The organism is Pseudomonas sp. 3MAES_34.3B (assembly GCF_058145875.1).
The window spans coordinates 4,942,449-4,999,038 of record NZ_CM176960.1; the positions used below are offsets into that span (position 1 = coordinate 4,942,449).

A 56,590-nucleotide genomic window follows, 5' to 3' on the forward strand; every position below is an offset into this window, starting at 1 on the left:
CCGACACTGGCAGACAAGCGCTGGGACAGTGAACCCAGGCGAGTGGACACATCCCCCAGCCAGTTGTTGAGGTTATCGGCGCGCGCATAGAAGAAGGCGTTCGGATTAGGGTCGGTCAGGCGGCGCTGGTAATTGTTCAGCGACTTCAGACCTTCCTGGAACTCCGACTCGCTCGAAGGCAGCACCCAGCTCTTGTTGTCGAAGTTGAAACGCGGCTCGGCGCGGGCGAGGTCGCCGTCTTCGGTGGATTGCGACTGCGAGCGGGCGAAATCCTTGCGCAAGGCGCGGCTCAGGTCGCGCACCTGCACCAGAACGCCATACTCCCAGCTGGGCATGTTATCCAGCCACACACCCGGCGGCAGGCGGTCGTTGGACAGGTACCCGCCTGGCTTGGTCATCAGGGTGCTGGCTACCTGCTTGAGCGTTTCTACCGTGGTGTAGCCCACCACCATCTGGCGGTTTTCGCGCTGGATTGCCGCCTGGGCGTTCTGCTGCACCGGGAACAGGTCGGGCTCGCGGCTCCAGTAGATCCCCAGTATCAGCGCCACCAGAAGATAGATCGCGACTAGCCCGATCACCGCCCGGCTCAGCAGCAGGCTCGTCCAGTATCCCTTGGGCGCCGGCCCGGCATGGGTCCCGGCTGCGGACGCCGCAGCTGACTCAGGCGTGTTGGTGCGTTTCTTCCAATCGAGCATCGGGCTGTCCTTCAGGCTTTCGGGTCAACGATTCGACCGCGCCGGCTCGCTATGGTGCCGGCTACCAGGCAACCGATTGGGCGGGCCACGCCACGGCATACTCACTATAAGGGAAGGCGTGGTACCAAGGACACCCACCAGATCGCCAGACCAATGGCGGCGGTTTTACGACGTGCGACACGGTTTCAGATCCAAAACGCTGCTAGCATAGGGCCACTAGCCTTCCCGATCACCGGTCCATGAGCCCTAGAGAACCCGCCAGCGAGCACCCGATGCGCCTGCATTTTTCGCAGCGCGTGGTGCATCAGGCGCGCGACGTGCTGCAATTATGGCAGCGCTCGCAATATCAACTATGGACCCGTCAGGTTCAGGTGCAGCTCGACGATGCCGTGCTCCGCTGGCAGCGTTTTGCGGAACGCTATGAACATGGCACGCATTTGTCACTGGCAATAGAAGCCCGGGACGCCCTCACTGCAGTAACCCTCGACGGTGGCCGGCTGGACAGCCCCTCACTGGGGCGCATCAACGAGATCATGCAGCGGCTGGCAACTACCGGCCTTCGTATGCTGGACGATCCCGCTGCAATGGCCGAACTCCCTCCGGCGCGACACCCCGTTGCCTTGATGCTCAAGGACACCGAAGCGAGCCATCGCCTCGCTCGGCAACTGGAATTTTTCGGTTGCACAGCTCAGGCGCTGGACAGTATCACCGCCCTGCACTCGTGCCTGCGCGAATACCCACCGGCGGCGATCCTCCTGGACGTGGATTTCAAGGGCGCTGGCTCAGGCCTGGAACTGGCGTCGATGCTCCAGGCCGATGCCTACCCCTCGATCCCGCTGGTGTTCCATAGCCCCCTCGTTGCAGCGGATACCCGCACCCGGCTGGCAGCCGTGAAGGCGGGTGGCCGCGCCTTCATCAGTGGCCCACTCGAAGCCTGGAACGTGCTGGAAACCCTGGAGCCTTTGCTCAACGAGGGCCCATGGCAGCCCTTCAAGGTGCTTATCATCGACGACTCCCGGGCCCAGGTGATGCACACCGAGCGCATGCTGAAGAACGTCGGCATGGTCACCCGATGCCTGACCGACCCCCTCGACACCATGGCAGCCCTGGCCGATTTTCAGCCCGACCTCATCATTCTCGACATGTACATGCCGGGTTGCACGGGCACCGAGCTGGCACAGGCGATTCGCCAGAATGAACGCTACGTGAGCGTACCGATCATTTACCTCTCCGCCGAGGGCGACACTGACAAGCAGCTCGATGCAATGAGCGAGGCCGGCGATGACTTTCTCACCAAGCCTATCCGCTCGCGCCAGCTGGTGACGGTAGTGCGCAACCGCGCAGGGCGCGCCCGAAGCCTGCGGGCAAGGATGGTGCGCGACAGCCTGACCGGGCTGTACAACCACACCCATATCCTGAGTGAGCTCGAGGATAGTTGCGCCCGGGCCGAGCGCGAGGGCCAGCCCTTGACGTTTGCAATGCTCGACCTGGACCACTTCAAACGCATCAACGATTGTTATGGCCATCCGATGGGCGATCGCGTGATCAAAAGCCTGTCATTGTTTCTCAAGCAACGCCTGCGTGCGAGCGACCTGATCGGTCGTTATGGCGGAGAAGAGTTCGCTATCGTGATGCCTGGCACCACGGGCCAGGCGGCACTAGGCGTGCTCGAGGATATCCGGCAACGGTTCGCCGCCATCCAGTACCCCGCCCAGCCGCAGGATATCCGTTGTACGTTTAGCGCAGGGGTGGCGACCCTGCAGGCCGGGATGCGGGGCCATTCGCTGGCGTCCCGTGCCGACGCCGCCTTGTATCAGGCCAAGCAGCAGGGCCGAAACCGGGTAGTGGCAGATACCGCTTCAGGTATTTACTGATTTAGTAACATCTGAGGTTCGGCCTGGAATCGCTGCATGGTTATCATGCCGCTCGAATTTCCGATTTGAGACTGCCATGCGCCAGTTGCTGTTCGCCCTCCTGTTCATGATCGCCCTGCCCGCGCATGCCGACCTCCTTGGCGGGCGGCCAAACGCGATACTGGGTAGCCCTGCCACAGGTGGGGAACAGTTCCTGCCGGTGCATGAAGCCTTCCAGCTCAGCCAGGTCGACGGCCCGGCGGGGGCCATCCGGTTGCGCTTCGTCGCCGCCGAGGGGTATTACCTCTATCGGCATCGGCTGCAGTTTCACACCGAACCCGCAGTCGGCCTGGGCGAACCTCGCCTGCCAAGCGGCGAACGCAAGCACGACGAGTATTTCGGCGACGTGGAGGTGTACCACAACATCCTGGATGTGGACCTCCCTCGCCCCGCCAGCGCCACCGCGCCCTTTACGCTGGTAGTGACGTACCAGGGCTGCGCCGACAAGGGCCTGTGCTACCCCCCTGAAACCGAACGGCTGGCCATTCCTGGCATGGCGAACAGCGCTGCCGCTCCCGGCGCCCCTCGCTCGGACGGCCACTGGACCTGGCGCGAATTGGCCCTGTTCTTTCTTGCCGGGCTGGGTTTGACGTTCACGCCTTGCGTATTGCCGATGCTGCCGATTCTCTCCGGGGTAGTGTTGCGGGGGCAGGTGGGCGGGTTGCGCGGCCTCAGCCTGACATTGGCCTATGTGCTTCCCATGGCCATCTGCTTCGCCTCGCTGGGCGCGCTGATGGGCCTGTTCGGCGCCAGCCTCAACCTTCAGGCACGGTTGCAGTCCGCATGGGTGCTGGTGCCGTTCTCACTGTTCTTCGCGGTGTTCGCAGTGGCCATGTTCGGTGCCTTCGAGCTGCGCCTTCCGCGTGGGCTAAGCGACCGCCTTGACCGCCTGGCGGGCCGCGCTCAGGGCGGTTCGCTGCTAGGGGCCGCGGCGCTGGGCGTGCTCTCCAGCCTGCTGGTTTCTCCCTGTGTGTCCGCTCCACTGGCAGGCGCCCTGTTGTATATCAGCACCAGTGGCGACGCGCTGGGCGGCGCACTGAAGCTGCTTGCCCTCGGGCTGGGGATGGGCGCTCCACTGGTGGTAGTGGGCGCGGGCGGCGCGGCCTGGCTGCCCAAAAGCGGCCCTTGGCTGGTAACCGTGAAGAACGCCATCGGCGTACTGCTGCTGGGCCTGGCTATCGCCTTGCTCAGCCGCGTACTGCCCGGGGCCGCCACCATGATGCTGGTCGGCGTACTGAGCGTTGGTACCGGGCTGTTCCTCGGCGCGTTGAGCTTCATTCCCCATATAGGGGCAATCGCGCGCCTGCGGCAACTTCTGGGGCTGTTGTGTTTCTGTTATGGCCTTGCCTGCTGGGCCGGCGCGTTTTCCGGCAACGGTGATCTGCTGCGGCCACTCGCTGGCGCCGCCCCTTTACAACAGGCCGGCACGAAAGAAGACGCATGGCAAACCGTTACCCAGGTCGCGGACCTTCAACTCGCCCTGGCCGAGGCTGCAGCGGCCGGTAGCCCTGCCGTTGTCGACTGGTACGCCGACTGGTGCATCAGCTGCAAGGTGATAGAGCGGGAGGTGCTGAGCCAACCCGCCGCCGAAACCAGGCTGGCCGGTTATCGCAAGGTCCGCTTCGACATCACCGCCAGCAACCCGGCGCAACGTGCGCTACTTGACCAGTACGGTCTGTTCGGCCCGCCTGTGATCCAGTTCTTCAATGCTCAAGGCAATGAAGTGCTGCCAGCCCGAATAGTCGGTGAGGTCGACCTTGCAGGATTTATCGCACACCTGCCTGGATAAAGGCCTGTTGCCACACTCCATGACCGGATTCGGCCCGGTGGTCAAATAAATGTCGGCATTCTCGGCAATCGTGCTGGCAGCTTCGGCAAACTGGACAGCCGGGCGCTGATTGGGCATAGTCGGCCCCGCACATGATTAGAAGAACCTTTGAAAGGGTCTGCCGATGGTGGTATTGCCTGCACGCCTGTCGATGCGCTTCGTGGCCTCGATGTTGTCGACGCCATGTTGAGAAGTGACGCGGCGTCGCCGGTGAGCATCCCACACTCTGATGCGCCATTACCAAAGCGCGATCAAGGACATACGTATTCGCCTCCCACGCGCCTCAGGCTCGCGGGCGGGCTTGCGGCCAACAGTGCCGATGTCAACCGACCGGGCTGCCAGGCCATTCAGGATCACCTGAACCCTTTTGCCTTAAAACCCCTGACCCATGCGGGAGTTGAAGTTCATGGATATTCGTAAAGTCAAGAAACTGATCGAGCTGCTGGAAGAGTCCGGCATCGACGAGCTGGAAATCAAGGAAGGCGAAGAGTCCGTCCGTATCAGCCGTCACAGCAAGGCGCCTGCTCAGCAATTCTATGCCGCGCCGCCTATGGCAGCCGCTCCCGCTCCGGTGGCCGCTCCCGTTGCTGCCCCGGCCGCCGAAGCAGCCCCTGCGGCGCCCAAGCTCAACGGCACCGTGGCTCGCTCGCCGATGGTCGGTACCTTCTACCGCAAGCCATCGCCGACTTCGCCGAACTTCGCTGAAGTGGGCCAGACCGTGAAAAAGGGCGACACCCTTTGCATCGTCGAAGCCATGAAAATGATGAATCACATCGAAGCCGAGACCAGTGGCGTCATCGAGTCCATCTTGGTGGAAGACGGGCAGCCGGTTGAGTTCGACCAGCCGCTGTTCACCATCGTTTGAACCGCGGAGAGCCTCCGATGTTGGAAAAAGTTCTGATCGCCAACCGCGGCGAGATCGCCCTTCGCATCCTTCGCGCCTGCAAGGAACTGGGGATCAAGACCGTGGCGGTGTACTCGACCGCCGACCGTGAGCTGATGCACCTGGGCCTGGCCGACGAGTCGGTGTGCATCGGGCCTGCGCCCGCGGCAAAGTCCTACCTGCATATCCCGGCGATCATCGCCGCCGCCGAAGTCACAGGCGCCACCGCCATCCACCCGGGCTACGGGTTCCTGGCGGAAAACGCGGACTTTGCCGAACAGGTCGAAAAATCCGGCTTCGCCTTCATCGGCCCCAAGGCTGACACCATTCGCCTGATGGGCGACAAGGTATCGGCCAAGGACGCCATGAAGCGCGCTGGCGTACCGACCGTGCCTGGCTCCGACGGCCCGCTGCCCGAAGACGAAGCCGAAGCGCTGCGGATCGGCCGCGAAGTGGGCTATCCGGTGATCATCAAGGCGGCAGGCGGCGGCGGCGGCCGCGGCATGCGTGTGGTGCACAAGGAAGAAGACCTGATCTCGTCGGCGAAGCTGACCCGTACCGAAGCCGGTACCGCATTCGGCAACCCGATGGTCTACCTCGAGAAGTTCCTGACCAACCCACGCCACGTGGAAGTTCAGGTACTGTCCGACGGCCAGGGCCATGCCGTGCACCTGGGCGACCGCGACTGCTCGCTGCAGCGCCGTCACCAGAAGGTACTCGAAGAAGCACCGGCCCCGGGCATCGACGAGGCCGCGCGCGAAGAAGTACTCGCCCGCTGTGTGAAAGCCTGTATCGAGATCGGCTACCGAGGCGCTGGCACCTTCGAGTTCCTGTACGAGGATGGCAACTTCTACTTCATCGAAATGAACACTCGTGTTCAGGTGGAGCACCCGGTTTCGGAAATGGTCACCGGCATCGACATCGTGAAAGAAATGCTCAGCATTGCCGCAGGCAACAAGCTGTCATTCACTCAGGACGACGTCGTTATCCGTGGCCACTCGCTGGAATGCCGGATCAACGCTGAAGATCCGCGCACGTTCATTCCGAGCCCGGGCACGGTCAAGCATTTCCATGCCCCAGGTGGCAACGGCGTTCGCGTCGACTCCCACCTGTACAGCGGCTACGCTGTGCCGCCGAACTACGATTCGCTGATCGGCAAGCTGATCACGTACGGCAAGGACCGTGACGAAGCCATGGCACGCATGCGCAACGCCCTGGACGAGATCGTGGTAGATGGCATCAAGACCAACATCCCGCTGCACCGGGACCTGACCCGCGACGAAGGCTTCTGCAAGGGTGGTGTGAACATTCACTACCTCGAGCACAAGCTGGCTGAAGAAAAGGCCAGGTAACACCCAGCGCCATATGCCCCGGATTGGGGCATATGGCGTTTTGGCTCCTCCCCACGCATTCGCGTGCGCCCCGCTCCATCCCCAACGCAAATAGCCAACGCAACGGACAGTCAGTCATACCCCAGCCCAGCCGGGTGAAGTACACTTGCGCGCTTTATCCGCCGCTCTTTCCCGCGGCAAGCGCAAAGGAACAGTCCATGCCCTGGCTTCAAGTCCGCCTGGCCATCGGCCCAGAACAGGCCGAAACCTATGAAGATGCCCTGCTGGAAATCGGCGCGGTGTCGGTTACCTTCATGGATGCCGAAGACCAGCCGATTTTCGAGCCAGACCTGAACACCACGCCCTTGTGGAGCCATACCCACCTGTTGGCATTGTTCGAGGCCGATACAGTGGCCGATGCGGTGTTTGCGCACCTGCGCCTGCTGACCGGCGATACCCTGCCCGAACACCACGCCGAAATAATCGAAGACCAGGACTGGGAGCGCAGTTGGATGGACGCCTTCCAGCCCATGCGTTTCGGCCAACGCCTGTGGATCGTGCCCAGCTGGCACGAAGCGCCGCAGCCCGATGCTGTAAACCTGCTACTGGACCCAGGCCTGGCCTTTGGCACAGGCACGCACCCCACCACCGCGCTGTGCCTGGAATGGCTGGATGGCCAGGCATTGAGCGGCACGCAAGTGCTGGATTTCGGCTGCGGCTCGGGTATCTTGGCCATCGCCGCGCTGCTGCTTGGCGCCGAGTCCGCAACCGGCACCGATATCGACGTGCAGGCGCTGGAAGCTTCCCGGGACAATGCCGGCCGAAACGGCATTCCCGAGCACAAGCTGGCGTTGTATCTTCCCCCGGACCTGCCCGCCTTCGAGGCGGACGTACTGGTTGCGAACATCCTGGCCGGCCCGTTGGTTTCGCTCGCGCCCGAGCTGGCGTCTCGGGTGCGCCCGGGCGGTTTGCTGGCACTCTCGGGGATTCTCGCCGAACAGGGCGAGGAAGTCGCCGTGGCCTACGCCGGCATGTTCGACCTGGACCCGATCGCAGAGCGCGAGGGCTGGGTGCGCATCAGCGGCCGGCGCCGCGCATAGCGTCCACTTTTTTTCCAACCTAGAATGCTTGCTCGCTCGAACCGGATCCCCGCATGACCGAAAGCTTCGTCACCCAGTGCCCGCATTGCCACACCAGTTTCAAGGTGAGCCACAATCAATTGAGTGTGGCCCGTGGTGCCGTGCGCTGCGGCGCGTGCAAGCAGGTATTCAACGCGGCGCGTCAGTTGCTCGAACAGCACACCGGGCAATCCAGCTCGCCTGGCGTACCTGCCCCGGTAGTTGCCTTTCCCGCCGAAGCGCCCCGCCAGCCCATGAGCCAGGCGGAGTGGCAAGCCAGCAATGCGCACCTTGAACACCTGGACCTGGACCAGGAGCTGGCCAGGCTGGAGCGCCGAGCCGGCACACCTCGAACGGGGGACGGCGAGCCGCCGGGCCTGAGCGCTCAGCGTGACCAGAGCGAAGACTGGCTCGACGAACCATTCGGCGAACCGTTCGGCGAGCATGAGGATGAGGAACCGGCTACGGCGCCGGCCACCGCACCCGCCAGCGTTCCGTCTCTGGGTATACGAGCCGAGCCTGTGCTCGGCCTGGACCGCGAGCCAGCGCTGGATGACGACGAATTTTCCGCCCCACCGGCGCGGCCATCGAAACCGGAGCGGTCGGCTGCGAGCGAACGTCAAGCGCTCACGGCCGAACGCGAAGACGCGGCAACGCACACCTACGATGAGGACGATGAGCCCCACCCGGCCGACCACCCACCTGCTCGCCGCGGCAAGCGCAACGAGCCGGAGCTGCGTGACGATCACTTGCTGGACCTGCAGGACGACCCACTCCAGCTGCAATGGGAAAAACCGCCCCGCTCGCTCGGCAAGCGCCTGCTCTGGGCGGGGCTGGCGCTAGTGGCGGCGCTCGCGCTGTTGGGCCAGTACGTGGTGTTCCATTTCGACGAACTGGCCCGCCAGGACGCCTACCGGCCTTGGTTTGTAAGCCTTTGCCCGGCACTGGGCTGCACCGTTCCATCGCGCGTGGACATCAGGCTGATCCGCAGCAGCAACCTGGTGGTACGCAGCCACCCCACCTTCGCGGGAGCCCTGGTGGTTGATGCAATCATTTATAACCGCGCGCCTTTCAGCCAACCCTTCCCGTTGCTGGAGCTGCGCTTTGCCGACCTCAACAACAAGTTGATCGCCAGCCGGCGGTTCAAGCCATCGGAATACCTCAGCGGAGACCTGGCCGGGCAAAGCGAAATGCCACCACAGATCCCTATTCATATCGCCCTCGATATTCTCGATCCAGGCAAGCGCGCCGTGAACTACAGTTTGTCCTTCCATTCTCCGGAGTGAAGCCGGTTATCCGATCGGTTCGGTATAAGCCTGTCACTGCTCAGATTTTATCCAGTTTGACCTTTATCCGGTCATCGAGAGCGGGTATCATGCGATCCCTTTTTCGAACTCCAGGCTTCGTACGAATCCGGCCTTATCACGGGTAACACACCTATGTCGGCGGTACGCATCGGCCCCTACACACTCAGCAATGGCCTGATACTCGCCCCGATGGCGGGTGTCACCGACCAGCCGTTTCGCCAGCTATGCCGGCGGCTGGGGGCGGGCCTCGTGGTATCTGAAATGGTCACTGCGGACATGTCCCTGTGGAACAGCCGCAAGTCCCGCCTGCGCATGGTCCATGCGGGCGACCCGGAGCCACGTTCCGTGCAGATCGCCGGTGGCGACGCGCAGATGCTGGCGGCGGCCGCTCGGGCGAACGTGGAGGCCGGCGCGCAGATCATCGACATCAATATGGGATGCCCGGCGAAAAAGGTATGCAATAAAGCAGCGGGGTCTGCCCTGCTGCGCGACGAAGCCCTGGTGGCAGACATCCTCGAAGCCGTGGTAGCGGCGGTGGATGTGCCGGTCACTCTGAAGATTCGCACCGGCTGGGACCGCGACAACCGCAACGGCCTGACCGTTGCGAAAATCGCCGAGCAGTCGGGTATCGCTGCCCTGGCAGTACACGGGCGCACACGTGCCGACCTGTACACCGGTGAAGCCGAGTACGACACCATCGCCGCCATCAAGCAGGCAGTGTCCATACCGGTGTTTGCCAATGGCGACATCACCTCGCCAGCGAAGGCAGCCGAGGTACTCCGTCACACCGGGGCGGATGGCCTGTTGATCGGCCGCGCCGCGCAAGGCCGTCCGTGGATCTTCCGGGAGGTCGAGCATTACCTGCGCACCGGCCAATACCTGCCGGCGCCAAAGCTTGAAGAAGTAGAGCAAATTCTGCTGGATCACCTGGCCGCGCTGCATGCGTTTTATGGTGATGTGATGGGTGTTCGCATCGCCCGTAAGCACGTGGGCTGGTACCTGGCAACGCTGCCCGGCGCCAGGGAGTTCCGCGCCAGCTTCAACTGTTTGGACGATACGGCAGCGCAGTGCGCCAACGTTCGCGAATTTTTCCGCGAACGCTACGAGAGCCTTGTTGCAGAGGACGGAGAAGGGGTGGCCGCATGACGATGATGACCGAGACATTAGTGAGTGGAACAACGCCCGTGAGCGACAACGTCAACCTCAAGCAGCACCTCAACACGCCCTCCGAAGAAGGGCAGACACTACGCGGGAGTGTCGAGAAGGCGCTGCACAATTATTTCGCGCACCTCGAAGGCGCCTCGGTCACCGATGTCTACAACCTTGTGTTGTCCGAAGTCGAAGCCCCTCTGCTCGAAACCGTCATGAACTACGTCAAGGGCAACCAGACCAAGGCCAGCGAAATGCTGGGGCTCAATCGGGGCACCTTGCGCAAGAAGCTGAAGCAGTACGATCTGCTTTAACCAAACGACATTCCGAAAAGGCGACTGCATGCAGCTCGCCTTTTTTGCTAACCGCTCTGAATGGAAACTGAAATGACCGACCAGACCACCCGCCTGCCGATCCGCCGCGCCCTGATCAGCGTGTCCGACAAGACCGGCATCCTGGAGTTTGCCCGCGAGCTCGAAGCCCTCGGCGTGGAAATCCTTTCCACCGGCGGCACCTTCAAGCTGCTGCGTGACAATGGCGTGGCCGCTATCGAGGTAGCGGACTACACCGGTTTCCCCGAGATGATGGACGGCCGGGTAAAAACCCTGCATCCGAAGATCCACGGTGGGATTCTGGGGCGGCGCGGCATGGATGACGCGGTCATGGCCGAACACGCTATCCGCCCGATCGATCTGGTAGCGGTCAACCTTTATCCGTTCGAAGCCACGGTGGCCAAACCGGGTTGCGACCTGGCGACTGCCGTCGAAAACATCGACATCGGCGGGCCAACCATGGTCCGGTCCGCCGCGAAAAACCACAAAGACGTGGCGATCGTGGTCAATGCCAGCGATTACGCCTCTGTGATCGAGGGCCTGAAGGCCGGTGGGCTCACCTACGCTCAGCGTTTCGATTTGATGCTCAAGGCCTTTGAGCACACCTCGGCCTACGACGGCATGATCGCCAACTATTTCGGTACCCTCGACCAGCAGGCCGAAACGCTGTCCACCGAGTCCCGTGGCGAATTCCCACGCACATTCAACAGCCAGTTCATCAAGGCGCAGGGCATGCGTTACGGCGAGAACCCGCACCAGAGTGCCGCGTTCTATGTCGAGGCCAAGCCGGCCGAGGCCGGGATCGCTACGGCGGTTCAGTTGCAAGGCAAGGAACTGTCCTACAACAACGTGGCAGACACAGACGCCGCGCTGGAATGCGTTAAAAGCTTCACCAAGCCGGCCTGCGTGATCGTCAAGCACGCCAACCCTTGTGGGGTAGCCGTTTGCCCTGACGCCGAGGGCGGCATTCGTCAGGCCTACGAGCTGGCCTATGCCACCGACAGCGAATCGGCTTTCGGCGGCATCATCGCTTTCAACCGCGAATTGGACGCCGCCACCGCCCAGGCCATCGTCGAGCGCCAGTTCGTCGAAGTGATCATCGCGCCAAGCGTGAGCGACGAAGCCCGCGCCGTCGTGGCCGCCAAGGCCAACGTGCGCCTGCTGGCCTGCGGTGAGTGGCCAGCCGAGCGTTCTTCCGGCTGGGACTTCAAGCGGGTAAATGGCGGTTTGCTGGTACAAAGCCGTGACATCGGCATGATCACCGCCGATGACCTGAAAGTGGTCACCCGCCGCGCACCGACCGAGCAGGAAATCCACGACCTGATCTTCGCCTGGAAGGTTGCCAAGTTCGTCAAATCCAACGCCATCGTTTACGCCCGCAATCGCCAGACCATCGGTGTGGGTGCAGGCCAGATGAGCCGGGTGAATTCCGCCCGTATCGCAGCCATCAAGGCCGAGCACGCCGGGCTGCCGGTTGAAGGTGCGGTCATGGCCTCCGATGCGTTCTTCCCCTTCCGTGATGGCATCGACAACGCCGCCAAGGTAGGCATCCGCGCGGTGATCCAGCCTGGTGGTTCGATGCGCGACGCCGAGGTCATTGGCGCGGCCGATGAAGCCGGTATTGCGATGGTATTTACCGGTATGCGCCATTTCAGGCACTGATACGGCCGCGCTGGCGCAGGCATCGCGACCTCATAGGGTGCCCCCTGTAGGAGGCCTCTAACTCTGTGGGAAGCGGGCGTCAGCTCGCGAAAAGATCGACAATTTGCGAGCTAGCGCCGGATGGCCGGCCGCGCCGCTTCCCACAGGTCCGTTGTCGCACCGGGAACAACTCTGTTCCATGAGAGCGGGCCTGGCCCGCGACCCCCGAATTCGAGGTTATGATATGAAGGTTTTGATCATCGGCAGTGGCGGGCGTGAACATGCGCTGGCCTGGAAGGTCGCGCAGGATCCGCGCGTTGAAAAGGTATTCGTGGCCCCGGGCAATGCCGGTACCGCGACCGAAGCCAAGTGCGAGAACGTGGCGATCGACGTGCTGGCGCTCGAACAATTGGCCGAGTTCGCCGCGCAGAACGTGCAGCTGACCATCGTTGGCCCCGAGGCGCCGCTGGTGGCCGGTGTAGTCGACCTGTTTCGCGAACGTGGCCTGGATTGCTTCGGCCCTACCGCCGGTGCCGCGCAGCTCGAAGGCTCCAAGGCCTTCACCAAGGACTTCCTCGCGCGCCACAACATCCCCACCGCCGCCTACCAGAACTTCACGGAAATCGAGCCCGCGCTGGCCTACCTGCGTGAGCAGGGCGCGCCCATCGTGATCAAGGCCGACGGCCTGGCCGCCGGCAAAGGCGTGATCGTAGCGATGACCCTGGAAGAAGCCGAAGCGGCCGTGCGCGACATGCTGGCCGGCAACGCTTTCGGCGACGCCGGTTCGCGTGTGGTGATCGAGGAGTTCCTGGAGGGCGAGGAAGCGAGCTTCATCGTGATGGTCGATGGCCAGAACGTGCTGCCGATGGCGACCAGCCAGGACCATAAGCGCGTGGGTGACGGCGATACCGGCCCGAACACCGGTGGCATGGGGGCTTACTCCCCGGCACCGGTAGTGACCGACGAGGTTCACCAGCGCGTGATGGACCAGGTGATCTGGCCAACGGTGCGCGGCATGGCCGACGAAGGCAACACCTACACAGGCTTCCTCTATGCGGGGCTGATGATCGACACCGCGGGCAATCCCAAAGTCATCGAATTCAATTGCCGCTTCGGCGACCCGGAAACCCAGCCGGTAATGCTCCGTCTGCAGTCGAGCCTGATCCTGCTGGTCGAAGCCGCGCTGGCCAAGGCGTTGAACAAGATCGAAGCCCAGTGGGACCCGCGCCCCAGCCTCGGCGTGGTGCTGGCCGCCGGTGGCTACCCGGGCGACTACGCCAAGGGCGACGTGATCAACGGCCTGGCCGCAGCGGCCAGCCTGCCCGGCAAGGTGTTCCATGCCGGTACTGCGTTGGTCGACGGTGAAGTCGTGACGGCAGGCGGCAGGGTGCTATGCGCCACCGCGCTGGGTGATACGGTAGGCGAGGCACAGGCACAGGCCTACGCCCTGGCCCGCGAGATCGAATGGAACGGCGGCTTCTATCGCAATGATATCGGTTACCGCGCCATCGCCCGGGAGCGCGGTGAGGGCTGACCGCCTGTCACTGTAAAAAGTGCCCCGTTACCTCGGTTTCGGGGCACATGCCGAGTATTCGGGCACCCCGCCAACCTGTCTGGCTCCGGCACGGTTATACTCAGCTAATGCTTATTCAGGACAGGGACATCCCCGTGCACCGGCTCAGGACTGCCTTGCTGTTTCTCGTTGCGTTGCTGTTCGCCTACCTCTCCCCGGCTTATGGCGATCAAGGCAGCGGCTGGTCCGTGCTCGTAGATGACCAAAGCGGCCTGCAAATCAGCGACGTACGCTCCGATCGCTACCAGAGCCAGTTCGCTCCCATAGACCTGCGCCAGCTCGACGCCGCGCCGCCCCACAGCGCCGTGTGGCTGCACTACAGGCTAATGCCGTCTGCGCACGAGCAGGTTATCCGCCTGTTCGCACCAGACCTCTCGCGCTATGACCTCTACACCTTCGCCGGTGACGACCAGTTGCAGCACCTTCGCAGTGGCTATGACACCCTCGCCGACTCACCGCTTCCGCGCAGCGGTGACCTGCTGCTGCCGGTTTCGATGAGTCAGGCTCCGGTGGACATCTACCTGCGCCTGGTGACAGAACACCAGGTTCGCCCGGGCATCATCCTTGAGCCCGCTATCCAGGCCGCGGCCCATCAGGGCCAGACGCTGCTGTTCGGCCTGCTGCTGGGCAGCATGATCATGCTGATCCTTCACAACCTTGCGCGTTATGCGCTGGCACGGTCCACAAGCAGCCTCTGGCTGGCAGGCTGCCAGGCAATGGTGCTGGCGAGCGCGATGATTCTGGTAAACCTCGGTAACGCCTGGATGGCATCCTGGAGCGCGGCGCGTACACCTGCCGCGTACTTTGCCATGCTGCTGGGGGCTGAATGTGCGCTCATGTATACCCTGCGGTTCTTTGCCGCCCGCCCCTCCCCTCGCCTCAACCGCATGGTGGTAACGCTCATCGGGTTAATCGCCCTTGCAGGGGTGCTGCTGCTGTTTCTCAATACCCTGCCACTCAATTTCACCGCCTACGCCGCTGTAGCGGTCACCTGCGTGTGCATGTTGGTGGTATCTGCCAGGCACTGGTACCGAGGGTACCCGCCGGCACGCCTGTTCACCCTGGCAATGGGGCTGTGCAGCCTGGGCTTCCTGGTGGTATTGCCCGCGCTGCTGGGCCTTACCCGTACGCCGGTTCAATGGCTGATCTTCGGCATGCTCGGGTGCGCCGTGTGTGGTGGCGCCATGCTCAACCTGGCGCTGACCACCCGCCTGCGGCGCATCAGTGAGGATCGCTACAGCGCCAGCCGTGAACTGGCGGCGAGCACCGCTGAAACCAACGCCAAGGCTGAATTCCTGGCCAAGCTCAGCCACGAAATACGCACTCCGATGAATGGGGTGCTGGGCATGACCGAACTGTTGCTCGGCACGCCGCTCTCGGTAAAACAGCGCGATTATGTCCAGACGATCCACAGTGCAGGCAACGAACTGCTGACGCTTATCAACGAAATTCTCGACATCTCGAAGATCGAATCCGGTCAGATCGAGCTCGATGACGTTCAGTTCGATCTGAACGCCCTGATCGAGGAATGCCTGAGCATCTACCGCGCCCGCGCCGAACAGCAGAATGTGGAACTGATCAGCTTTACCCAGCCACAGGTACCCAGGGTAATCAGCGGCGACCCGATGCGCCTGCGCCAGGCACTGTTGGCCATGCTGGACAACGCCTTGAAGAAGACCACGGCAGGCGAAGTACTGGTGGCTGCCGCGCTGGACCAGCGCAGCGGGCAATCACGCTTGCGCATCGCCGTGCAGGACAGCGGTGAACCCCTGCCGGCCGAGGAGCGCGAAGCGCTGCTGAACACAGAGCTTCGCAGCCAGGACCTGCTTACCACCAACAAGCCAGGCAGCAGCCACCTGGGCCTGCTGATCGCGCGCCAGCTGATCACCCTGATGAACGGTGAGTTCGGGATCAAAAGCGGCGCGCACCAAGGCAGCACCTTCTGGCTCACCCTCCCGCTTGACCCTCAGCGCCTGGAGCAATCACTGCCCGACCTGGACGGTAGCCTGAAGGATGCCCGCGTGCTGGTGGTAGATGACAACGACACCTGCCGCAAGGTGCTGGTACAACAGTGCAGCGCCTGGGGGCTGAACGTGAGCGCGGCGTCTTCCGGAAAGGAAGCCCTGGCCATGCTGCGCACCAAGGCGCACCTGCGGGACTACTTTGACGTGGTGCTTCTGGACCAGAACATGCCCGGCATGACCGGGATGCAGCTGGCAGCGAAGATCAAGGAAGACCCCAGCCTCAACCACGACATTCTGATCATCATGCTCACTGGCATCAGCAATGCCCCTAGCAAGATCATCGCGCGCAATGCCGGCGTGAAACGGATCCTGGCCAAACCGGTGGCCGGTTATACCTTGCGCACCACCCTGGCCGATGAGTTGGCGCACCGTACTCTGGCCGAAGCCAACCCTGCACCGCATCCCGGGCCTGCCCGCGCCGGAGAACAACCGGGCGTACCTGCAGACTTCAAGATTCTGGTCGCCGAGGACAACAGCATTTCCACCAAGGTAATCCGCGGCATGCTGGGCAAGCTCAACCTGCAGCCTGACACCGCCAGCAATGGGGAAGAAGCGCTGAAGGCCATGAAGAGCCACCGCTACGACCTGGTGCTGATGGATTGCGAAATGCCAATACTCGACGGGTTCAGCGCGACCGAACAATTGCGGGCATGGGAACAGGGTATGCACCGTGACCGCACCCCAGTGGTTGCGCTCACTGCCCATATCCTCAGTGAACACAAGGAACGCGCGCGGCAGGCAGGCATGGATGGCCATATGGCGAAGCCGGTGGAGATGTCGCAGTTGAGGGAGCTGATCGATCATTGGGTCGCCCACCGCGACAGCCGTCGCAACGAGGTCGCACCCAGTTGATAGCTCGCGCCCTGCCCCGCTGCGCCCACTGTTGTCGAGGTTAGCCATGCTGCATCAGTTGTTCAGCGTTTATCTCAAGATGCTTGTGCTCTACAGCCCGTTCTTTGTGCTGTCCTGCTTCATCGGGCTATCGCGGGGCTATTCACTCAAGGAGCGCAAGCGCCTGGCCTGGCGGGTGGCCTTGGGCGTGCTGGTGTCCAGTGTGCTGCTTTACCTGTTCGGGCGGGTCATTTTCTCTGTGTTTGGGATCACGGCCGATGCCTTCCGGATCGGGGCCGGTAGCGTGCTGTTCATTTCCGCGCTGGGTATGGCACAGGGCAAGTCGGCGGTCCAGACCGACAGCGTTCAGCAGGACGTGACCATTGTGCCCCTTACCATCCCGCTCACGGTGGGCCCGGGTACCATCGGTGCACTGTTGGTGATGGGGGTGGGGCAACCTCACTGGGATGACAAGCTGCTGGCCATCGTCAGCATCGCCTTTGCAGCCTTCACCGTAGGCGCAATGTTGTACGTAGCCAATCGGATCGAAGCCTTGCTCGGGGAGCAAGGCTTGCAGATCGTCAGCCGATTGATGGGGTTGTTCGTCTGCGCCTTGGCCGCGCAGATCATATTTACTGGCGTGCGGGGTTATCTGTTGCCATCTTGAGTCGCAAGCAGGCGCAGGTAAGTACCGTCCTCCCAGGGCTTGTTGAAGCGCGCCTTGATCTTCGGCAAATGGGTGGTTTCAAAGGCCTGCGTATCAAAGCGGATCAAACCGATCTGGGCCCGGATATGCGGTATCGGAGCATGGGTAACGAAGCACCCGGGGCTCGACTTCCTCATATCCAGTTCTTCGTGATACACCAGTATGTCTACTACTCCAACGCCGCTGCCCAGGCGGCTTCGAGCGCAGGGCAACAGCTGGAACATCCCATGCTGGTGGCGCCTGGCGTAGCGCTCGAACAACACCAGGCCCTCTTCATCTGCTGTCAGTGCCTCCACCCCTGCCACCGCCAGGTCATGGAAGCGCGGCTGGTCGCGGCCAACTGCCTCTAATGCGGCATCCAATATGCCTTGGCGCTCCAGGCTTGGCCTGTACACCCCCGTGGGGGGTTCAGCATCCCAGCCCATGAATCGAAGTTGGCGATAAAAGTAGGTAAACCAATCATCCTCTGCTTGCTCGCCATACACATCGCTCGCCGCCTGCTGCGCAAAGCGTAACGCGTAAATGACTGAAACTCGCTCGCGCTCGCTGATTTCCGGCGCGAAGCTCAATAAGCCGGAACCGGCTACCGAAGCATCGTTGATCATCTCGGATTCGTCCTTGAAAGGATGCCAGGCCGGCCGTGTCGGCCTGGCGGGGGATCAATCGGCCAGCAGGTCCAGGTAGATCTGGATGTTGTCTTCCACGCGCTTGCCCAGGGCAGTCAGGATCTTGTCCCGGTTCTGCGCGATAAGGCTGGTGTTCACGCTAAGCACAACGGCAGCCTCGTACACCTGCACTTCGTTACTGTCCCAGTCGAAGAACAGCACGTCGTAGTCATGGCGGGCGGTAGAGAGGTCAACCACACCCAGGGCGAGCAAAATCTCACCGTCCGGTGTTTTCAAGCAAGAGGCCACGCCCACCATGGAGCCCCGGTCCGTCTTGCTGCCCCGCTCGAACAGGTTGAATGCCTCGCCTGTTTTGGGCAGGTTGCCCAGTGCATCTGCGGCCAATTTGCCCAGCACGGCTGCCAGCGGAGTGCCGGACGTTACGGTGGCTACCGCCCCTTGCACCAGGCTGATCAGTACGTTGGCCACTTTCAGCGATTGGGAGACATCACTGCGCTGGCCGTAACGCGAGGTCAGCCGCAGCCAGCCCGTGTCTACGAGCACCCTGGCGAACTTGCCGAACCAGGCCTGTGCCTGGGTGTCCTTGTCGTGGAGCTTGTTGGCAACGAGGGTGGCCAACTGGAACGTATTACGCACGTCGTCCTGCTCTTGCGCCGACATCCCGCTGCCGAAACCGAGCAGGTTGCTGCCAACTACCGCGGCTTGTTGAAGGCTGATGTCCTGGGTGCTGATCGTCATGATCGGTGGGTCCTTTGAAGTGGCGGGAGAGCCCCGGTGGGCTCGCCGCGCAACATAGCTTCAAAGGCTCGGCACGTCAGGGCTGAACGCTTTCCCGGCTAACCGCCTGTGGATACCAGCGAGGGGTATAGACCCACGGCGTGCCATCGCCCCGGGGAATGGTCCGGGTGGTGGAAGAGCCCACGATCACCATCGTGCGCATGTCCACCATTTCTGGCGTGAGGCCGCCCAGCGTAACCACGGTCAATCGCTGACCAGGCCGCGCCACGTCACGCCCCAGCACTACTGGCGTTTCAGGCGCGCGGTGCCGGCGCACCACGTCAAGTGCCTGGCCTAGCTGCCATGGCCGGGATCGCGAGATCGGGTTATAGAAGGCCATGGCCAGGTCTGCCCGGCCTGCCAGGTCAAGGCGGTCTTCGATCACCGACCACGGCTTGAGGTTATCCGACAGGGAGATCACGCAGAAATCGTGGCCCAGCGGCGCGCCCGACAGCGCCGCGGTCGCCAGGCAGGCGGAAACGCCCGGCAGGATGGCCAGGTCCACCGAATGCCAGGCTTCGTCGCTACCGGCCTCCAGCGCTTCGAGCACCGCCGACGCCATGGCGAATACGCCCGGGTCACCAGAGGACACCACCACCACATTACGGCCGCTGGCAGCCAGTTCAAGGGCGTGCCGGGCGCGTTGCAATTCTTCGCGGTTGTCGGTGCAGTGCAGCACTTGATCCGGGCGGAACGGCCCTGCCATGTTCACATAGGTTTCGTACCCCAGCACGTCCTCGGCCCGTGCAAGCTCCTCCTGTACCGCAGGCACCATAAAGGCCCGCTCACCGGGCCCCAGCCCCACCACCGCCAGCCGCCCACGGCGCTGGCCGACATCATCGGCGCAGATCGGGGAAGGGCTGATCGCCAGAGCGACCCCCTGCTCTCCTGCCCGGAGGATGGACGGCAGTTGATCGAAGGGGGTTTCAGCCGAGCCTTCAGGGGTAAAGCGAAGCTCGGCCCCCAAGGCCTTCGCCGCACTGGCAAGTACCCGAGCGCCCATCAGGCCCCGAGGCGCGAGCAGGCAGGCCAGCGCTGCCGGCGCCAGGCCTGCTTCGGTCATGGCTGCGGTTACCCGTGCCGCCACGTTGTCACCGGCGGTTTCCACCCACGCAATCACGCTGCGCGGGTGAATCACCAGGTCGCCAGGCGCCTGCACCTGGCGTGGGGTTATGCGTATCGCGCGCGCGGCGTCGTTTGCCCGCGGCAGTTCGATTGCCGCCAGCCAGGGGGCGTCCCCCTCCACGCGCACGTGTTGGCCCGCCAGCACATCGGAAACAAAATGCTTGCCCTGTTCCAGATCGGCCAGTACGTAGCCCTCAGGCGGGTCGAGCAGGCACGTGCCGAAGCGCAGCTCACCGCTGGTAGTGATCGCAGGGGCCACATCCAGCATGCCCGCAATCTGCCGAGCCAGGGCATTGACTCCACCTAGCCCGCCCAGCAACGGCACCACCGCACTGCCATCTTCGGCGACTGCCAGCACGGGCGGCTCGCTGCCTTTTTCGTCGAGAACACTGGCTAGTGAGCGAATCACGATACCTGCGGCGCACAACGCAACGATCCCGGTCCCGTCCCGGTAGAGCGCGCGCAGGGTGTCGCCGAATGACGAGTAGATGACATCGGCGGCCTCCGCGCGGCCTTGCAAGCCAAGCACTTTCGAATTTGGCAGCGAGGCCTGGATACGGCGCGCCACCGGGAGCGCCGAGGCGCCGAGCACCACGATTGCCGTGGCAAGCGCGCCACTCATCCCTGCCACCGTTCGCCGGGCACCACCACCAGAGAGAAATACGGCGACGACATCGGATCTACCTCGGCGAGAGGGACGATTTTCTGGTTGGCCATGGTGGCGCGTTCTACGTAAAGCGCGCGGCGGTCCAGCCCCAGCTCGGTCAACACCTGTCGCACCTTGGGCAGGTTACGCCCAAGCTTCATGATCACTGCGGCATCCGCATCGGCCAGGCGCCGCTTGAGCTCCTCGGCCGGCAGCACGCCGGACAGCACCGACAGGCTTTGATTGCGGTACACCAATGGCGCGCCCAATACCGCCGCGCCGCCGAGCATCGAGCACACGCCGGGGATCACTTCGGTGGAGTAGCGCTCGGCCAGGCGGTCGTGCAGGTACATGTATGAGCCATAGAACATCGGATCGCCCTCGCAGATCACCGCCACATCGCGACCAGCGTCCAGGTGCGCGGCCACTTCGACACTGGCCTGATCGTAGAACTCGGCGATCACCTGCTCATAGGACAGCGGCGCTGGCAGCACTTCGGTGGTTACCGGGTATATCAGCGGCAACAGTGTCTGGGCGGGTTGCAGATGGCTTTCGATGATGCCGAAGGCATTGCCTTTCTTGCCCTTCGCCACAAAATAAGCCACCACGGGTGCCTCACGCAGCAAGCGGAGCGCCTTCACCGTGATCAGCTCCGGGTCCCCGGGCCCTACACCCAGCCCATACAAACGACCACCTGCCATCACTCCACCTCCGTGGCGAGTGCGTTCACCGCGGCGGCGGCCATGGCGCTACCCCCGCGCCGCCCGTTGACTACCACGAACGGCACGCCACGGCTGTCCGCCGCCAGCATGGCCTTGGATTCGGCAGCCCCGACGAAGCCCACCGGGAAGCCGAGAATCAATGCAGGCCGGGGGGCGCCGGCGTCGAGCATTTCAAGCAGATAAAACAACGCAGTGGGGGCGTTACCGATTACCACCACGCTGCCTTCCAGCCAAGGGCGCCAGAGTTCAAGCGCCACGGCGGAGCGGGTATTCCCCTCCTCAAGCGCCATGGTGGGAACACGTTCATCCTTCAGGGTGCAGATCACCGGGTTGTTCGCCGGCAACCGCGCGCGCGTGACGCCTTCGGCCACCATGTGCGCATCGCAGAGGATCGGCGCCCCCGCGGCCAGGGCACGGCGGCCTGCAAGCCCGGCCCCGGTGGAGAACTGCAGGTCCTGCACCACGTCCACCATGCCGCAGGCATGGATGACCCGCACGGCCAGTTTTTCCAGGTCGGCTGGGATGTGGGTCAGGTCCGCTTCGGCCCGAATGGTGGCGAACGAATTGCGATAAATCGCCTGGCCGTCGCGAATGTAATCAATCATCGAATGTGCTCCGTGAGCAGGCAGCAATCTGCGTCGCTGCGTCTTGCAAGGTGAGATCGCGGCCCTGAAGCCGGCCAAAGCCTGGCGCCAAAGGGTCGCGGAAAAAGAGGTCGTAACGGCCCGGCCCCGTGGCCAGCAACGTGGCCGGTGCCACCGAGGCTTGCGCGCAGGACCGGACACAGCCGCTCAGGTGAACAGGAACAGCCTGGCCCAGCAGTTCGGCCAGCCGACGTGCGTCGCCCTTGGTATCGGCCAAGGCCCGATTGCAGCCCGCCGAACCCGTGCAGGCGACCAGGCTGGCCAAGGGCTCTTCGCCACTGGTTAGCAAGCCCAACGCCTGTGCCCGCGCTTGCAGGTGAGGTGCTGATTTCAACGTAACGTGCGGCACCAGCAGCCCCTGCCAGGGCGTGAGGCGCAGTTCGCCCCCGGCCATTTCTTCGGTAAGGCCTGCCAGCGCGGCCAATGCATCGGCCGATAACCGCCCAAGTGCCGGCGCGATACCCACTGCCACCCGCCCGGCCTGCTGCTGCGGGTGCATCCCGAGCGGCAGCGAAACATCGCGCTGGGGTATGGCGGGCAGCTCACCCGGTGCAAATGACACCGGGAGCCCCTCCAGCAAGGCCCTGGACGGACAGGTAGCGAGTAGCTCCCTCATCCGCCCGGGCGCCGGGCCCGCCAGTTCGAGAAAACGGTCCAGTACGCCCAGCAACAAGGCCAACCCTTGATCGGCCGGCACCGCGGCGACCGGGTTGGCGCCCCCGACTTCACTGGCCAGCCCAAGCGCCAGATGAAGCGTACCCTCGATCCACAGCGGAGACAGCCACACATCGTGATGATGATGCAGCTCGGCCAGGGCCTCGCCCCCATCGAGCTGGATGGCGAACTTGGGCGACAGCTGGTGATAGCGAGGGGTCTGCTCCAGCGTTTCCAGCAGGGTACTCGCCAAAGGGCAGGTATCCAGCGCGGCGGCAGGGTCTATCCCCGCCATGGGGCTGAGCATGAGATTACGTACATCGTCGGCGGCCGGTGAAGCGGGGCCCAATCCGGCGGCCCTGAGTTCTTCGATCAGCGCCGCCTGGTGGGCGGGCTCGATACCGCGCAACTGAACGTTCGCCCGATTGGTGATATCCACCGCGCCGTTGCCGTACCTTCGCGCGGCGTGCGCCACGGCCCGGGCTGCGCTGGCGGTGAGTACACCGCCTGGCAGCTTGATTCGACACAGGCCCCCGTCCCGGGCGGCGACGATACGCAGCAGCCCGGGGCAGGCTGAAGTTCGCGGCGGTGCAAGAGGCATAGGGGCCGGCAATGGCTCGTTCAAAAGATCACCCGGCAATCGTCAAAAGGCACTTCTGAGCAGAAGTGCGCGGTATTATGCCTGCTTTGGCCGACAGCATGAAAATCCAGCCTGTCGGATTACCCATGAGGATGCTTCATGTTGCCCTGGCTGACCATTGTCGGGATTGGCGAAGACGGCTATCCAGGCCTTGGCAAGCCAGCCCGGCAGGCCTTGCGCGGCGCCGGCCTGATCGTCGGCGCGCCACGCCAGCTCGCCTTGCTGCCCGCCTGCCTGGGCGCCGAACGGCTGGCGTGGCCAAAGCCGTTTTCCTTGGCGCCGGTACTGGAGCGTCGCGGCCAACCCCTGTGTGTATTGGCCAGCGGCGATCCGATGTTCCACGGTGTGGGTGCAAGCCTCGCCCGGGCCCTGCCCGGCGAGGCCCTTACGGTATTTCCCGCGCCGTCCTCGGTATCGCTGGCTGCGGCGCGCCTCGGCTGGTCACTGCCTGAAACCCAGGTTGTTTCGCTGGTAGCTCGGCCACCCGCCTTGCTGAACCGCCACTTGTACGATGGTGCGCGCTTGCTGGTGCTGAGTAATGACGGGCATACCCCGAGCGTAGTCGGCGCGCTGCTGTGCGCGGCAGGTTTCGACGCTTCCTCAATGCACGTATTCGAGCATCTCGGCGGGCCGAACGAACAGCGTCATTGCCTCACGGCCGACCAGTGGCAAGGCCGGCCAGCCGCAGACCTCAATGTGATCGCGCTGGAATTGGTCGCAGGCCCTGGCGCGCAGCCTTTGAGCTACCTCTGCGGCCTGCCCGATACTGCTTTCGATCACGACGGCCAGCTGACCAAGCGCGACGTGCGTGCACTCACTCTGGGCCGCCTCGCCCCGCAGCCCGGGCAGTTGCTTTGGGACGTCGGCGCCGGGTGCGGGTCCATCGGCATCGAGTGGATGCGTGCCCACCCCACGTGTCGCGCCATTGCCGTGGAAGCGGACAGCAGCCGCCAAGGCTTGATCGAGCGCAACCGCGATGCGTTGGGCGTCCCCGGTTTGCAACTGGTGCCCGGCCGTGCCCCCGAAGCACTCGAGGGCCTGCCTCGGCCAGACGCGATCTTCATTGGCGGCGGTGTTACCGTGGAAGGTGTGTTGAGCCGCTGCTGGGCTGCGCTCAAGCCCGGCGGCCGGCTGGTAGCCAATGCCGTTACGCTGGAAAGCGAGATGGCGCTGTTCCACTGGCAAGCCGCCCATGGTGGCGAACTGGTGCGCACGCAAATCGCCCAGGCGCGGCCGCTGGGCAACTTCCAAACCTGGCGGCAAGCGCTTCCTATTACCCTTCTGGACGTGATCAAGGCCGCCGATGCGTGACGAAACCGCCGAGCAACCCGCTCCCTTGCGTAGCGGGCTGACCACTGGCACCTGCGCTACCGCAACCAGCCTGGCGGCGGCAACGCTATTGCTGGGCGGCGCGGTCAACGATGCGGTGCAAGTCACGCTTCCCAAAGGGCGCATCGTGACGCTTCGACTGGAATTCTGCCGCGTCGTGGCCCAGGGCGCGGCAGAAGCTGGCACCGTCAAGGATGCCGGTGATGACCCTGATGTGACCCATGGAGCGCTGGTGCATGCACAGGTGCGGCTCATGGAAACGCCGGGCGTCACGTTCAAGGCCGGCGAAGGCGTGGGCACTGTCACGCGCCCCGGCCTGGTGCTTGGCGTCGGAGAGCCCGCCATCAACCCTGTACCGCGACAAATGATGACCACCCACCTTGGCCAACTCGCTGCGGCTTACGGTTATGCCGGGGGTTTTGAGGTCACGCTGGGCGTGGAGCACGGCGCGGGGCTGGCCCTCAAGACCATGAACCCCCGCCTCGGGATCGTGGGCGGGCTGTCCATTCTTGGTACCAGCGGCATTGTGCGGCCGTTCTCGTGTGCGGCCTATATCGCCTCCATACATCAGGGCATCGACGTGGCTCATACCAACGGCTACGACCACATCGCGGCCTGCACCGGCAATGCCAGTGAGGACACCATCCGCCGCCTCTACGGCTTGCCCGATATCGCCCTGATAGAAATGGGCGACTTCGTGGGCGCCGTGCTCAAGCACCTGCGCAAGGTACCGGTGGCCCGTTTGAGCTTGTGCGGAGGCTTCGGCAAGATCAGCAAACTCGCCGCCGGCCATATGGACCTGCACAGCCGCCATTCGGCCATCGACCTGCCGCGACTCGCCGGGTGGGCCGCCAGCCTTGGCGCGGACCAACACCTGCAAGCGCAGATCCACAGTGCCAATACCAGCCAGCAGGCCCTGGCCCAGGCGCTGGCCGTTGATATACCGCTAGGGGACGAAGTGTGCCGCCAGGCATTGGCATTCGCGCGCAGCGTAGTGCCCGCTGCGGTGGAGGTGGAAGTGATCGCCATTGATCGTCAGGGTGGCGTGGTGGGTCGCGCCGGAGGTCCCTGGTGATGCGTGTACTGTTGCTGGGCGGTGTGACTGAAAGCCTGCGCGTGGCACGCGAATTGGGCCCGCAGCATGTGTACAGCCTGGCGGGCATCGGCCGGGTACCCACCGACCTGCGCTGCGCGGTGCGGGTGGGCGGCTACGGTGGTCCGGAAGGGCTGGCAGCGTATGTCCGCGCCGAGGGTATCCGCCTGTTGGTCGATGCCACCCACCCCTACGCGGCCCGGATGAGCCATAACGCGGCAACAGCCGCCCGGTTGGCCGGTGTCCCCTGCTGGGCCTTGCGCCGCCCGGGCTGGCACCCTCAGGTAGGTGACGATTGGCGCGAAGTGAAGGACTGGGCCGCGCTTACAGCTGCCTTGCGTGACTTTCACCGGCCATTCTTCACCCTGGGCCGGGAGCCTTTGGCGCATTTGAACGAGATCCCCCCTCACCAACACTGGACCCTGCGCTGCCTGGACTCACACCCCGGGAATGCCCGCTGCGAAGTCATCGGTGCCCGAGGGCCCTTCCATCTCGACGACGAGCGCCAGCTGTTCGCTCAGGGGTGCTTCGATGTATTGATCAGCAAAAACAGCGGCAGTGGGTCCACAGAGCCCAAATTGCAGGTGGCCCGAGAGTGGCAACTGCCGGTGTTGATGCTGGCCAGGCCCGAACTGCCCCCCGTGAACCGTGAGTTCCATAGCGCCGAAGCGTTGATCGAAGCAATACGGTAACACTTCCACTTTTTACTTCTGCCGGGGGTTCTGGCTAAATACCGGCCAAATCCTTCCCTGCCCGGACGCTGCACATGCCCTTCCTTCGGCGCTCGCTGCCCTGCTTCTTCGCGCTGGCCTTTGCCTTGTTCGGCAACCTGGCAAGCGCCGAGGATTACCGCATCGGCGACCTGCAGGTCCTCGGCCCATGGTCCCAGCAGCTTCCCCCGAACGCACCCACCGTCGCCGTGTACTTCGTCATCCGCAATACAGGCATGAGTGACGACCGCCTCACCGGCGTGATGTCCCCACTGGCCGCCGAAGCTCAGCTCCATGAGCACATCGGCGCCGATGGCATGATGAAGATGCAACAGGTCGACGGCATGATCATTCCCGCCGCGGGGCAGGTACGCTTCGCCCCCATGGGTAACCATGTGATGCTGCTGGGCCTGGGCGATCGCAACCAACTGGTAGAGGGCGGCCGTTTTCCCCTGACCCTGCACTTCGAAAAGGCCGGCGACGTGGAAGTACAGGTTCAGGTGCTTGCCGATCCTCCTGAAGGCGCTGGCATGCACCAGCACGGCGGCTGATGCGCATCCTGCCTCATGGGCGCCCTGGGGCATGGATCAGCCTCTTCGCGATGCTGATGATGTTCATCGGGCCCTTGATATCCCAAGCCATGCCAAAGAACCATGGCGGGAATGCTTCGATGCAAACCAGCATGCCTGCCCATGCCGGCATGGTCATGAGCGACGCCGGGGAGCACTGCCAGGCCCAGGCCGTGCAAACGGGCGACAAGCAACTTCATCCGCTGTGGGAGCGATGCGGCTATTGCAGCCTGTTCTTCCACTGCCCGGCCTTGCCTCAAACGTTGCAGTTCCAGGCCGGCGCCGCTCCCGCCCACACCACCCGGCTGCTTGTTCAGGCCCGCCAGGGCCATGGCCTGCAACCGGTATTCCCAGGCGCACGCACCCGCGCGCCACCGCTTTTCCCTTACGCCTGACCTTCGCATCACGCGCCAAAGCCGGCTGCCGTATTACGGCAACCCTGGCGCGTGCCTGACTGCTCATCGCTTTGGGAAAACCATGCCTGCCTTTTCTTTCGTATTGCGCCCGGCACCACGCGGCGCAGCGCTGCTGATCAGCGCCCTTGCAAGCCCAACGGCCCTGGCCGCTGAAGACGTTCGCCCCGGTCGCCAGGATGGCGTGGAGCTTGCGCCTACCGTGATCACCGCCGTGGCGCCGGCGTCCCCCCTTACCATCACGACCGATCCGAAGGCGCCTCGCCAACCCCTCCCTGCCACCGATGGCGCCGACTACCTGAAGACGATTCCCGGCTTCAGCGCCATTCGCAACGGCGGCAGCAACGGGGACCCTGTGCTGCGCGGCATGTTCGGCTCGCGCCTGAACATCCTCGCCAATGGCGGGCAGATCGTAGGCGCATGCCCCGGGCGGATGGACGCGCCCACGGCCTATATCTCACCCCAGAGCTACGACCGCCTTGTGGTGGTCAAGGGCCCCCAGAGCGTGCAATGGGGGCCAGGGGCCTCGGCGGGTACCGTGCGGTTCGAACGGGACCCGGAAACCTTCACCGAGCCAGGCGCCCGGGGCGAGGCCAGCCTGCTGGCGGGCTCCAACGGCCGCTTCGAGCGCCGCCTGGACACGGCCGCGGGCAACCGTGAGGCGTATGCCCGTTTCATCGCCAACGATGCCCAGGCCGACGACTATCAGGCCGGCAACGGGGCCACCGTTCCTTCGCGCTGGCGCAAATGGAACGGTGACCTCGCCCTGGGCTGGACCCCAAGCGACGATACCCTCGTCGAGTTATCCGCCGGCAAGGGCGACGGAGAGGCCCGTTACGCTGGCCGTGGCATGGACGGCGCCAGCTTCAAGCGTGAAAGCCTGGGCCTGCGCCTGGAGCAACACGGGCTGGGGGAAGTGCTTCAAAGCCTGGAAGCGCAGTTCTATTACAACTATGCCGACCACGTGATGGACAACTACAGCCTGCGCACCCCACCGGCAGGCGGGATGATGGCAGGCCCCTATGCCAGCAACGTGGACAGGCGCACCCTCGGCGGTCGCTTGAAAGCCACCTGGGAATGGCAAACCGTGGACCTGGTGACCGGGGTGGATGGGCAAACCAGCGAGCACCGCAAGCGTTCTGCCATGGGCGAAGGCGCCTATGCCAACGTACCCCGTGAGCGGGATGCCGTGATGAATAATATAGGCGCCTTCACAGAGCTGACCTGGCATGTAACCGAGCGCGACCGCTGGATCGGCGGCGCTCGGCTGGATCACGCCACGGCCAGGGACTACCGCGCAACCCTGGGCTCTGGCATGACCTTGCGCCCCAACCCAACGGCCAACGAAACCCGTAGCGACACGCTACCTAGCGGCTTCCTGCGTTTCGAACACGACCTCCAGGGCCTGCCTGTCACGGCCTACGCCGGTATTGGCCATACGCAGCGCTTCCCCGATTACTGGGAGCTGTATTCCCCCACCAACGGGCCAGCGGGCAGCGCCAATGCCTTTGACGGTATCCGCCCGGAGAAAACCACCCAGCTGGACACCGGGCTGCAATACAAGGGCGAGCACGTGGAGGCGTGGCTATCGGCCTACGCGGGGCATGTAACGGACTACATCCTGTTCGACTACACCGCAGGGCAGTCTGCCGCCCGCAATGTGAGTGCACGTATCGCCGGTGGGGAAGCGGGGGCCGCCTGGCACCTCGATGAACATTGGAAAGCCGATGTGACCGTCGCCTATGCCTGGGGCGAAAACCGCAGCGATGGCCGGCCCCTGGCGCAGATGCCGCCGCTGGATACCCGCCTGGGCCTCAGCTACCAGCAGGAGCGCTGGAGTGCCGCCGCTCTGTGGCGAGTGGTGAGCGCCCAGCACCGCACCGACCCGGGCCACGGCAATGTGGTAGGCAAGGACTACCGGGACACCCCTGGTTTCGGAGTGTTTTCGCTCAATGGCGCCGTGCGGCTTAGCCCGCACCTGAAAGTCAGCGCCGGCGTGGATAACCTCTTCGGCAAGGACTACGCCGAGCACCTGAACCTGGCAGGCAATGCGGGCTTCGGCTACCCCGGAGACGCCACCGAAGCCATACGCGAACCGGGGCGCACGCTCTGGACCCAAGTTGACCTGACCTTCTGAGCCTCGAGGCACGATCATGCGCACTTCTTTCTACAACCTGGCGTGGCGCTGGCATTTCTACGCAGGCTTGCTCGTTGCCCCGGTGATGATCCTGCTGGCCATCACCGGCATCATCTACCTCTTCAAACCCCAGCTGGACCCGCTCATGTATCCGCACCTGCTTCAGGTAGAGGTGCAGGAGAAGGCGCTTTCGGCCGATGCTCAACTGGCCAGGGTGCATGACACCTACCCCGGCGCCATCGTCGACCAGTACCTGCCGCCTGCCAGCCCGGACAGCAGCGCCCAGTTCGTGCTGCAGGTGAATGGCGCCACGCTCGACCTGTTCGTCAACCCGTACACGGGCCAGGTGTTGGGTACGCAGCATGGCCTGTACAACCTGCAGGCCATCGCGCGGGCGCTGCACGGCGAGCTGATGGTGGGCAAGGTAGGCGACGCGGTGGTGGAGCTTGCCGCCGGCTGGGGGATCGTACTGGTGGTGTCCGGGCTTTACCTCTGGTGGCCCAGGGGCAACGGTGCTGCCGGCGTACTCTGGCCGCGCCTGCGCAGCCGCGGCCGCACGTTCTGGCGGGACCTGCACGCGGTGGTCGGTTTCTGGGGCTCGCTGGGGCTGTTGTTCATGCTGCTGACAGGCATGACCTGGACCGGCATCTGGGGCAAACAGTACGCCGAGCTGTGGAATCGCTTCCCTACCGGGATGTTCAGTGAGGTACCGCTGTCGGACATGGAAGCCCGTACCCTCAACGACGCCGCCCGGCAAACGGTGCCTTGGGCACTGGAAACCACGCCGATGCCCATGAGCGGCGGCGCCCATGCCGAGCACATGGGCCATGCTGGCGCGAACAGCGGGCCGGCCGCACCGCAGGTGGGCTTGCAGGGCGTGGTCGAAACCGCCGAACACGCCGGCGTGCACCCGGGCTACAGCATTACCCTGCCTAAAACCGGCACGGGGGTGTACACCGTTGCGGTATTCGCCGACGACCCCCGCAACGATGCCACGCTGCACATCGACCAGTACACCGGCCAGGTGCTGGTTGATGTGCGCTACGCACAATACGGCCTGCTGGCCCGCGCCACCGAGCTGGCGGTGATGCTGCACGAAGGCAAAATGTTCGGCCTGGCCAACCAGCTGATCGTGCTGCTGGTGTGCCTGATGGTTTTGCTGGGGTCGGTGAGTGGCCTGGTGATCTGGTGGAAGCGCCGGCCAGCCAAAGGCCTGGGCGTGCCACCGCTGCGTCACGGCCTGCCCCTGTGGAAAACCGCTGTGGCGGTGATGATCGCGCTGGGGTTGGCCTTCCCACTCGTGGGCGCTTCGCTGTTGGCAGTCGCTGTACTTGAGTACGGCGTTCTGCGGTGGATGCGCAAGGTGCCGGAAACAGCCTAACCCTCCAAACCGCCTGCACAGGCACCAGAACAGGGCGCGCGAATGCACCAGCGCCCTGTCCAGGCCCTTCCCTGGCGCAACGCCAGGGTTGACCACCTCGTCAACTTCCGCGCTGGCGGGCCGTTCCGCTCTTCCGGCACACCCCTTGCAATGATCCGTTCAGGAGCACGCCGTCTGCCCATACCAAAAAACCAAAGCACTGGAGATAGCACATGAAGCGCCGCAGTTTGCTAAAGGCTTTTACCCTCTCGGCTTCCGTTGCCGCGATGGGCTTGACCTGGACTGTCCAGGCCGCGGAAACCATCAAGGTAGGCATTCTGCATTCGCTGTCCGGAACCATGGCCATCTCCGAAACCTCGCTCAAAGACATGGCCTTGATGACCATCGACGAGATCAACAAGGCGGGCGGGGTGAACGGCAAGCAGCTGGAGCCAGTGGTGGTGGACCCGGCGTCCAACTGGCCACTGTTCGCTGAAAAGGGCCGCCAGTTGCTTACCCAGGACAAGGTTGCGGTAGTGTTTGGCTGCTGGACGTCTGTATCCCGCAAATCGGTACTCCCGGTGTTCGAAGAACTCAACGGCCTGCTGTTCTACCCCGTCCAGTACGAGGGTGAAGAAATGAGCCCTAACGTGTTCTATACCGGTGCCGCACCTAACCAGCAGGCCATCCCGGCGGTCGAGTACCTGATGAGCGAAGACGGCGGCGCGGCCAAGCGCTTCTTCCTGTTGGGCACCGACTACGTGTACCCACGCACCACCAACAAGATCCTGCGTGCCTTCCTGCACTCCAAAGGGGTTGCCGACAAGGACATCGAAGAGGTGTACACGCCCTTCGGCCACAGCGATTACCAAACCATCGTGGCGAACATCAAGAAGTTCTCCGCTGGCGGCAAAACCGCTGTGATCTCCACCGTCAACGGCGACTCGAACGTGCCGTTCTACAAGGAACTGGCCAACCAGGGCCTGGAAGCGACCGACGTGCCGGTGGTGGCCTTCTCCGTGGGCGAGGAAGAACTGCGCGGCATCGACACCAAGCCGCTGGTAGGCAACCTGGCCGCCTGGAACTACTTCGAATCCGTCGAGAACGACGTGAACAAGAAGTTCGTGGCCGACTGGAAAGCCTACGCCAAGGCGCACAACCTGCCGAACGCCGACACTGTTGTGACCAACGACCCGATGGAAGCCACCTACGTAGGCATCCATATGTGGGCGCAGGCGGTCGAGAAAGCCAAATCCACTGACGTGGACAAGGTGCGCGAAGCCATGGCCGGGCAAACCTTCAAAGCGCCATCGGGCTTTACCCTCACCATGGACAAGACCAACCACCACCTGCACAAGCCGGTGATGATCGGCGAAATCGAAGACAACGGTCAGTTCAACGTGGTGTGGCAGACCAAGGAGCCGATCCGCGCCCAGCCGTGGAGCCCGTACATCCCGGGCAACGACAAGAAGCCTGACCACCCGGTGAAGAGCAACTGATCCACCGCCTTCATGGCCCCGGAGGGTTCCCGAAGGGTTCGCGGCCCTGCCTGCCCGGCAGGTGCCGCCAAGGCGCGAGGAATAGCCTGATGCACATCAACCGACTGATAGTACTGCTCACCCTGCTGCTACCGCTGGCCGCCCACGCCAGTGATGCCGGTGACTTCGTTGCCGCCGATGCCTCGGCCCAGGCGCGACTGCTGGAAACCTGGGCGGCACAGCCTGTCCCTGAGCGCCTGCCCCTGTTACAGGCAGTGCAGGAAGGGCGGCTGGCGGCCGACAGCGAAAAACACCCCTTCATCGAAACAGACGGCAAGATGGTCGGTGTGGATGTGCCCGCCCCTGTCGATGAGCCGCGAAAACTGCGGCTGAACAACCGCTTGCGAGGCTTGGTAAACAACACCCTCGCCAGCCACCAGTTACTGTCCAATGACGATGCCATGCGGCTGGCCGCTGCCCAGCAGCTGCAGCGCAGCGCCCTGCCCGCTCAGGTCGGCACACTGCAGCATCAGTTTGAAGGCGAAAGGAACGTAGGCATCAAGGCCGCGCTGGGCCTGGCGCTGGCTAACCTTCAGCTTACCGACCCTTCGCCGGACGTTCGCCTGCGGGCGGTCCGGTTACTGGGAGAGACGGGCGATCCGGTTGCCCGTACTCGGCTGGAAGCATTGCTCGCGCCCGATGCGGAACCCGACGCCGCCGTTCGCACCGCCGCCCAGACCAGCCTGGTACAGGTGAACCGCCAACTCATGGTCGGGGAACTGCTCGGCCAGGCCTTCAGCGGCTTGTCCCTGGGCTCGATCCTGCTGCTGGCGGCACTTGGCTTGGCCATCACCTTCGGCCTGCTCGGCGTGATCAATATGGCCCACGGCGAAATGCTGATGCTGGGGGCGTATACCACCTATGTGGTGCAGTCGGCGATCCAGCACTATGCCCCGGCTGCGCTGGCCTGGTATCCGCTGCTGGCCTTGCCGGTAGCGTTCTTCGTTACTGCCTGCATCGGCATGGCGTTGGAGCGTACGGTGATTCGTCACCTGTATGGCCGCCCGCTGGAAACCCTGCTGGCCACCTGGGGTATCAGCCTGATCCTGATCCAGCTGATCCGCGTGGTGTTCGGTGCACAGAACGTCGAAGTGGCCAACCCGGGTTGGTTGTCCGGTGGCATTCAGGTACTGCCTAACCTCGTGTTGCCGTACAACCGCATCGTGATCATCGGCTTCTCGCTGTTCGTGGTAGGCCTCACCTGGCTGTTGCTGAACAAAACCCGCCTTGGCCTGAACGTACGAGCCGTCACCCAGAACCGCAACATGGCCGCCTGCTGCGGTGTGCCTACCGGCCGGGTAGACATGCTCGCCTTCGGCCTGGGCTCCGGCATCGCAGGCCTGGGCGGCGTTGCGTTGAGCCAGATCGGTAACGTAGGCCCTGACCTGGGCCAGAGCTACATCATCGACTCCTTCCTGGTGGTGGTGCTCGGCGGCGTAGGCCAATTGGCCGGCAGCATCTGCGCCGCCTTCGGGCTGGGCATTGCCAACAAGTTTCTCGAACCACAGATCGGCGCGGTGCTGGGCAAGATCCTTATCCTGGCGCTGATCATCCTGTTCATCCAGAAACGCCCACAAGGGCTGTTCGCACTGAAAGGGCGGGTGATCGACTGATGAATCAACCTTTGATGGTTACCGTCGCGCGCAAGGCCGGGCCTCGTGTATCGATTGCCGTGGGCGCGGTGGTGGTGCTGGTTCTGCTGGCATTGCCGCTGTTGTCGTTGCTGCCTGAAACCAACAGCCTGCAGGTGTCGGCCTACACACTTACCCTGGTGGGCAAGATCCTTTGCTACGCCATCGTGGCCCTTGCGCTGGACCTGGTGTGGGGCTACGCAGGCCTGCTGTCCTTGGGCCACGGCCTGTTCTTCGCCCTGGGCGGCTATGCCATGGGCATGTACCTGATGCGCGAAGCCGCGGGTGATGGCCTGCCCGCCTTCATGACGTTCCTGTCGTGGACCGAGCTGCCGTGGTACTGGGCCGGCACGCAGCACTTCCTCTGGGCCATGTGCCTTGTGGTGCTGGCGCCCGGGCTGCTGGCGCTGGTGTTCGGCTTCTTCGCGTTCCGTTCGCGGATCAAGGGCGTGTACTTTTCGATCATGACCCAGGCCCTTACCTTTGCTGGCATGTTGCTGTTCTTCCGCAACGAAACCGGTTTTGGCGGCAACAACGGCTTTACCAACTTCCGCACGCTGCTTGGGTTCTCGGTCACGTCCCAAGGCACCCGGGCGGTGCTGTTTCTGCTGACGGTCGCGCTGTTGCTGGCCAGCCTGTTCCTGGGCTGGCGCCTGGCGAAAAGCAAGTTCGGGCGGATCCTCACCGCCCTGCGCGACGCGGAGAACCGCCTGATGTTCTGCGGCTATGATCCGCGCGGGTTCAAGCTGTTCGTGTGGGTGCTCAGCGCAGTGTTGTGCGGGCTGGCCGGCGCGCTGTACGTGCCGCAGGTTGGCATCATCAACCCTAGCGAAATGTCGCCCACCAACTCCATCGAAGCCGCCGTATGGGTGGCGCTGGGTGGGCGCGGCACCCTGATCGGGCCACTGCTCGGGGCCGGCCTGGTCAATGGCATGAAAAGCTGGTTCACGGTGGCCTTTCCCGAATACTGGCTGTTCTTCCTCGGGGCGCTGTTCATCGTGGTCACCCTGTACCTGCCCAAAGGCGTGATCGGCCTGCTGAACAAGCGAGGTGAATCATGAGAATCACCCCTACGCCCGACTTCATGCTCGAACCCGCGCTGGACCCGAACCAGGACGCCGGCACCAGCCGAGATGCCATCGGCCTGGGGGGGCTCAGCGCGGGCGGCCTGGACACCCGCCACGGGACCATCCTCACCCTGGAAGACATCAGTGTGAGCTTCGATGGCTTCAAGGCGCTGAACAACCTCAACCTGTACATCGGCGTAGGTGAGTTGCGTTGCATCATTGGCCCCAACGGCGCCGGCAAAACCACCATGATGGATGTGATAACCGGTAAAACCCGGCCCACCGCCGGCGGGGCCTGGTTCGGTGAAACCCTGGACCTCACCCGCATGAGCGAAGTGCAGATCGCCCAGGCGGGGATCGGCCGCAAATTCCAGAAACCCACCGTGTTCGAAGCGCTGACGGTGTTCGAGAACCTGGAGCTGGCGCAGAAGGCGGACAAGTCCGTGTGGGCCAGCCTGAAGGCGCGGCTAAAGGGTGAGCAACGGGACCATATCGAGGAAATTCTCGAAACCATCCGCCTCACCGCCTCTGCCTCGCGCCCAGCGGGGTTGTTGTCCCACGGGCAAAAGCAATTCCTGGAGATCGGCATGTTGCTGATGCAGGATCCGCAGCTACTGTTGCTGGACGAACCCGTGGCGGGCATGACCGACGCCGAAACCGAGTTCACCGCCGAGCTGTTCAAGACCCTCGCCGGCCAGCGCTCGCTGATGGTGGTGGAGCACGACATGGGCTTTGTAGGTACCATCGCCGACCACGTGACGGTACTGCACCAAGGCAGCGTACTGGCTGAAGGCTCGCTGGAAGAAGTGCAGGCCCACGAGCGGGTGATCGAGGTTTACCTGGGCCGCTGACGCAACGGCTGTCAGCAGGTTGTGGCCCGTAGCAGCCGGGCTTGCCCGCGACAGATCATACATTGGTGTAGCGCCTGGTCGCTGGCAAGCCAGGCTGCTACGAGCTGCGTACCGAGGACAAAACATGCTCCAGGTCGAAACGCTTCATCAGTACTACGGCGGCAGCCACATCCTGCGGGGCCTTTCGTTCGAGGCGCGGGTGGGCGAAGTGACCTGCCTGCTCGGGCGTAACGGCGTGGGCAAAACCACCCTGCTTCGTTGCCTGATGGGCCTGTTGCCGGCCAAGGAAGGGCAGGTTCGCTGGGAAGGTAAGCCGATCACCGGGTTCAAGCCGCACCAACGCGTGCACGCCGGTATCGCCTACGTGCCACAAGGCCGGGAAATCTTCCCCCAGCTTACGGTAGAAGAAAACCTGCTGATGGGCCTGTCCCGGTTCCCGGCGCGTGAAGCCAAGGAAGTGCCCGGTTTCATTTATGAGCTGTTTCCCGTGTTGCTCGAAATGAAGGACCGGCGCGGCGGTGACTTGTCTGGCGGGCAGCAGCAACAGCTGGCGATCGGCCGTGCCTTGGCCAGCCGACCACGGTTGCTGATTCTCGACGAGCCCACCGAAGGTATTCAGCCCTCGGTGATCAAGGAGATTGGCGCGGTGATTCGCAAGCTGGCCGCACGTGGGGATATGGCCATTCTGCTGGTGGAGCAATTCTATGACTTCGCTGCCGAGCTCGCTGACCACTACATGGTGATGGCGCGGGGCGAGATCATTCGCGAAGGCCGTGGCGCCGACATGGAAGCTGACGGCGTGCGCGGCCTGGTAACCATCTGACTGAACCGACCATGAACCTACCTGTTAACCCTGCCTTGTTCGTTCCTCGCTGGCATGCCGAGCTGGACCTTGCCTATGCGCGTGACGGCGACGCCACCCGGCCTGTCCGCCGTCGCCACCTGGGCCCGCTGCGGGTGCAGAAGCACCTGTACCCCGAAGGGCCTCAGGTGTGCCAACACATCATCGTTCACCCGCCAGCAGGCATCGCGGGCGGCGACCGCCTGGCCGTGTCCGCCAGTGTAGGTGAAAGCGCCTGGGCGCAACTCACCAGCCCTGGCGCCGCCAAGTGGTACCGCGCCAACAGCGTAGCCCGGCAAACCCTGGAACTGCACGCCAGCACTGGCGCCACACTGGAATGGTTGCCTCAGGAAACCATCGTGTTCAGCGGGGCACAGGCCGAGCTGGAGACCCGCATCAACCTCGAAGGTGACGCTCGCCTGTGCTACTGGGACGTGGTCGCGCTCGGCCGGCCCGCCAGTGGCGAGGCCTTTGCCTCGGGATACCTCCACACGGCGCTGGATATCCGCCGAAACGGCGAGCTTATCTGGCATGAGCGCCAGCGCCTGGTGGGCAACGATCGCCTGTTGGCTTCTCCAATCGGCTTGCGCGGCCAGCCCGTGTTCGCCACCCTGATCATCACCGGCCAGGCCAGCGCCGAGCTGCTGGAACAATGCCGGGCACTGCCGTGCCTCGGGCAAGGTGATCTCAGCCAGCTACCGGAGCTGGTCATCGCCCGCTGCCTGGCCAGTGAAGCGCTGCATGCCCGGGACTGGCTGATCAGCCTCTGGCGACTGTTACGCCCCCAATTACTCGGTCGGGATGCCGTACCTCCGCGCATCTGGGCCACATAGACATAGGTAACGACCCCGCATGGACCTGACCCCCCGCGAGAAAGACAAGCTGCTGATCTTCACCGCCGGCCTGGTCGCCGAACGGCGCCTGGCCCGTGGCCTGAAGCTCAACTACCCCGAAGCGATGGCCTACATCTCCGCCGCGCTGCTGGAAGGCGCCCGAGACGGGCAAACCGTGGCCGAACTGATGCACTTCGGCACCACATTGCTCAACCGCGACCACGTGATGGAAGGCATCGCCGAGATGATCCCGGAAATCCAGGTGGAAGCCACTTTCCCCGACGGCACCAAGCTGGTGACCGTACACCAGCCAATTGCTTGAGCGCCCCGATGACAATCGAAATACGCGATGCCACCCCGGCGGACCTGCCGGGCATCCTGGACATCTACAACGACGCCGTGGCCAATACCACGGCCATCTGGAACGACAGCCTCGTCGACCTGGCGAACCGCCAGGCCTGGTATGACCTGCGCCAACAACAGGGGTATCCGATCCTGGTGGCGGTGAACGCCGCAGAACAGGTACTCGGCTATGCCTCGTTCGGTGACTGGCGGCCCTTCGACGGCTTCCGCCACAGCGTGGAGAATTCGGTGTACGTGCGCGATGGGCAGCGCGGGCTGGGCCTGGGCGCAAAGCTTCTCGACCCACTGATCCAGCGCGCGAAAGTTTGCGGCAAGCATGTGGTGGTGGCAGCCATCGAAAGCGGCAACGCCGCGTCGATCCGCTTGCATGAGCGGCACGGTTTCACAGTTACCGGGCAGATGCCCCAGGTGGGCGTGAAATTCGGCCGCTGGCTGGACCTGACCTTCATGCAGTTGATTCTTGCCCCTGGCGCTGCGCCGCCCTCTCGACCGGAGTAAGCCATGAACGTTGCACAGTTGCGTCGCGTCACCGTGGAAAGCTTCGCCCATTACCGCCCAGGCCTGGTAGAGCTGGTGCTCGATGCAGTCGCCAACGGAGCCTCGGTGGGTTTCCTGGAAGACCTGGACGCGGCTGGGGCAGGGGACTATTTCGCGCAAGTACACAGTGAAATCCACCAGGGCAGCCGCCTGCTCTGGGTGGTGGTCAAGCACGAGCAAGTGCTGGCGACCGCGCAGTTGGGGCTGTGCCAGAAGCCCAACGGGCTGAACCGTGCCGAAGTGCAGAAGCTGCTGGTACGCAGCGACAGCCGCCGCCACGGCCTGGGCGCGCAACTGATGCTCGAACTGGAAACCAGTGCCCGTCAGCTTCAGCGTGGGCTGCTGTTTCTGGACACTGAAACCGGCTCGACGGCGGAACACTTCTATCAAGGCCTGGGCTACCAGCGCGCCGGGGAAATCCCCGACTACGCCTGTTCGCCCGACGGCACCTACCGCCCTACCTCCCTTTACTACAAAATCCTGCAAGGACCTCGCGCATGATCCCAGGCGAATACCGCATCGACGCTGGCGAGATCGAACTCAATGTCGGCCGTCGCACCCATAGCCTTACCGTGGCCAACAGCGGCGACCGGCCTATCCAGGTGGGCTCGCACTTCCACTTTTTCGAAACCAACGACGCCCTTGCCTTCGACCGTGCCGCCGCGCGCGGCATGCGCCTGAACATCCCGGCCGGCACCGCGGTGCGCTTCGAGCCTGGGCAGTCACGTGAGGTAGAGCTGGTGGAGCTGTCTGGCCTGCGCCGAGTGTATGGCTTCGCCGGGCGAGTCATGGGCGATCTATAGAGCGTCAAGTTGCAAGCTGCAAGCGGCAAGTAAAAGCCGCGTAGAGCTTGAGGTTTCATGTGGCCTGATACGCGCCGCGCACTTTCTTGCAGCTTGAAGCGTGAAGCTTGCAGCTGCCGCTTCAGAGGATTGGGGATGAAAATCAGTAAACAGGCCTACGCCGACATGTTCGGCCCTACCGTTGGCGATCGGGTACGGCTGGCCGATACCGAACTGTGGATCGAAGTGGAGAAGGACTTCACCAGTTATGGGGAAGAAGTGAAGTTCGGCGGCGGCAAGGTGATCCGCGATGGCATGGGCCAGGGCCAGTTGCTGGCGGCCGACGTCGTGGACACGGTGATTACCAACGCCTTGATTCTCGATCACTGGGGCATCGTCAAGGCGGACGTAGGGTTGAAAAATGGCCGCATCGCCGCCATCGGCAAGGCCGGCAACCCGGATATCCAGCCGGAGGTGACCATCGCGCTGGGCGCCAGCACTGAAGTGATCGCTGGCGAGGGCATGATCCTAACCGCCGGTGGCATCGACACCCATATCCACTTCATTTGCCCTCAGCAGATCGAAGAGGCATTGATGAGCGGCGTCACCACCATGATCGGTGGCGGCACGGGGCCTGCGACTGGCACCAACGCCACCACCTGCACCCCCGGCCCGTGGCACATGGCGCGCATGCTCCAGGCCGCGGACGCTTTCCCCATGAACATCGGTTTTACCGGCAAGGGCAACGCCAGCCTGCCAGGCCCGCTGATCGAGCAGGTGGAGGCCGGGGCCATCGGCCTCAAGCTGCATGAAGACTGGGGCACCACGCCCGCTGCCATCGACAATTGCCTGTCTGTGGCCGATCAGTACGACGTGCAGGTGGCGATCCATACCGACACCCTGAACGAATCAGGCTTCGTGGAAACCACCTTGGGCGCGTTCAAGGGTCGCACCATTCACACCTATCACACCGAAGGTGCCGGCGGTGGTCACGCACCGGACATCATCAAGGCCTGTGGCTTGCCGAACGTGCTGCCCAGCTCCACCAACCCCACCCGGCCATTCACCCGCAACACCATCGACGAGCACCTAGACATGCTCATGGTCTGCCATCACCTGGACCCGAGCATCGCCGAGGATGTGGCCTTCGCGGAAAGCCGTATCCGCCGGGAGACCATTGCCGCCGAGGACATCCTGCATGACCTTGGCGCATTCTCCATGATCAGCTCGGACAGCCAGGCCATGGGCCGCGTAGGGGAAGTGATCACCCGTACCTGGCAAACCGCCGACAAGATGCGCAAGCAGCGCGGGCCGTTGCCCGAAGACAGTGAGCGTAACGACAACTTCCGCGCGCGCCGCTACATCGCCAAGTACACGATTAATCCGGCGATAACCCATGGCATAAGCCATGAGGTGGGCTCGATCGAAGTGGGCAAGTTTGCCGATCTGGTGCTGTGGCGCCCGGCGTTCTTTGGGGTCAAGCCCACCCTGATCCTCAAGGGCGGCACCATCGCGGCGAGCCTGATGGGCGATGCCAACGCCTCCATTCCCACGCCTCAGCCCGTGCACTATCGGCCCATGTTCGGCAGCTACGCCGGCGCTCGCCACGCCACCAGCCTGACCTTCATCAGCCAGGCCGCGAAAGCCGCGGGCGTCCCGGAACAGTTGGGGCTGAAGAAAGCCATCGCCGTGGTGAAGGGCTGCCGCAACGTGACCAAGGCCGACCTTATCCACAACAGCTACCAGCCCCACATCGAAGTGGACCCGCAGACCTACCAGGTCAAGGCCGATGGCGTACTGCTGTGGTGCGAACCGGCGGACGAACTGCCCATGGCCCAGCGGTATTTTCTGTTCTGAGCCATACGCTCCTGTAGGAGACGGCGCAGCCGGCGAACAATTCGCAGGCTCCGCCTGCTCCTACGCCCGGGGATCGAAGCCTGCCTTGCTGGCGAGTTTTTCCCACAGCTCGCGGGTGGCTTCGTTGCGCGGGGGCATCACTGCCTTGAGCTGCACGAACAGGTCGCCTCGGCCGCCGCCCTTGATGGGCAACCCGTTGTCTTTCACGCGCAGGCGCTGGCCGTTCTGGCTGTCGGGGCGAATGGTCAGGTTAATCCGGCCCGTGAGCGTAGGCACAGGCACCTTCGCGCCCAGCGCCAGTTCCCAGGGCGCAACAGGCACTTCCACCACCAGGTCGGTACCCTCCGGGGTAAAGCGCGGGTGGGGGGCATAGCGAATGGTGATGTACAAATCCCCTGCTTCGCCGCCTGCGTGCCCAGGCCCGCCCTGCCCCTTCAGCCGCACGCGCTCGCCGTCGGTCACGCCGCCCGGGATCTTAACGTTCAGCGTTTTGGTAACGCTCCCCGCAGGGTGGCCGGCCGCGTTGTACTGAGGCACACGGAAGCTGACCTGCTTGGACTCGCCAGCCAGGGTTTCCTCGAGGAACAACGCCAATTCCAGTTCCACGTCCTTGCCCCGCCGGCTGCTGCTGCGTGATTGGCCCCGGGCGCTGCCGAAGGGATTACCAGCGCGGCTCTGGTTGCCGAAGATGGAGCTGAAGAACTCCGAAAAATCGGCCGTGTCGCCGCCGAAGTTGCCGCCGCCACCGTAGCCCGGCGGTGCCTGAAATGGCCTGCCGTGCACGCCATACTTGCGCAGCTCGTCATACTCGGCGCGCTTTTCCGGGCTGCTCAGCGCATCGTACGCCTCGTTCGCTTCCTTGAAGTGCGCCTCGGCATTGGGCTCCTTGCTTACGTCCGGGTGATACTTGCGGGCGAGCTTGCGGTAGGCGGCCTTGATGGTCTTCTCATCCGCGCTGGGCTCCACTCCAAGTATCTTGTAGTAGTCTTTGAAATCCATCTGTGGGTACCACCTGAAAATTGAAAAGCGCGAGGGCGTCCTCAATCAGACGTTGCCTGTGGCAAAGGTTCGCGCGGGAATGGCTTCCAGATGGGGGGCCGAGGCGCTTCTTTCAAGGTGCCCGCCCAGTAAAATAACCGACGCCTGCCCTTCGATTTCGGGTGACCGTGGCATACACTGCGCGGCCGTTTTTTCCCCAGGGCCGCTCCATGACCTCCGCTCCCTTCGCTCGCGCCTGCGGCATCGACTTCGGTACGTCCAATTCCACGGTAGGCTGGTACCGCCCTGGCGAGGACAGCTTGCTGCCACTCGAGGACGGCAAGATCACCTTGCCCTCCGTGGTGTTCTTCAACGCCGAGGAGCGCCGCCCGGTGTACGGCCGGCTCGCCTTGAAGGAATACCTGGAAGGTTATGAAGGGCGCCTGATGCGTTCCCTCAAAAGCCTGCTGGGCTCGCGGCTGATCAAGCATGACACCAGCGTGCTGGGCAGCGCCCTGCCGTTCAAGGACCTGCTGGGCCTGTTCATCACCCAGCTCAAGCAACGGGCCGAACAGGCCGGCGGCCGCGATTTCGACCAGGTGGTACTTGGCCGGCCGGTCTTCTTTGTGGACGAAGACCCGGTGGCCGACCAGGAGGCCGAAGACACGCTGGCCGCGGTCGCGCGCAAGATCGGGTTCAAAGAGGTGTCGTTCCAGTACGAGCCCATTGCCGCGGCATTCGACTATGAGTCGGGGATCGATCGCGAAGAGTTGGTACTGATCGTGGACATCGGCGGCGGTACGTCGGACTTCTCCCTGGTGCGCCTGGCACCCGAGCGCCGCGCGCTCACCGAACGCCAGAGTGACATCCTCGCCACTGGCGGTGTGCATGTGGGCGGGACGGACTTCGACAAGCAGCTCAGCCTGCAGGGCGTGATGCCGCTGTTCGGCTACGGCAGCCGGATGAAAAGCCAGGCGCTGATGCCTACCAGCTTCCACCTGAGCCTGGCCACTTGGCACACGATCAACTCGGTGTATTTGCAGAAATCGCAGATTGCCTTGGGCAACATGCGTTACGACATCGAGGACACCCTGGGCATCGACCGTCTGTTCCGGCTGATCGAGCAGCGCGCCGGGCACTGGCTGGCCATGGAGGTGGAAGAAAGCAAGATCCAGCTCACCGAAGCGCCAAACCGCGTGCTGGACTTGAGCCGCATCGAGCCGGGGCTGAGCGCCGACCTTACCCGTGTGCTGTTCGAAAGTGCTATCGAAGGCCTTCTGGAGCGCGTGCGCAACAGCGTGAGCGAAACCCTCCAGCGCGCCGGCATCACTGAAACCCAGGTCGACACCGTGTTCTTCACGGGGGGCTCCAGCGGCATCCCGGCGCTGCGGGACAGCGTGGCGGCAATGCTGCCCAATGCCCGGCATGTGGAAGGCAACCGCTTTGGCAGCATTGGCAGCGGGCTCGCCATCGAAGCATGGCGGCGCTACGGCTAAACCAGGCCAGCCTCACGCAGCTCGCTTTTGAGGTAGGCGTAGTAGATCGGCCCGGCCACCACGCCGGGCAACCCGAACGCCGCCTCGAATACCAGCATCGCCAGCAACAGCTCCCAGGACTTCGCACGGATCTGCCCGCCTACAATGCGGGCATTGAGGAAGTATTCCACCTTGTGGATAAGGATCAGGTAGGCCAGCGCGCCAACCGCGACCCAGATCGACAGCGACAGCCCCACGATGGTGATGAGCGTGTTGGACATCAGGTTGCCAATTACCGGCAGCAGGCCCAGCAGGAAAGTCACTACGATCAGCGTTTTGGTCAATGGCAGCTTGATGCCCAGCAGCGGCAAAACCACCGCCAGGAAAATCGCCGTGAACGTGGTGTTGAGCAGCGAAATCTTCAGCTGCGCGAACACGATGTTGCGAAATGCCTGCACCAGCAGCGTCACGCGCTGATAAAGGGCGGCGGCCAACGGCTGGCGATCGGCATGATCAGGGGCGCGCTGGAGGGCGATGATCGCCCCCAGCACCATCCCGATCAGCAACGTCACGAAGGTGTGCACCGCGTCCTTGCCCATCAGCTGCAGGTCGCTTACATGCTTGCCCAACCATGCGCCAATCGCCACCCGGAATTCCGCTGCGCTGGCCGGCAGGTAGGCATCCACAGCGGGCGGCAACTGGCCTCGAGCCCGGTCCACCACGCCCATGAACTTGTCCAGCGAGGCGCCGGGGTTTTCTACCTCATGCAGCACCAGGCTGAAGGCACCGAAGAAAATCAGCGCCAGCGCGCTTACCACCAGCGTGCCTAGCAACGCAACGGCCACCCACCGCGCCCGGGGGCCGGCAATAAGCCTTTGCAGCTGTGGGGTGAGCATGTTGACCAGCTCGAACACCAGCAGGCCAGCCAGAAGGCTTGGGAGCAAGCGCAGCGGCAGCACCAGCAGCAGCCCGCCGATAACCAGCACCCAACTGGCGATCAGTACATGACGTGAAGAAAACGTGGGCATACGGCCTCGAACAAACCACGCGGGAAGGATGGGCAGTCTGCCAGTGAACACGTCGTACCACCAGCCTTAAGCGGGGCGGCACCCCAAGCGCCACTCGATGTACCGAAAGTTCGAACTCTTGTGTACAAACAAAGCTCCAAAAATGTAGCCACTTCGGCCCTAGAAGGAGCGATACCCATGTTTAGGCAAACCCTGACCGCTGCGTGCACGCTCGCCATGCTTGCCGGTTGCCAGACCACCCCCGAGAACCCGGTGGACTTCGTTACCTACCGCAACGAGCCTCTGGTCAAGCAAGTGGAAAACGGCATGACCATGGAGCAAGTGCGCACCATTGCCGGCCCGCCCTCCACGGTGGTTGAAGGCACCGCCGGCTCCAGCAACGGCACTTGCAACAACTACATCCTCAACCGTGAAGGCCACCAGCAGGCCTATTACGTAAGCTTCAGCAGCGCCGGCCTGGTGGATACCAAAGGTTTCATGACCTGCGAGCAGCGCAAACAGAACGAACAGGCCAAGTGAGCCCTGCCGCTGCGACGCCTGGGTGAAACCTTCGCCGCAGCGGCTACTCACATCTGAACCGAGCTCGCCGGGCGCCATGCGCGTAACAGAGCGAGCCGGTACAACCCGTGAACCGCCTGGAGAACAACCATGCTTAACCTGCAACTGACAGACAAGGTCGCCCTGCGAGAACGCGCCCGCCAGAACGTGGACAACGGCGCGGTAACGGAAGGCTATACCGCTGACCGCGAAGAAGTGATCCGCCTGCTTAATGAATCCCTGGCCACCGAGCTGGTGTGCACCCTGCGCTACAAGCGCCACTACTTCATGGCCACCGGGCTGAAGGCCAGCGTGGCCGCCGATGAATTCCTCGAGCACGCCAAGCAGGAGGCCGAGCACGCCGACCGCCTTGCCGAGCGCATCGTGCAGCTGGGCGGCGAGCCGGAGTTCAATCCGGACAAGATTTCGGCCATGTCTCACGCCGAATACAAGGCTGGCAGCAACTTGAAGGAAATGGTCTACGAGGACCTGGTCGCCGAACGCATCGCCATTGATGCCTACAGGGAGATCGTGCAGTACATCGGTGAAAAAGACCCGACCACCCGCCGCATCTTCGAAGACATCCTGGCGCAGGAAGAAGAACACGCCGACGACATGGCGGACATCCTGGCTGACCTTGGCTAATTCCCCGTAGCAGCCGGGCTTGCCCGCGACAAGGTATACCGCCGCTTTACGGCGGGTCGCGAGCAAGCTCGGCTGCTACATATCTCGCTTCGTCTGCTCCAGCAATGGCAGGGAGTCATTCTCCGTAGCAGCCGGGCTTGCCCGCGACAAGGTATACCGCCGCTTCACGGCGGGTCGCGAGCAAGCTCGGCTGCTACATATCTCGCTTCATCTGCTCCAGCAATGGCAGGGAGTCATTCTCCGTAGCAGCCGGGCTTGCCTGCGAAAAGGTATACCGCCGCTTCACGGCGGGTCGCGAGCAAGCTCGGCTGCTACATATCTCGCTTCATCTGCTCCAGCAATGGCAGGGAGTCATTCTCCGTAGCAGCCGGGCTTGCCCGCGAAAAGGTATACCGCCGTTTCACGACGGGTCGCGAGCAAGCTCCGCTGCTGCCAGTGCGGGAATCGGGTGTTCAACGCACCGTTTGCGGTACCTTGCCTTGCTTCATCTGCTCCAGCAACGGCCGGCACTGGTTAGGTGCTTCGCCGCTTGGCGCTACCAATGCCAGCAACCCGGCAGCGGGCGCGACTACCGCACCCAGCGCCACCATCCCAGCCCCACGCAGCAGCAGCGGAACGGTTTGAACACCGGCGTTCGGTTGGCCGAAGGTGCCGCGTACATACAGCGGCGAACGCAGCGACAGCAGCCTGAACCCTTTGGACTCCGGGGTAACCTTGAAGTCCATGCGCTCGGTCTTGAAGTTGGCGTCGCCGTCGATGTAAATGACCGCGTTCTCGGTATCGAACACGAAGAGGTTGGTGCTGGCCAAGCCATCCTTGATGCCCACGTCCGCCGCGGCGCAGTTGATCTTCACTTCCTTGTCGCCAAAAATCTTGCCCATCACATAGTTGCCTACGTTCAGCCCGGCGATCTCCATGAGGTCGCGGCTTACTGCGCCGTCATTGACCAGCATTTTCAGGTTGCCGTTGGACGAACCCAGCAAGGCCGCCACCGAATTGCCGGTGCCAGAGAACTGCGCATCGCCGTTCAGCTCGCCGAAGCTGGTTCGCATGGGTTCGAAGGTCGGGAACAGCTGCTTCAGCTTGAACCCCCGGGCGCTCAACCGGGCCTGGCCTTGTAGCGGCGCGGCGCGGCCATTGAGGTCTATCTGGGCGTTCAACTGCCCACCCGCTACGCCAAAACGCAGGGGCTCGAGGCTCAGGCGGCCATCGTCCAGCACCACGTGGGTATTAAGGTCTGTGATGGGCAGGCTCTCGCTTTTTACGATGCGCTTGCCAGCAAACTGCACATCCGCATCCATCGCACGCCAGCGGTCCGTCTTGAATGCCTCCACCGGCAATACCTTGCCCTCGGGCTGCTGGCTGGCACCGCCTCGGGCTTTTTGTTCTTCATTGGAATCAGCACCAATAAGCGGCGCCAGGTCCGCGAACAGCAGCTGGTTGGATACCAGCTTGCCGGTCAGTTTCGGCCGGGGCTGGGTGGCGGCAAAACCGAGGTCGCCATGGATATCGCTGTCACCGATCCGGCCATTGAACCCCTCATAGCGGAAGGTTGCCCCGCTGGGTTCATGCAGGCGGGCCACAAGATGGCCGTCAGTGCTGTAAGGGGGGGAATCCGGCAGGGTCACACCAGTAAGCGGATACAGGTTGCCCAGGCTAGTGCCCGACAGCTTTAAATGAAGGTCCAGCGCGCCGAGGTTGCGTGGGTCGGTCAGCGTGCCGACAGCCGCCGCTCGAGTGTCGCCAGCCGCTACATCTACCTGCACCGGGAACGGTTGCGCGGCATCCTGCAACGCCAGCAACCCGCCGATCTTACCGTCGCCTTTCACCGGCAACCCTTTATAACGGCCGCTGGCCTTGAAACCAAACGCGTAGTCCTGCGCGCTATTGCCTTCCTTCTCCAGCGCCTTGGCTGCTTCACTGCCGCCGGCCAGTGCCTTGAAGGGGATGGGTTTGCCCAATGGATCGATCAACACTTCCATTTGCGTTGCCAAGGTGGCGTCATCAAGGGTTACCCGCCCCTTATCGAAGCCTATCGCGCCGATATCCAGTACCCAGCTCGAAGGCTCTGCATTTTCGTCTTTTGGCCCGAGGTCGAAGTCCCAGTTGGCCCGGCCATCCTTGAGCCGCTGCAGGTCAGCGCTGGGCTCGGTAAGGTTGATCCGCGGGATCACGATATGCTGCGCAATCAGCGGCAGCGGGGACAGGCGAAACTCTACGCGCTTGAGGCCGGCCATCTGCGGCGCCTTCGCCCATTCCGGGTTGCCCAGGCTGATGTCGTCGGCAATGAACTGCGGCCACGGCACCCATGCCCTCCAGCCGCCTTCGTCCGGCTGGCGGGCCCACTCCACCGCCAGGTTGCCATTAATGGCAAAGGGTCGGTGCAGGGCTGCAGACACCTTCTCATTGAGGGTCGGCTTCACCCGATTCCAGTCAAACACCGCGATAAAGACCATCACGGCGATGAGTAGGGCGAGCAGGACGGCGAGGGTCCAGGCGACGATGCGAAGCGGGCGGGACATAGGTTCTCCTTACAGCGACCCTCTCTCTCGAGCGCGCTAACGATGGTCAAGGGTGTGACTACAGCGAGGCGGCAGAGGTTCGATAGCTGCGGCCCACGGTAGCCCCGCTGCGGCCAGATCAAACCGGAATCAGTATTAAGCCTTTGTTACAAAACGGATTTTTAAACATCATTCCGGTCGATTGTTATCATTCCCACGATCAACTTCCGCTGTGGCGAGCACAGCGTAGCATTGGCCCCGTAGACAGATTTTCACCCCCACTTTCGGAGCTACCACCATGAAACTTCAAATCCTCGCCGCCGCCCTCTCGCTTGTTACCGTAAGCGCTTTCGCACTGCCCGTTACCGAACAAGCCATTTCTGCCCAGGCCAAACCCACCGCCGCTATCGTAGTGACCCATGGCTACAGCGTCGCTCAAGACGGCTCGGATCGCTCGTTGAACACCGTCGCCCAAGATGGCTCTGACCGTTCGCTGAACACCGTCGCTCAAGATGGCTCGGACCGTTCGCTGAACACTGTCGCTCAAGATGGCTCGGACCGTTCGCTGAACACAGTTGCCCAAGATGGCTCGGACCGTTCGCTGAACACCGTCGCCCAAGATGGCTCGGACCGTTCGCTGAACACAGTTGCCCAAGATGGTGCTGATCGCAGCCTTAACGCTACTGCCTGAGTGCCGCTCATGACTTACGAATACCCGGCCCGCTTGCTAACAGCGGGCCTGATTCGTTTGCGGCGTTTGCACTGCTAAGGTGCACCAAGCCACTGGACGCACCACGAAGTTACCCTCCCGCGCGCTATCTCTGCTCACTCCCCCGCGCAATACCCCCTGTTTGCCACCACCGCATGGCTTGGCAAGGCCCTTGCTCTACGCTTGATACCGGTCTTGCTGGAAATAGACGCATGCTTGTGATTCATCGTCGTACGCCGCCGCAGCCTAGCTGGGCCGCCGAGATCCACCTCAACTACGAAGCCCGTAGCAAAAGCCGCTTGCGCTGCTTCGCCGCCGATGGCGAAGACGTGGGCCTTTTCCTGGAACGCGGCCAACCACCATTGCGCGATGGTGAATTCCTCGAGGCCGAGGATGGCCGTGTGGTACGGGTGTGTGCCCGCCCCGAGCACCTGCTGCAGGTTACCTGCGCCAACACGCTTGAACTCACACGTGCGGCTTACCACTTGGGCAACCGCCACGTTGCGCTGCAGATTGGCGACGGCTGGCTGCGCCTGCTCGACGACCATGTGCTCAAGGCCATGCTTGAACAACTTGGCGCCACGGTAGAGCCGCTGGAAGCACCCTTCCAGCCTGAACACGGCGCCTATGGCGGTGGTCATCACCATTCGCATCAGGGCGAGGAAGGTTTTAACTATGCGCCCCGCCTGCACCAGTTCGGCTCGCCTCGGTGAACCGGGCCTGGGCATTGCTGCGCTTGGCCAGCCCGCAGCTTCCGATCGGTGGCTACAGCTATTCCCAAGGGCTGGAGCTGGCAGTGGACGCAGGCTGGGTAACATGCCGAGCAACTGCGGCGACGTGGCTGCGGGACCAACTTGAGCTCAACCTCCCTCGCTTCGATGCGCCCCAGTTACTGGCCCATTGCACCTTGGCCGAGGCCGAGGATTGGCCCGGGCTGCGACAGCGCTGCGAAGCGTACCGCGCCAGCCGGGAAACCCGTGAGCTGCACCTGGAAAGCCGGCAAATGGGTTATTCGTTACGCCAACTGCTGCTTGGCCTGGTAGAGCTGGACGCTCCCGGCCGCGAATTTCTCGGTAGCCTTGAAGAACCTCACATGGCACTTGGCTGGGCACTGGCGGCGCGCGCCTGGGGCATCACCCCGCATGACGCCTTGGCCGCCTGGCTATGGGGCTGGCTGGAAAACCAGCTGGCCGTACTGATGAAAACATTGCCGCTGGGCCAGCAAGCCGCCCAGCAACTGACCAGCGAACTGCTGCCGGCGCTGGAAGAAGCCCACCGCGCTACATGCGCGCTGGACCCCGCCGACATCGGCAGCGCCCCCTTCGGCCTGGCCCTGGCCAGCATGGCCCATGAGCGCCAGTACAGCCGCCTTTTTCGATCCTAGGAGAACCCATGAACAGCCAACCCCTGCGCGTCGGTATCGGTGGCCCTGTCGGCTCCGGTAAAACCGCCCTCACCCTGGCGCTTTGCCTGGCGTTGCGCGAGCGATACAACCTGGCGGTCGTCACCAACGACATTTATACCCGCGAAGACGCCGACTTCCTGGTGCGTAACGAAGCGCTGGCGCCAGAGCGCATCATTGGCGTTGAAACCGGCGGCTGCCCCCACACAGCCATCCGCGAGGATGCCTCCATCAACCTGGAGGCCGTAGATCAGCTCAACCGCCGTTTCCCGGGGCTGGACCTGATTCTGGTGGAGTCCGGCGGCGACAACCTCTCGGCCACCTTCAGCCCGGAACTGTCGGACCTCACCCTGTATGTGATCGACGTGTCCGCCGGTGACAAGCTGCCACGCAAGGGCGGCCCGGGCATTTGTAAATCCGACCTGCTGGTAATCAACAAGATCGACCTCGCAGACCAAGTGGGCGCTTCACTGGAAAGCATGGACCGCGATACCCGCAAGATGCGCGGCGAAAAACCATTCGTATTCAGCAATCAGAAAACCGGCCAAGGGCTGGAAGCGATCATCGCCTTCATCGAACGCCAAGGGCTGCTCAGCGCAGCCTGAACGACACAAGGAAGCCACCGTGACCCGTAATCAACTATTCGCTGCGTTTACCCTTCTCCTGGCACCCGCCGCCGCATTTGCCCACCCGGGGCACGGCCAAGGCCTGCTGGCCGGCGCCAGCCACCCGCTCGGCGGGCTGGACCACTTGCTTGCCATGGTCGCAGTCGGCCTTTGGGCGGCTCAGCAGGAGGGGCATGGCCGCTGGGCTCTGCCATGTACGTTCCTGACCAGCATGTTGGTGGGTGGGGCGCTGGGCTTTGCCGGGGTGAACTTGCCGGGGCTCGAAAGCGGTATCGCCGCATCGGTACTGGCACTGGGGCTGGCGGTCGCCTTGTCGGTTCGCCCTCCGCTGCCGCTGGCCATGCTGGCCACTGCAGGGTTTGCGGTATGCCATGGCATGGCTCACGGGCTGGAACTGCCTGCGATGGCCAGCGCCTGGACCTACGCCGCCGGGTTCATCGCCGCCACGGCTGCCCTGCATGGGGCAGGCTACACCCTGGCCCGCTGGATGCCTCGCGCCGCCGCGCCGCTGGTTCGCCTGGCTGGCCTGGGTGCCGCCATCGCCGGTGGATACCTGCTTGCGGCTTGACTCCCTACTGTGGGACCGGTTGGCGCCGCAGGCCGAAACCGGGAACGGATACCTGGCGTAGCAGCGGGCACCAGTTCGGGGGCTAACGCCCCCTCCTGCAATGCCTCTGTCGAACCACCGATTTGGCCGGCCCTGGCAGGAACTCGAATCAGGTTTTCTGCTAGAGTGGCGCCCATTTGCCGCCCATGAAGCCGTCCATGCCTGCCTCCTTCGTGAACACCCCGCTTGCAGAAACCTACGCCACGGTGTGGGCGCATTTCCTCGACACCATTGTGCCACTATGGGAAGGCCCAGGCTGGAACAGCGCCCTTGAGCTGCCTTACGAAGCACTGAGCGAGGGCCATCAGCCACTCCCGCCGCAGCGCTACCGCGCGATGGCCTGCGCCCGGCAGCTGTTCGTGTTCACGTCACTGGGAGATCGCCCCGGCGCGCGGGAACGGGCGGCCAGGTTATTTGCTTCGCTCAACCGGCACTTCGCCGACCCGGTAAACGGTGGCTGGTACTACAGCGTCGATCCCCAGGGCGCGCCGCTGGATACCCGCAAAGACCTCTATACCCATGCCTTCATCGTTTTTGCCTGTGCCCACTACCTTCGCCAGGCGCCCGATGCCGAAACCTGCCTGGACCAGGCACTGGCGGCGGTGCAACGCTTTGCTACCAACAATGGCCTTTACGAAGCGTGCCTGGATCGAGACTGGAGCGACCTTGGCCAGGGCCCGTTGCAGAACCCGCTGATGCACCTGGCCGAAGCGTTCCTGGCCAGCCTCGACGCGCGGCCGGACGCGCAGACTGCCGCCGCGCTCGACGCGCTCTGTGATGCGATGCATCAGGAATTTTTCGACGCACGTCACGGCGTGTTGTTGGAGAAACCGTGCTCGGCTGTGGATAACTGGTATGAGCCAGGCCATCAGTTCGAGTGGTTCTACTTGCTCGCTTCGTCGCCTCGCCTACACAACCATGCGCTGGCCAAAGACATGGCCGAAGCGCTGGTTCGCTCCGAGCAACAGGGCCTGCAAGAGGGGGCGGTATGCGCGATGCTCACCGCGAGCGGCATGCTGCTCGACGGCACCCGCCGCGTCTGGGCACACGCCGAATACCTACGCGCTCTCAGCCTGTTGCCAGAGCGCGCCGATACCCTCACGGCCGGCCTCCTACAGATGCGCGAACAGTTCATGCGCCCCGAGGGCTGGTTCGAATGCCGTGACGCCAGTGGGGTAGTGAGCCGGCACGACATGCCATCCACCACCCCATACCACCTTTATACGTGCCTGGCGGCGCTGGCAAATGCCATCGGCCTGGTTACTGGCGATGCACCGCAAAGCCCGCCCACGACTGAGTAACCGGCATCACTTCGAGGCGGTTCACGTTGATGTGCGCGGGCTGGGTCAGAATCCAATAGATGGTGTCGGCGATATCCTGAGGCTGGATTGGCTCGGCACCTGCGTAGGTCGCATCGTATCGGGCCTTGTCGCCGCCGAAACGCACCAGTGAAAATTCGCTTTCGCACATGCCCGGCTCCAGGTCGGTTACCCGTACACCGGTGCCTTGCAGATCGCAGCGCAGGTTGAGCGAAAACTGCTTCACGAACGCCTTGGTGCCGCCGTACACATGGCTACCGGGGTAGGGATAGCTGCCTGCCACGGAACCGAGGTTCACGATGCCAGCGCCCTTGCCGTGGGCGATCAGGCGGGGCAGCAGCAGGCGCGTGGTATACAGCAGCCCTTTGATGTTGGTGTCGACCATGGTTTCCCAGTCATCGAGGTCACACTTGGGCGCGGGATCCGCGCCAAGGGCCAGCCCTGCGTTGTTGACCAACGCGGTCAGGGTCGAAAACTGCTCCGGCAGGCCGTTGATAGCGGCTTCCATGGCCTTACGGTCGCGAACGTCCACCACCAGCGGCAATACCTCCACCTTTTCGGACAGCTCCTTGGCCAGCGCCTGAAGGCGGTCTTCACGCCGCCCGGTGATGATCAAGGACCAGCCGGCTTCGGCAAAGCGCCGGGCACAGGCTTCACCGAAACCAGAGGTCGCACCAGTAATAAAAACAGTGGAGGTCATTGCGTTCTCCTGATTGCGCCAGCGTTGGGCTGGTCGGACGGATGAGTTCAGCGCCCAGAATGCCCGGCGCAGAGAGGCGGCACAACGTGCAAAGTGGCGATTTCCCCTGTGTTGTTACCGCTTGGCGGAGAATCTGCGCAACGAATTCGAATATCGGCAGCCCTTGCCGCGCGGCCTCTGGGTATGTATTTCCAAGGGTTTCCCACAGAGTTATCCACAGGGTCCTTAGCGATCTGGACAACGGCTGTCAAGGCTTGACATTTAGTGTCACGCCGATTGCCCGAAGCGCTGTTCAAAAAACAACCACCGCGCTGGAAGCCACGGTTTCCGTGGCGCATAGCGTTGTGCCACCAAGTTATTCACAGGCTGGTCCACGGGAGTTGTGGGCTAATAACGATTGGGGATAAGCAAACATCAAATGCGACTTCAGGTCACATTCCACAGCCGGTTCAAAAATGTTTTCCACATTTCCGACCGGCCGTGAAAGGTTGCGCGATTGTTTCAATGGCCGCCCAGATAGGCGTTGCGGACGTCATCATTGGCCAGCAATTCCTTGCCGGTGCCGGTCATGCGAATCTGCCCGTTGACCATCACATAGGCGCGGTCGGATAACTTCAGCGCATGGTTGGCATTCTGCTCCACCAGGAAGATGGTCATCCCCGACTGCGCCAGTTCTCGCAGGGTCGCGAAAATCTGCTTCACCACGATCGGCGCCAGGCCCAGCGACGGCTCGTCCAGCAATAACAGCTTGGGCCGGCTCATCAGGGCTCGTGCAATGGCCAGCATCTGCTGCTCGCCGCCTGACATGGTCATTGCCCGCTGGTTGCGGCGTTCCTTCAGGCGTGGGAACAGGTCGAACATCCGCTGCATGTCTTCGCCAGCGTATTTGTCGCCGATGGGGATGGTCCCCATCATCAGGTTTTCTTCCACGGACATGTCCGGGAATACCCGCCGCCCCTCCGGTGACTGCGCAATGCCGTTGGACGCGATGTAGTGAGACGACTTCTGGCTGATGTCCGTGCCCTGGTAGAAGATCTGCCCGCTGGCGACTCTGGGCTGGCCGAAAATGGACATCAGCAAGGTCGACTTTCCTGCCCCGTTGGAACCGATCAGGCTGACCGTTTCACCCGGGTCGATGTGCAGGGAAACCTGCTTCAACGCCTGGATCGGCCCGTAATACACATCAATGGCTTTCAGCTCGAGGATGGGCGCGGTCATACCAGTTCCTCTTCGTCAGCGCCCAGGTAGGCCGCGATCACTTTGGGGTCGTTGCGGATCTGCTCGGGCTTGCCAGTGGCGATCACGTTGCCGTGGTCCAGCACTACGATTTCATCGGAAATGCTCATCACCATGCCCATGTCATGCTCGATCAGCACCACGGTCATGTCGTGGTGGTCCCGCAGGTGGCGAATCATGCCACTCAGCGCTTCGGTTTCCTGAGGGTTGAGGCCTGCGGCCGGCTCGTCCAGGCAAATCACCTGAGGCCGGGTACACATGGCCCGGGCAATTTCCAGCCGGCGCTGCTGGCCATAGGAAAGCTCACCGGCCAGGCGATTCGCGCAATCCACCAGGTCAACCACTTCAAGCCAGTAGAAGGCCGTTTCCAGCGCCCGCTCCTCTGCCTTGCGGTAACCGGGGGTATTCAGAATGCCGGCAAGCATGTTGCGGTTGACCCACATGTGCTGGGCCACCAACAGGTTTTCCACCACGGACATTTCCTTGAACAGCCGAATGTTCTGGAAAGTACGTGCCAGCCCTGCGCGGTTCACCAGATGGGTACCGCCAAACATCTTGTAGTAAAGCCGGCTGAAAAAGCGGTTCGGCGCCACGAAGTCGGTGGCCTTGAACGGCTCGCCCAGCAGCTTGATCACTTCCACGCTACCGGTGCGCGCATTGAGTTGAATGCGCCCTCCAGTGGCCTTGTAGAAGCCCGTGAGGCAGTTGAATACCGTGGTTTTGCCAGCACCGTTGGGGCCGATCAAGGCGAAAATCGAGTTGCGCTTTACCTGTAGGTTCACGTCACTCAGCGCCTTGATACCGCCGAACTGCATCATCAGGTGTTCAACGGACAGAATGATATCGTCGCTCATGGCGCCACTCCTTTACGCGGCACTACCCCGGTGCGGCTGATGCGAATAAGCCCGCGCGGTCGCCAGATCATCATCAACACCATCAGAATGCCAAACAGCAGCACCCGGTACTCGGCGAAGCTTCGCAGCAGTTCCGGCGCGACCGTAAGCACGAACGCGGCGATCACCACGCCGACCGTGGAGCCCATCCCGCCGAGCACAACGATGGCGAGGATCAAGGCCGACTCGAAGAAGGTAAACGAGGCCGGGTTTACAAAGCCCTGGTAGCTGGCGAAGAACACACCGGCCAGGCCCGCAGTCGACGCCCCAAGGGTGAACGCAGACAGCTTGACCAATACATGGTTGAGGCCCATGGCGCGGCAGGCAATTTCGTCCTCGCGCAGCGCTTCCCATGCACGGCCCACTGGCATGCGGGTAAGGCGGTGCTTGATGTACAGAACCGCCATCACCACCAGGAACAGCACGGCGTAGATGAACAGGAACTTGAGATCCGGGTTGTATTCGAACCCGAAGTATTCATGGATCGGTATGCCGCCATCCTTTGCCCGCCGGCCGAACTCGAGGCCGAAGATGGTTGGCGAAGGTACGGGCACGCCATTAGGCCCCCCGGTGAAGTCGAGCCAGTTGTTCAACACCAGGCGGATAATCTCACCGAAGCCCAGGGTCACGATGGCCAGGTAGTCCCCGTGCATTCGCAGTACCGGGAAGCCCAGAATGCACCCCGCCAACGCTGCGGCGATGGCCGCCAGCGGCAGTGCCGACCAGAAGCCCAGCCCCAGGTATTGATAGCCGAGCGCCAGGCCATAGGCACCGATGGCGTAGAACGCCACGTAGCCCAGGTCCAGCAGGCCCGCCAGCCCTACCACGATGTTCAGGCCCAGCCCAAGCAGTACGTAG

At 63.3% G+C, this 56,590-nt stretch carries 53 protein-coding genes (2 of these 53 only partly in view); 39 read left to right on the forward strand and 14 right to left on the reverse strand.

Translation table 11 applies throughout. From position 1 onward, the window contains the following. Positions 1-695: the 5' portion of a DUF2333 family protein gene (locus AC3Z8Y_RS22215; protein ID WP_490087588.1), read on the reverse strand. It extends 385 nt beyond the left edge of the window; 695 of the gene's 1,080 nt are visible here — the first part of the coding sequence; the start codon lies at positions 693-695; the stop codon falls past the left edge of the window. Between the two features lie 239 nt (positions 696-934). Here AC3Z8Y_RS22215 and AC3Z8Y_RS22220 point away from each other — a divergent pair, with 239 nt between their 5' ends. From AC3Z8Y_RS22220 to AC3Z8Y_RS22275, 12 genes are all read left to right on the forward strand, one after another. Further along, positions 935-2,569 (forward strand): diguanylate cyclase, encoded by a 1,635-nt coding sequence (locus tag AC3Z8Y_RS22220; protein WP_490087589.1) that lies wholly within the window; start codon positions 935-937, stop codon positions 2,567-2,569. 76 nt (positions 2,570-2,645) lie between these two features. Next, positions 2,646-4,397, forward strand: a complete 1,752-nt coding sequence (gene dsbD / locus AC3Z8Y_RS22225; RefSeq protein ID WP_490087590.1) for a protein-disulfide reductase DsbD — start codon at positions 2,646-2,648, stop codon at positions 4,395-4,397. A 445-nt stretch (positions 4,398-4,842) separates the two neighbouring features. Further along, entirely contained in the window at positions 4,843-5,301 is a 459-nt protein-coding gene (accB, locus tag AC3Z8Y_RS22230) for an acetyl-CoA carboxylase biotin carboxyl carrier protein (protein ID WP_181118045.1), read from the forward strand. A 17-nt stretch (positions 5,302-5,318) separates the two neighbouring features. Beyond that, entirely contained in the window at positions 5,319-6,671 is a 1,353-nt protein-coding gene (gene accC / locus AC3Z8Y_RS22235) for an acetyl-CoA carboxylase biotin carboxylase subunit (protein ID WP_490087591.1), read from the forward strand. Between the two features lie 197 nt (positions 6,672-6,868). Further along, complete coding sequence (gene prmA / locus AC3Z8Y_RS22240; RefSeq protein WP_490087592.1) at positions 6,869-7,750, forward strand: 50S ribosomal protein L11 methyltransferase; 882 nt, start codon at positions 6,869-6,871, stop codon at positions 7,748-7,750. 53 nt (positions 7,751-7,803) lie between these two features. Next, entirely contained in the window at positions 7,804-9,054 is a 1,251-nt protein-coding gene (locus AC3Z8Y_RS22245; RefSeq protein WP_490087593.1) for a DUF3426 domain-containing protein, read from the forward strand. A 153-nt stretch (positions 9,055-9,207) separates the two neighbouring features. Continuing rightward, the gene (gene dusB / locus AC3Z8Y_RS22250; protein WP_490087594.1) at positions 9,208-10,221 is read left to right on the forward strand and encodes a tRNA dihydrouridine synthase DusB; all 1,014 of its coding nucleotides are present in this window, start codon (positions 9,208-9,210) and stop codon (positions 10,219-10,221) included. After that, positions 10,218-10,538: a DNA-binding transcriptional regulator Fis gene (fis, locus tag AC3Z8Y_RS22255; protein ID WP_181118032.1), complete on the forward strand. Its 321-nt coding sequence runs from the start codon at positions 10,218-10,220 to the stop codon at positions 10,536-10,538. Before dusB ends, fis begins: the two co-directional genes overlap by 4 nt. A gap of 72 nt (positions 10,539-10,610) precedes the next feature. After that, positions 10,611-12,218, forward strand: a complete 1,608-nt coding sequence (gene purH / locus AC3Z8Y_RS22260; protein WP_490087595.1) for a bifunctional phosphoribosylaminoimidazolecarboxamide formyltransferase/IMP cyclohydrolase — start codon at positions 10,611-10,613, stop codon at positions 12,216-12,218. Between the two features lie 223 nt (positions 12,219-12,441). Then, complete coding sequence (purD, locus tag AC3Z8Y_RS22265) at positions 12,442-13,731, forward strand: phosphoribosylamine--glycine ligase (protein WP_490087596.1); 1,290 nt, start codon at positions 12,442-12,444, stop codon at positions 13,729-13,731. Positions 13,732-13,865: 134 nt separating this feature from the next. Further along, positions 13,866-16,646: a response regulator gene (locus tag AC3Z8Y_RS22270; protein ID WP_490087597.1), complete on the forward strand. Its 2,781-nt coding sequence runs from the start codon at positions 13,866-13,868 to the stop codon at positions 16,644-16,646. A gap of 49 nt (positions 16,647-16,695) precedes the next feature. Beyond that, complete coding sequence (locus tag AC3Z8Y_RS22275) at positions 16,696-17,292, forward strand: MarC family protein (protein ID WP_490090068.1); 597 nt, start codon at positions 16,696-16,698, stop codon at positions 17,290-17,292. On the opposite strand, the gene AC3Z8Y_RS22280 is transcribed toward AC3Z8Y_RS22275, so the two are convergent. The 6 genes from AC3Z8Y_RS22280 to cobG all read right to left on the reverse strand — a co-directional run bounded on the left by AC3Z8Y_RS22280 (position 17,274) and on the right by cobG (position 23,150). Beyond that, on the reverse strand, positions 17,274-17,936 hold the full coding sequence (locus tag AC3Z8Y_RS22280) for a hypothetical protein (protein ID WP_490087598.1): 663 nt from the start codon (positions 17,934-17,936) through the stop codon (positions 17,274-17,276). The two genes, AC3Z8Y_RS22275 and AC3Z8Y_RS22280, sit on opposite strands and share 19 nt — an antisense overlap. A gap of 54 nt (positions 17,937-17,990) precedes the next feature. After that, the gene (locus tag AC3Z8Y_RS22285; RefSeq protein WP_490087599.1) at positions 17,991-18,695 is read right to left on the reverse strand and encodes a hypothetical protein; all 705 of its coding nucleotides are present in this window, start codon (positions 18,693-18,695) and stop codon (positions 17,991-17,993) included. A 76-nt stretch (positions 18,696-18,771) separates the two neighbouring features. Continuing rightward, the gene (gene cobJ / locus AC3Z8Y_RS22290; protein ID WP_490087600.1) at positions 18,772-20,481 is read right to left on the reverse strand and encodes a precorrin-3B C(17)-methyltransferase; all 1,710 of its coding nucleotides are present in this window, start codon (positions 20,479-20,481) and stop codon (positions 18,772-18,774) included. After that, positions 20,478-21,206: a precorrin-2 C(20)-methyltransferase gene (locus tag AC3Z8Y_RS22295; protein WP_490087601.1), complete on the reverse strand. Its 729-nt coding sequence runs from the start codon at positions 21,204-21,206 to the stop codon at positions 20,478-20,480. Before AC3Z8Y_RS22295 ends, cobJ begins: the two co-directional genes overlap by 4 nt. Next, positions 21,206-21,832, reverse strand: coding sequence for a precorrin-8X methylmutase (locus AC3Z8Y_RS22300; RefSeq protein WP_490087602.1), 627 nt, complete (start codon positions 21,830-21,832; stop codon positions 21,206-21,208). The genes AC3Z8Y_RS22295 and AC3Z8Y_RS22300 overlap by 1 nt, the downstream gene beginning before the upstream one ends. After that, positions 21,825-23,150, reverse strand: a complete 1,326-nt coding sequence (cobG, locus tag AC3Z8Y_RS22305; protein WP_490087603.1) for a precorrin-3B synthase — start codon at positions 23,148-23,150, stop codon at positions 21,825-21,827. The genes AC3Z8Y_RS22300 and cobG overlap by 8 nt, the downstream gene beginning before the upstream one ends. Positions 23,151-23,264: 114 nt before the next feature. Between cobG and cbiE the strand changes: the two genes are divergently transcribed. From cbiE to ureC, 18 genes are all read left to right on the forward strand, one after another. Next, on the forward strand, positions 23,265-24,476 hold the full coding sequence (gene cbiE / locus AC3Z8Y_RS22310) for a precorrin-6y C5,15-methyltransferase (decarboxylating) subunit CbiE (protein WP_490087604.1): 1,212 nt from the start codon (positions 23,265-23,267) through the stop codon (positions 24,474-24,476). Continuing rightward, a complete protein-coding gene (locus tag AC3Z8Y_RS22315; protein ID WP_490087605.1) occupies positions 24,469-25,569 on the forward strand; it encodes a cobalt-precorrin-5B (C(1))-methyltransferase in 1,101 nt (366 codons plus the stop codon). Before cbiE ends, AC3Z8Y_RS22315 begins: the two co-directional genes overlap by 8 nt. Beyond that, positions 25,566-26,279 carry a cobalt-precorrin-6A reductase gene (locus tag AC3Z8Y_RS22320; protein WP_490087606.1) on the forward strand — a complete coding sequence of 238 codons (714 nt, stop codon included), beginning with the start codon at positions 25,566-25,568 and terminating at the stop codon, positions 26,277-26,279. Before AC3Z8Y_RS22315 ends, AC3Z8Y_RS22320 begins: the two co-directional genes overlap by 4 nt. Positions 26,280-26,353: 74 nt before the next feature. Then, a complete protein-coding gene (locus AC3Z8Y_RS22325; protein ID WP_490087607.1) occupies positions 26,354-26,848 on the forward strand; it encodes a copper chaperone PCu(A)C in 495 nt (164 codons plus the stop codon). Continuing rightward, on the forward strand, positions 26,848-27,261 hold the full coding sequence (locus AC3Z8Y_RS22330; RefSeq protein ID WP_490087608.1) for a DUF2946 domain-containing protein: 414 nt from the start codon (positions 26,848-26,850) through the stop codon (positions 27,259-27,261). Before AC3Z8Y_RS22325 ends, AC3Z8Y_RS22330 begins: the two co-directional genes overlap by 1 nt. 82 nt (positions 27,262-27,343) lie before the next feature. After that, complete coding sequence (locus AC3Z8Y_RS22335) at positions 27,344-29,416, forward strand: TonB-dependent copper receptor (protein ID WP_490087609.1); 2,073 nt, start codon at positions 27,344-27,346, stop codon at positions 29,414-29,416. Positions 29,417-29,432: 16 nt separating this feature from the next. After that, positions 29,433-30,797, forward strand: coding sequence for a PepSY-associated TM helix domain-containing protein (locus AC3Z8Y_RS22340; RefSeq protein ID WP_490087610.1), 1,365 nt, complete (start codon positions 29,433-29,435; stop codon positions 30,795-30,797). Positions 30,798-31,009: 212 nt separating this feature from the next. Continuing rightward, on the forward strand, positions 31,010-32,275 hold the full coding sequence (urtA, locus tag AC3Z8Y_RS22345; RefSeq protein ID WP_181110797.1) for an urea ABC transporter substrate-binding protein: 1,266 nt from the start codon (positions 31,010-31,012) through the stop codon (positions 32,273-32,275). 89 nt (positions 32,276-32,364) lie between these two features. Next, a complete protein-coding gene (urtB, locus tag AC3Z8Y_RS22350) occupies positions 32,365-33,927 on the forward strand; it encodes an urea ABC transporter permease subunit UrtB (RefSeq protein WP_490087611.1) in 1,563 nt (520 codons plus the stop codon). Then, positions 33,927-35,006 carry an urea ABC transporter permease subunit UrtC gene (gene urtC / locus AC3Z8Y_RS22355; protein ID WP_181110799.1) on the forward strand — a complete coding sequence of 360 codons (1,080 nt, stop codon included), beginning with the start codon at positions 33,927-33,929 and terminating at the stop codon, positions 35,004-35,006. Before urtB ends, urtC begins: the two co-directional genes overlap by 1 nt. Further along, on the forward strand, positions 35,003-35,863 hold the full coding sequence (urtD, locus tag AC3Z8Y_RS22360) for an urea ABC transporter ATP-binding protein UrtD (protein WP_490087612.1): 861 nt from the start codon (positions 35,003-35,005) through the stop codon (positions 35,861-35,863). The genes urtC and urtD overlap by 4 nt, the downstream gene beginning before the upstream one ends. Before the next feature lie 124 nt (positions 35,864-35,987). Then, entirely contained in the window at positions 35,988-36,686 is a 699-nt protein-coding gene (gene urtE, locus AC3Z8Y_RS22365) for an urea ABC transporter ATP-binding subunit UrtE (RefSeq protein WP_490087613.1), read from the forward strand. 11 nt (positions 36,687-36,697) lie between these two features. Continuing rightward, positions 36,698-37,537, forward strand: coding sequence for an urease accessory protein UreD (locus AC3Z8Y_RS22370; RefSeq protein ID WP_490087614.1), 840 nt, complete (start codon positions 36,698-36,700; stop codon positions 37,535-37,537). Positions 37,538-37,556: 19 nt separating this feature from the next. After that, positions 37,557-37,859: an urease subunit gamma gene (gene ureA, locus AC3Z8Y_RS22375; RefSeq protein WP_490087615.1), complete on the forward strand. Its 303-nt coding sequence runs from the start codon at positions 37,557-37,559 to the stop codon at positions 37,857-37,859. An 8-nt stretch (positions 37,860-37,867) separates the two neighbouring features. After that, on the forward strand, positions 37,868-38,398 hold the full coding sequence (locus tag AC3Z8Y_RS22380) for a GNAT family N-acetyltransferase (RefSeq protein WP_490087616.1): 531 nt from the start codon (positions 37,868-37,870) through the stop codon (positions 38,396-38,398). Positions 38,399-38,401: 3 nt separating this feature from the next. Beyond that, on the forward strand, positions 38,402-38,938 hold the full coding sequence (locus AC3Z8Y_RS22385; protein ID WP_490087617.1) for a GNAT family N-acetyltransferase: 537 nt from the start codon (positions 38,402-38,404) through the stop codon (positions 38,936-38,938). Further along, positions 38,935-39,240, forward strand: coding sequence for an urease subunit beta (locus tag AC3Z8Y_RS22390; RefSeq protein WP_490087618.1), 306 nt, complete (start codon positions 38,935-38,937; stop codon positions 39,238-39,240). Before AC3Z8Y_RS22385 ends, AC3Z8Y_RS22390 begins: the two co-directional genes overlap by 4 nt. A 135-nt stretch (positions 39,241-39,375) precedes the next feature. Continuing rightward, positions 39,376-41,076, forward strand: coding sequence for an urease subunit alpha (gene ureC, locus AC3Z8Y_RS22395; protein ID WP_490087619.1), 1,701 nt, complete (start codon positions 39,376-39,378; stop codon positions 41,074-41,076). 60 nt (positions 41,077-41,136) lie between these two features. On the opposite strand, the gene AC3Z8Y_RS22400 is transcribed toward ureC, so the two are convergent. After that, positions 41,137-42,075 carry a DnaJ C-terminal domain-containing protein gene (locus AC3Z8Y_RS22400; RefSeq protein WP_181110807.1) on the reverse strand — a complete coding sequence of 313 codons (939 nt, stop codon included), beginning with the start codon at positions 42,073-42,075 and terminating at the stop codon, positions 41,137-41,139. A 209-nt stretch (positions 42,076-42,284) separates the two neighbouring features. On the opposite strand from AC3Z8Y_RS22400, the gene AC3Z8Y_RS22405 reads away from it, so the two are divergent. Next, complete coding sequence (locus AC3Z8Y_RS22405) at positions 42,285-43,550, forward strand: Hsp70 family protein (RefSeq protein ID WP_490087620.1); 1,266 nt, start codon at positions 42,285-42,287, stop codon at positions 43,548-43,550. Here the strand turns inward: AC3Z8Y_RS22405 and AC3Z8Y_RS22410 are convergent. Next, positions 43,547-44,557, reverse strand: coding sequence for an AI-2E family transporter (locus AC3Z8Y_RS22410; RefSeq protein WP_490087621.1), 1,011 nt, complete (start codon positions 44,555-44,557; stop codon positions 43,547-43,549). The genes AC3Z8Y_RS22405 and AC3Z8Y_RS22410 overlap by 4 nt on opposite strands. Before the next feature lie 177 nt (positions 44,558-44,734). On the opposite strand from AC3Z8Y_RS22410, the gene osmE reads away from it, so the two are divergent. Then, positions 44,735-45,076: an osmotically-inducible lipoprotein OsmE gene (gene osmE / locus AC3Z8Y_RS22415; protein ID WP_181110810.1), complete on the forward strand. Its 342-nt coding sequence runs from the start codon at positions 44,735-44,737 to the stop codon at positions 45,074-45,076. Between the two features lie 129 nt (positions 45,077-45,205). Then, a complete protein-coding gene (locus AC3Z8Y_RS22420; RefSeq protein ID WP_181110811.1) occupies positions 45,206-45,739 on the forward strand; it encodes a ferritin-like domain-containing protein in 534 nt (177 codons plus the stop codon). A gap of 452 nt (positions 45,740-46,191) precedes the next feature. On the opposite strand, the gene AC3Z8Y_RS22425 is transcribed toward AC3Z8Y_RS22420, so the two are convergent. Next, positions 46,192-48,261 (reverse strand): AsmA family protein, encoded by a 2,070-nt coding sequence (locus AC3Z8Y_RS22425; RefSeq protein ID WP_490087622.1) that lies wholly within the window; start codon positions 48,259-48,261, stop codon positions 46,192-46,194. A gap of 277 nt (positions 48,262-48,538) precedes the next feature. Here AC3Z8Y_RS22425 and AC3Z8Y_RS22430 point away from each other — a divergent pair, with 277 nt between their 5' ends. The 6 genes from AC3Z8Y_RS22430 to AC3Z8Y_RS22455 all read left to right on the forward strand — a co-directional run bounded on the left by AC3Z8Y_RS22430 (position 48,539) and on the right by AC3Z8Y_RS22455 (position 52,885). Continuing rightward, positions 48,539-48,931 (forward strand): hypothetical protein, encoded by a 393-nt coding sequence (locus AC3Z8Y_RS22430; protein WP_490087623.1) that lies wholly within the window; start codon positions 48,539-48,541, stop codon positions 48,929-48,931. Between the two features lie 230 nt (positions 48,932-49,161). Then, a complete protein-coding gene (gene ureE, locus AC3Z8Y_RS22435; RefSeq protein ID WP_490087624.1) occupies positions 49,162-49,662 on the forward strand; it encodes an urease accessory protein UreE in 501 nt (166 codons plus the stop codon). Then, positions 49,659-50,333, forward strand: a complete 675-nt coding sequence (locus tag AC3Z8Y_RS22440) for an urease accessory protein UreF (RefSeq protein WP_490087625.1) — start codon at positions 49,659-49,661, stop codon at positions 50,331-50,333. The genes ureE and AC3Z8Y_RS22440 overlap by 4 nt, the downstream gene beginning before the upstream one ends. Positions 50,334-50,341: 8 nt before the next feature. Beyond that, positions 50,342-50,956: an urease accessory protein UreG gene (ureG, locus tag AC3Z8Y_RS22445; protein ID WP_181110816.1), complete on the forward strand. Its 615-nt coding sequence runs from the start codon at positions 50,342-50,344 to the stop codon at positions 50,954-50,956. 19 nt (positions 50,957-50,975) lie between these two features. Continuing rightward, the gene (locus AC3Z8Y_RS22450) at positions 50,976-51,545 is read left to right on the forward strand and encodes a HupE/UreJ family protein (RefSeq protein WP_490087626.1); all 570 of its coding nucleotides are present in this window, start codon (positions 50,976-50,978) and stop codon (positions 51,543-51,545) included. A gap of 197 nt (positions 51,546-51,742) precedes the next feature. Next, positions 51,743-52,885 carry an AGE family epimerase/isomerase gene (locus tag AC3Z8Y_RS22455; protein ID WP_490087627.1) on the forward strand — a complete coding sequence of 381 codons (1,143 nt, stop codon included), beginning with the start codon at positions 51,743-51,745 and terminating at the stop codon, positions 52,883-52,885. Here AC3Z8Y_RS22455 and AC3Z8Y_RS22460 read toward each other — a convergent pair. From AC3Z8Y_RS22460 to livM, 4 genes are all read right to left on the reverse strand, one after another. Further along, complete coding sequence (locus tag AC3Z8Y_RS22460; protein ID WP_225776042.1) at positions 52,845-53,603, reverse strand: SDR family oxidoreductase; 759 nt, start codon at positions 53,601-53,603, stop codon at positions 52,845-52,847. The genes AC3Z8Y_RS22455 and AC3Z8Y_RS22460 overlap by 41 nt on opposite strands. A gap of 501 nt (positions 53,604-54,104) precedes the next feature. Then, positions 54,105-54,821, reverse strand: coding sequence for an ABC transporter ATP-binding protein (locus tag AC3Z8Y_RS22465; RefSeq protein WP_181110820.1), 717 nt, complete (start codon positions 54,819-54,821; stop codon positions 54,105-54,107). Continuing rightward, a complete protein-coding gene (locus AC3Z8Y_RS22470) occupies positions 54,818-55,693 on the reverse strand; it encodes an ABC transporter ATP-binding protein (RefSeq protein ID WP_490087628.1) in 876 nt (291 codons plus the stop codon). Before AC3Z8Y_RS22470 ends, AC3Z8Y_RS22465 begins: the two co-directional genes overlap by 4 nt. Beyond that, a protein-coding gene (gene livM, locus AC3Z8Y_RS22475) for a high-affinity branched-chain amino acid ABC transporter permease LivM (RefSeq protein WP_490087629.1) crosses the window boundary here: on the reverse strand, positions 55,690-56,590 show its 3' portion. It continues 383 nt past the right edge of the window; 901 of the gene's 1,284 nt are visible here — the last part of the coding sequence; its start codon lies beyond the right edge, outside the window — the gene reads right to left on this strand; the stop codon is at positions 55,690-55,692. The genes AC3Z8Y_RS22470 and livM overlap by 4 nt, the downstream gene beginning before the upstream one ends.

Excerpts from the sequence above, each read along its gene's own strand:
- AC3Z8Y_RS22220 (WP_490087589.1), top strand. The coding sequence starts at position 935 with ATGAGCCCTAGAGAACCCGCCAGCGAGCACCCGATGCGCCTGCATTTT.
- dsbD (WP_490087590.1), top strand. The coding sequence starts at position 2,646 with ATGCGCCAGTTGCTGTTCGCCCTCCTGTTCATGATCGCCCTGCCCGCG.
- accB (WP_181118045.1), top strand. The coding sequence starts at position 4,843 with ATGGATATTCGTAAAGTCAAGAAACTGATCGAGCTGCTGGAAGAGTCC.
- accC (WP_490087591.1), top strand. The coding sequence starts at position 5,319 with ATGTTGGAAAAAGTTCTGATCGCCAACCGCGGCGAGATCGCCCTTCGC.
- prmA (WP_490087592.1), top strand. The coding sequence starts at position 6,869 with ATGCCCTGGCTTCAAGTCCGCCTGGCCATCGGCCCAGAACAGGCCGAA.
- AC3Z8Y_RS22245 (WP_490087593.1), top strand. The coding sequence starts at position 7,804 with ATGACCGAAAGCTTCGTCACCCAGTGCCCGCATTGCCACACCAGTTTC.
- dusB (WP_490087594.1), top strand. The coding sequence starts at position 9,208 with ATGTCGGCGGTACGCATCGGCCCCTACACACTCAGCAATGGCCTGATA.
- fis (WP_181118032.1), top strand. The coding sequence starts at position 10,218 with ATGACGATGATGACCGAGACATTAGTGAGTGGAACAACGCCCGTGAGC.
- purH (WP_490087595.1), top strand. The coding sequence starts at position 10,611 with ATGACCGACCAGACCACCCGCCTGCCGATCCGCCGCGCCCTGATCAGC.
- purD (WP_490087596.1), top strand. The coding sequence starts at position 12,442 with ATGAAGGTTTTGATCATCGGCAGTGGCGGGCGTGAACATGCGCTGGCC.
- AC3Z8Y_RS22280 (WP_490087598.1), bottom strand. The coding sequence starts at position 17,936 with ATGATCAACGATGCTTCGGTAGCCGGTTCCGGCTTATTGAGCTTCGCG.
- AC3Z8Y_RS22285 (WP_490087599.1), bottom strand. The coding sequence starts at position 18,695 with ATGACGATCAGCACCCAGGACATCAGCCTTCAACAAGCCGCGGTAGTT.
- cobJ (WP_490087600.1), bottom strand. The coding sequence starts at position 20,481 with ATGAGTGGCGCGCTTGCCACGGCAATCGTGGTGCTCGGCGCCTCGGCG.
- AC3Z8Y_RS22295 (WP_490087601.1), bottom strand. The coding sequence starts at position 21,206 with ATGGCAGGTGGTCGTTTGTATGGGCTGGGTGTAGGGCCCGGGGACCCG.
- AC3Z8Y_RS22300 (WP_490087602.1), bottom strand. The coding sequence starts at position 21,832 with ATGATTGATTACATTCGCGACGGCCAGGCGATTTATCGCAATTCGTTC.
- cbiE (WP_490087604.1), top strand. The coding sequence starts at position 23,265 with ATGTTGCCCTGGCTGACCATTGTCGGGATTGGCGAAGACGGCTATCCA.
- AC3Z8Y_RS22315 (WP_490087605.1), top strand. The coding sequence starts at position 24,469 with ATGCGTGACGAAACCGCCGAGCAACCCGCTCCCTTGCGTAGCGGGCTG.
- AC3Z8Y_RS22325 (WP_490087607.1), top strand. The coding sequence starts at position 26,354 with ATGCCCTTCCTTCGGCGCTCGCTGCCCTGCTTCTTCGCGCTGGCCTTT.
- AC3Z8Y_RS22330 (WP_490087608.1), top strand. The coding sequence starts at position 26,848 with ATGCGCATCCTGCCTCATGGGCGCCCTGGGGCATGGATCAGCCTCTTC.
- AC3Z8Y_RS22335 (WP_490087609.1), top strand. The coding sequence starts at position 27,344 with ATGCCTGCCTTTTCTTTCGTATTGCGCCCGGCACCACGCGGCGCAGCG.
- AC3Z8Y_RS22340 (WP_490087610.1), top strand. The coding sequence starts at position 29,433 with ATGCGCACTTCTTTCTACAACCTGGCGTGGCGCTGGCATTTCTACGCA.
- urtA (WP_181110797.1), top strand. The coding sequence starts at position 31,010 with ATGAAGCGCCGCAGTTTGCTAAAGGCTTTTACCCTCTCGGCTTCCGTT.
- urtB (WP_490087611.1), top strand. The coding sequence starts at position 32,365 with ATGCACATCAACCGACTGATAGTACTGCTCACCCTGCTGCTACCGCTG.
- urtC (WP_181110799.1), top strand. The coding sequence starts at position 33,927 with ATGAATCAACCTTTGATGGTTACCGTCGCGCGCAAGGCCGGGCCTCGT.
- urtD (WP_490087612.1), top strand. The coding sequence starts at position 35,003 with ATGAGAATCACCCCTACGCCCGACTTCATGCTCGAACCCGCGCTGGAC.
- urtE (WP_490087613.1), top strand. The coding sequence starts at position 35,988 with ATGCTCCAGGTCGAAACGCTTCATCAGTACTACGGCGGCAGCCACATC.
- AC3Z8Y_RS22370 (WP_490087614.1), top strand. The coding sequence starts at position 36,698 with ATGAACCTACCTGTTAACCCTGCCTTGTTCGTTCCTCGCTGGCATGCC.
- ureA (WP_490087615.1), top strand. The coding sequence starts at position 37,557 with ATGGACCTGACCCCCCGCGAGAAAGACAAGCTGCTGATCTTCACCGCC.
- AC3Z8Y_RS22380 (WP_490087616.1), top strand. The coding sequence starts at position 37,868 with ATGACAATCGAAATACGCGATGCCACCCCGGCGGACCTGCCGGGCATC.
- AC3Z8Y_RS22385 (WP_490087617.1), top strand. The coding sequence starts at position 38,402 with ATGAACGTTGCACAGTTGCGTCGCGTCACCGTGGAAAGCTTCGCCCAT.
- AC3Z8Y_RS22390 (WP_490087618.1), top strand. The coding sequence starts at position 38,935 with ATGATCCCAGGCGAATACCGCATCGACGCTGGCGAGATCGAACTCAAT.
- ureC (WP_490087619.1), top strand. The coding sequence starts at position 39,376 with ATGAAAATCAGTAAACAGGCCTACGCCGACATGTTCGGCCCTACCGTT.
- AC3Z8Y_RS22400 (WP_181110807.1), bottom strand. The coding sequence starts at position 42,075 with ATGGATTTCAAAGACTACTACAAGATACTTGGAGTGGAGCCCAGCGCG.
- AC3Z8Y_RS22405 (WP_490087620.1), top strand. The coding sequence starts at position 42,285 with ATGACCTCCGCTCCCTTCGCTCGCGCCTGCGGCATCGACTTCGGTACG.
- AC3Z8Y_RS22410 (WP_490087621.1), bottom strand. The coding sequence starts at position 44,557 with ATGCCCACGTTTTCTTCACGTCATGTACTGATCGCCAGTTGGGTGCTG.
- osmE (WP_181110810.1), top strand. The coding sequence starts at position 44,735 with ATGTTTAGGCAAACCCTGACCGCTGCGTGCACGCTCGCCATGCTTGCC.
- AC3Z8Y_RS22420 (WP_181110811.1), top strand. The coding sequence starts at position 45,206 with ATGCTTAACCTGCAACTGACAGACAAGGTCGCCCTGCGAGAACGCGCC.
- AC3Z8Y_RS22425 (WP_490087622.1), bottom strand. The coding sequence starts at position 48,261 with ATGTCCCGCCCGCTTCGCATCGTCGCCTGGACCCTCGCCGTCCTGCTC.
- AC3Z8Y_RS22430 (WP_490087623.1), top strand. The coding sequence starts at position 48,539 with ATGAAACTTCAAATCCTCGCCGCCGCCCTCTCGCTTGTTACCGTAAGC.
- ureE (WP_490087624.1), top strand. The coding sequence starts at position 49,162 with ATGCTTGTGATTCATCGTCGTACGCCGCCGCAGCCTAGCTGGGCCGCC.
- ureG (WP_181110816.1), top strand. The coding sequence starts at position 50,342 with ATGAACAGCCAACCCCTGCGCGTCGGTATCGGTGGCCCTGTCGGCTCC.
- AC3Z8Y_RS22455 (WP_490087627.1), top strand. The coding sequence starts at position 51,743 with ATGCCTGCCTCCTTCGTGAACACCCCGCTTGCAGAAACCTACGCCACG.
- AC3Z8Y_RS22460 (WP_225776042.1), bottom strand. The coding sequence starts at position 53,603 with ATGACCTCCACTGTTTTTATTACTGGTGCGACCTCTGGTTTCGGTGAA.
- AC3Z8Y_RS22465 (WP_181110820.1), bottom strand. The coding sequence starts at position 54,821 with ATGACCGCGCCCATCCTCGAGCTGAAAGCCATTGATGTGTATTACGGG.
- AC3Z8Y_RS22470 (WP_490087628.1), bottom strand. The coding sequence starts at position 55,693 with ATGAGCGACGATATCATTCTGTCCGTTGAACACCTGATGATGCAGTTC.